Raw genomic sequence first — 53465 nt, forward strand, 5'->3', positions numbered from 1 at the left:
AGGACGTGGTGACCATCAGCCCCGACGCGAGCGTGCGCGAGCTGGTCGCGCTGCTCCACCAGCACAACGTCGGCGCCCTCGTGGTGAGCGAGGACGGCGCAGGCGTGGACGGCATCGTCAGCGAGCGCGACGTCGTGCGCCGGCTGCGCTCCGACGACGCCGTCCTCGACGCGGCGGTGCGCGACATCATGACCGCCGAGGTGCGCACCTGCAGCGGCGACGACAGCCTCACCGACCTGATGCAGACCATGACCGAGCACCGCGTCCGGCACGTCCCGGTGGTGGCCGACGGCAGGCTGACGGGCATCATCAGCATCGGTGACGTGGTCAAGAACCGCATCGGCGAGCTCGAGTTCGAGCGCGACCAGCTCGACAGCTACGTCCACCAGACCTGAGCACACCCACCAACGAACGGAGCACCCCGTGAGCCAGAAGCCCGACGTCGACCCCCACATGGGCGACGCGCCCGCCGACCTGGAGGTCACCGACCTCGTCGAGGGCGACGGCACCGAGGCCACCGCCGGATCGACCGTCTCGGTCCACTACGTGGGCGTGGCCCACTCCACCGGCGAGGAGTTCGACGCCTCCTACAACCGCGGCACCCCGCTGCAGTTCCGGCTCGGCATCGGCCAGGTCATCTCCGGCTGGGACACCGGCGTGCAGGGCATGAAGGTCGGCGGCCGCCGCCGCCTCGTCATCCCGCCGCACCTCGGCTACGGCGACCGCGGCGCGGGCGGCGCGATCAAGCCCGGCGAGACGCTGATCTTCGTCGTCGACCTGCTCGAGGTGCGCTGACCTCGAGGCCCGGCCTCACTGCTGGGCGTCGTGCACCAGGATCGCGACCTGCACCCTGTTGTCGACGCCCAGCTTGGCGAACAGCCGGCCGACGTGGGTCTTGACCGTCGGCACTCCCATGTAGAGCTCGGCGGCGATCTCGGCGTTGCTGAGGCCGCGGGCCACCCCGTCGGCCACCTCCCGCTCCCGCTCCGTGAGCACCGCCAGCGCCTCGCGCGCCTCCTCGGCGCGCCCGCGCACCTCGTCCGCCGGCTCGGTCCGGGTCACCGCGGCGATGAGCTGCGCGGTCACGCTCGGCGAGAGCATCGGCTGGCCGGACGCCACCGTGCGGATCGCCTCCACCAGCCGCGCCGGGGGCGTGTCCTTGAGCAGGAACCCGGCAGCGCCGATGCGCAGCGCCCGCAGCACCATGTCGTCGGTGTCGAAGGTCGTCAGCACGATGATCCGCAGGTCCGGGTGCAGGCGCAGCAGCTCCTCGGTGGAGCTCAGCCCGTCGCGCACCGGCATCCGGATGTCCATCAGCACCACGTCGGCACCCGAGCGCGGCACGACGGTGAGCGCCTCCTCGCCGTCCCCGGCCTCCGCCACGACCCGGATCCCCGAGCTGCCGCCGAGCATCATCCCGAGCGCGGCGCGCACCATGGGGTCGTCGTCGACCACCGCGAGGGAGATCTCCGTCGTGGCCCCGTCCGGTGTCGCGCTCACGGTTCCCACGGTATCCACGCCCGGACGGCGTACCCGCCGGTGGTGTCGACGCCGTGGCTGATCCGCCCGCCGGCGAGCGCGGCGCGCTCCGCGAGCCCGACCAGGCCCAGTCCCGACGCCGGCAGCGCGGGCGTTCGCGTGGGCGCGACAGGCCGGGCGTTGCGGACCTCGACGCGGAGGCCGTCGCCCGGCGTGCCCGCCACGTCGACGGTCACCGTCGTGCCTGGGGCGTGCTTGCGCACGTTGGTCAGCGCCTCCTGGACGATGCGGTAGGCGGTGCGCCCGGTGGCCGCCGGCACGTCACCCTGCACCCTCTCGGAGAGGCGTACACGCATCCCGCCGGCCGCCTCCTCCTCCACCAGGGCCGCCACGGCCTCGATGCCCGGCTGAGGCCGCTCGGGCACGCCGTCGCCCGGGTTCGTCGGGTCGCGCAGGACGCCCAGCACCGCGCGGAGGTCGGACAGCGCACGGTGGGCGTTGTCCTCGATCGAGCGTGACGCCGTCGCGCGGTCCTCGTCCGACAGGTCGGTGCGGTAGCTCAACGTCCCGGCGTGCATGGCCACCAGCGAGATCCGGTGCGCCAGCACGTCGTGCATCTCGCGGGCGATGCGGGTGCGCTCCGCGGCCTGGGCCTGGGCAACCCGGGCCTGCTGCTCCCGCTCGGCGGTCAGCGCCCGGTCGCGGTAGGACTCGACGAGGTCGCGCTGGGAGCCCATGGCGTAGCCGGTGGCGACGAGGATGCCGTTGACCAGCACGCCGAACACGGCCGCGACCCACAACGGCAGGGTGTCCTCGGCGATGCCGATCCGCTCCTGCACCACGCCGGACAGCACGCTGAGCGGCAGCACCAGGGTGAGCAGCCGCCAGCGCCGGTGGGAGGCCAGGGAGCCGACGACCCACGACGCCGGCCCGGCGCTCGCCGCGGAGACGAAGCCGAAGCCGGTCAGGACCAGGGCGACCGCCGTGGGGTACCGGTGCCGCCACCGGATGACGACGAAGGACGCCAGCCCGAGCGCGGGGTCGCCGATCAGGAACCACCTCAGCGCGGCGTCGTCCGTGCGTTCACCCGCGCTCAGCAACGGCGCCGCCCACACGAGGACGCTGATCGCCAGGGCCAGCCCGTAGCGCCAGGTCGCGCCCAGCCTGCCGACCCGCGGGGCGGTGTCGTCCTCGCGTGCCATGCCCCGAGGCTAGGGCCACCTGGTCCGACCGGGCGTCCGACCCGGGTATCGGGATGGTGCCGCAGGGCGATACCCCGGTCGGAGGGAGGCGACCCCTCGGCCCGACGCGCCGGGGGCCGGTGGTCGCGAGGCTGGAGCCATGATCACAGTCGAGAACCTCACCAAGCGCTACGGCGGGTTCACCGCCGTGGACGGCATCTCCTTCGAGGCGCGTCCCGGCAGCGTGGTGGGCTTCCTGGGGCCCAACGGTGCCGGCAAGTCCACCGCGATGCGGATGATGACCGGGCTCACCCCGCCCACCTCCGGTCGTGCCACGATCCTGGGCCGGACCTACCGCGAGCTGCACAACCCCGGGCGGCAGGTCGGCGTCATGCTCGACGCGTCCGCCCAGCACCCCGGGCGCACCGGTCGCGAGGTGCTGCGGGTCGCCGCGGTGTCCGTCGGCGTCGGCAAGGACCGGGTCGAGGAGGTGCTGTCCCTCGTCGGCCTGACCCAGGACGAGGCCGGTCGCCGGGTCCGCAACTACTCCCTCGGCATGCGTCAGCGCCTGGGACTCGCCGCGGCGCTGCTCGGTGACCCCCAGGTGCTGGTCCTGGACGAGCCGGCCAACGGCCTCGACCCCCAGGGCATCCACTGGATGCGCGGGCTGCTGCGCCGCTTCGCCGACGGCGGTGGCACGGTGCTGCTGTCGAGCCACCTGCTCCACGAGGTGCAGGTCGTGGCCGACGACCTCGTGATGATCGGCCGCGGCCGCATCGTGGCGATGGGCTCCAAGGAGGAGCTGCTCAGCCGCGGTGGCACGACCGTGCGCTCCGCCGACGACGCCCGCCTCGCCGGCCTGCTCGACAGGGCCGGCGTGCCGTACACCCGCACCGGCGACGGCCTCGTCGTCGACGCCGAGTCCGGCGTCGTCGGCCAGGTCGCGGCCACCGAGCAGGTCGTCCTCCTCGAGCTCCGCTCCGGCGGCTCGGAGGGCCTCGAGGAGATGTTCCTGGGCCTGACGGCCGCCACCTCGCGCGAAGGGGACGCAGCATGAGCACCACGACGACCTACGAGCAGGTGGCCCCGGACGCCTCCCGCGCCGCGCCTGCGAACCCGCTCCCGGGCCGGCCCGGCGTGCCCTTCCCCCGCACCTTCCGGGCCGAGCTGCGCAAGATGGTCGACACCCGCGCCGGGAGGTGGATGGTCATCGTGATGGCCGCGGCCGCCGTGCTGGTGCTGGCCGGCTTCGTGGTCTGGGGTCCGGCCGACGACGCTTCCTTCGCAGGGCTGCTCGAGCTGGCCACCGTGCCGCTGGCCATGCTCCTGCCCATCATCGGCATCATGGCCGCGACCGCCGAGTGGTCGCAGCGCACGGGCCTGGTCACCTTCGTCCTCGAACCGCACCGCGGTCGGGTCGTCGTCGCCAAGGCCCTGGCGGCGCTCGTCCTGGCAGTCGTCGTCCTGGCCGCGGCCGTCACCGGCTCCGCCGTCGCCAACGTCGTGGGTGGGACCGGTGAGTGGGACCTGACGGCCGCGATGGGCGGCGGGATGCTCCTCGCGCTGATGATCTACGTGCTGCAGGGCGTCGCGTTCGGCCTGCTGTTCCTCAACACGCCGGTGGCGATCGTGGCCTCGTTGGTGCTGCCCACGGCGTGGTCCATCGCCACCATGGCCGTCTCGGGCCTGGAGGACGCGGGCCGCTGGCTCAACCTCGACCAGGTGCTGCAGCCGGTCTTCACCGGTGAGATGGCGGGCCAGGACTGGGCGCGGGTCGCCACCGCCGGCACGGTGTGGGTGCTGCTGCCGCTCGCGATCGGGTCCTGGCGGGTGCTCCACCGCGAGGTGAAGTAGCACCAGCGGCTCGTCACCAGGGGACGTCGACCTCGACGTCCCCGGTGGCGACGCGCGCCGCCTGCCCGGCCATGGTGACCACGTCGCCCGGCACGAGCTGGCGGCCGCGGCGCGTCTCCACCTCGCCGTTGACCTGCACCGCGCCGTCGGCGATGACCGGCTTGGCCTCCGCGCCCGACTCGACCAGGTTGGCGAGCTTGAGGAACTGGCCCAGCCGGATCGAGTCGTCGCGGATGGGTACGTCGAGGGGCTCGGGGGCGTCCATGGGATCAGTGAACCAGCAGGCTGAGCGCGTGGATCAGCACGCCCACCAGGCCGCCCACGATGGTGCCGTTGATCCGGATGAACTGGAGGTCGCGTCCCACGTGCAGCTCGATGCGCCGCGCGGCCTCCTTGCCGTCCCAGCGCTCGATGGTGTGGGTGATGACGGTGGTCAGCTCAGCGCCGTAGCGGCCGACGAGGAACACCGCGCCGTCGGCGGCGTGGCGGTCGAGCCGGCCCCGCAGGTCGGCGTCCTCGCGCAGGCGGTGCGAGAAGGCGTTGAGCTCGTCGAGCAGCCGCACCCGCACCGCACCCTCGCGGTCGCGCACCGACGCCAGCAGTGCCGCCCGCATCGCCTTCCACAGCGAGATCGCGGTCGTGACCACCTGCGGGTGGTCGAGCAGGCGTCCCTTGAGCGCCTCGGCCCGCGCCTTGGTCTCCTCGTCGTGGAGCAGGTCGGTGGCGAGCTGGCCGAGCATGGAGTCGAGGGCCTCGCGGGCACGGTGGTGCGGGTCGTCGCGGATGTCCTCCAGCCACGCCAGCGCCTGCACGTGCAGCCGTGAGGTGACCGCCTCGTTGAGCCTCGGCGGCGCCCACCACGGCGCCCGTTCCTCCAGGACGCTGATGAAGGTGCCGGGGTTCTCCCCGAGCCATCGGTGCATCTCGTCGAGGGCCAGGTCGACCAGGCCGTGGTGGAGGTCGTCGCGCAGCACCTCCATCAGCATCGTGCCGAGCAGCGGCGAGATGGGCTCCTCGCGGAAGCGCGGCACCAGCGCGTGGGTCACCAGGTCGGCGACGTGCTCGTCGCGCACCTTGCCGAGGGCGATCGCCGCGAGGTCGGAGGCCTCGTCGACGACGCGGCGCGCGTTGGCCGGGTCGGCCAGCCACTCGCCGACCCGGGCCGAGATCCTCGCGGCCGCGACCCGCTCGCGGATGATCTCCTCCTGCAGGAAGTTCTCCCCGACGAACTCCTCCAGTCCCCGGCCGAGCTCGTCCTTGCGCCGGGGCACCAGCGCGGTGTGCGGGATCGGGAGCCCGAGGGGGTGCCGGAAGAGCGCCGTGACGGCGAACCAGTCGGCGATCGCGCCGACCATCGACGCCTCGGCGCCGGCGTTGACGAAGCCCCAGAACCCCTCGCCGCCCAGGGTGGCGACGTACACGCAGGCGGCCAGCACCAGCAGCCCGCCGGCGAGCGTGCGCATCCGGCGCAGGCCGCGGCGCCGCTCCTCGTCGGCGCCGGGGTCCGGCGTGAGGAGCGGTACGGCGGTCGTCGTGGCAGCCATGCCGGACATCCTCCCCCAGGCACCGCGACGACCCGTGCCAGAATGCGCCGCATGCCTCGCACCGTGATCACCTTCGGGACGTTCGACGTGTTCCACGTCGGGCACCTCCGCGTGCTGGAGCGCGCCGCGGCCCTGGGTGACCGGCTCGTCGTCGGCGTCTCGGCCGACGCGCTCAACGAGCGCAAGAAGGGCCGCGTGCCCGTCTTCAGCGAGCGCGAGCGCCTGGCGATCGTCGGCGCGCTCAAGGTCGTCGACGAGGTCTTCGTCGAGGAGAGCCTGGAGCAGAAGCGCGACTACATCCTCGAGCACGGCGCCGACGTGCTCGTGATGGGCGACGACTGGGCCGGGCGGTTCGACGAGCTCGGCGACGTGTGCGAGGTCGTCTACCTCGAGCGCACCCCGGCCATCTCGACCACCGCGATCATCGAGCACATCGCCGATCTCTGAGCCGTCGACCGTCCGACCGCTCCACTAGAGTCGCTCCCGACCTGACAAACCACGAGGGGAATCATGCGCAGAATCGTCACCACCGCTGTGGCCGTGGCACTGATCGGCGGTGCGGCCCTGTCCGCCCCGGCCGTCGCCGCGGACCACGCCGACCCCCGCACCGCCGACCTGACCCCGGCGACCGGCCAGACCCTGGCCCCGCCGCAGGCCGCGCTGCCGGAGGTCGCCGACCTCACCGGCGCCGGTGCGCTCGACACCGCCCGCCGCGTCCTGTCGGGCAAGGCCCGCGCGCAGGACCCCTCCGCGACGCTCGCGCTGCGCGACCTGTGGGTGAAGAAGGCCAGCCTGAAGGGCCGCGACCTGAGCAACGCCGAGGCGCTGCTCGCGCGCCCGACCGACGGCGCCAACGACGACCAGGGCTTCGGCTACTCCGTCCCCGAGGCCGCGCCGGTGTGCAACACCCGCATCTGCCTGCACTACGTGCCCACCACCGCCGACGCCCCGCCGTCGCCCGACTGGGTCAACCAGAACCTCGCGACCGTCGACTCGGTGTGGACCACGGAGGTCGACCAGCTCGGCTACCGCGCCCCCCTCACCGACGGCGCCCAGGGCGGCGGCCCGCAGCTCGACGTCTACCTCAAGGATCTCGGCGGCCAGGGCATCTACGGCTACTGCGTGCCCGAGAAGCGCGTGAAGAACCGCACCGCCTCCGGCTACTGCGTGCTCGACAACGACTTCTCGCAGGCGCAGTTCCCCAACGCCGCGCCGATCGACAACCTCACCGTCACCGCGGGCCACGAGTTCTTCCACGCGATCCAGTTCGGCTACGACTACGCCGAGGACCGCTGGATGATGGAGTCCACCGCCACCTGGATGGAGGAGCGGGTCGCGACCCAGGTCAACGACAACCGCCAGTACTTCGAGACCAGCCCGATCTACGCCCCCTACGTGCCGCTCGACCTGTTCAGCCAGCAGTACACCTTCCAGTACGGCAGCTGGGTGTGGTGGGAGTACCTCTCCACCAAGTACGGCGTCGGCATCGTGAAGAAGGCCTGGGACCAGGCCGGCTCGCTCAAGAAGGACGGCGGCAAGAACAGCATCCCCGCCCTGCAGAAGGTGCTGAAGAAGAAGGGCGGGTTCACCAAGAACTTCGCCACCTTCGCCGCGGGCAACCTCACCCCGGCAGCCAACTACCCCGAGGGCGCGGAGTACCCGTTCCCCAAGTTCGCCAACGGCAAGGTGCTCGGCAAGGGCAAGAGCAAGCGCTTCAAGGCGCGCCTGTTCCACCTCGCGGCCTCCTCCTACGGCTACGTGCCGAAGAACTCCAGCGGCAAGAAGTGGAAGCTCGCGGTCAGCGTCAACGGACCCGTCAAGCGCACCTCCCCGGCCGCCGTGGTGGTCGTGCACCTCAAGAACGGCAAGCGCCAGGTCAAGATGGTCCGGCTCAACCGCAACGGTGACGGCCGCCTCAAGGTCAGCTTCGACAGCAAGCGCGTCGCCATCGTCTCGGTGACCCTGGTCAACGCCTCCACGCGCTACCGGTGCAACAAGGGCACGACCCTCGCCTGCCGTGGCAAGTCGCTCGACGACAAGGCGCGGTTCTCGGTGACGGGACGCGTCACCAAGCGCTGATCACCCGCTGATCACACGGTGAGGTCCAGCAGGGCGTGGAGCGCAGCGACGCACTCCTCCACCAGCCGGGCCATCGGGACCGGGCGCTCGCCGGTCGGCACTGCCGACCAGGTGAGCGCCCGGTCCTCTGTGTAGGCCCACCACGCCCGCACCACGTCGCGCTGCGCCGGCGCCACCCCGAGCGCCGCGACGACCCGGTCGGTGCTGCCGTCGCGCACCGAGTCCATCACCTCGCTGACCCGCGGGTCGGCGACCGCCTGACCGTGCACGAGCGCGAGGTAGAAGGCGCGCCGCCGCTCGATCTGCTCGACCATCAGCCGCGTGGTCTCCACCACCTGCTCCTCCCCCGCCAGCGCGGGGTCGGGTGCGGTGTTGCGCAGCATCCGGCGCCCGGCCGCCGCGATGCAGGCGAGGTAGAAGTCGGTCTTGGTCGGGAAGTAGTGGAAGAGCAGGCCGCGCGAGATCCCGGCCTCGGCGGCGACGTCGTCGAGCGAGAGGTCCTGGATCGGCTTCTCGACGATCTTGGCCAGGCCGATACCGACGAGCTGGCGCCTGCGGTCGTCGGCGCTGAGCCGGCGGCGTACGACAGGGGCGGCCGGCTCGTCGGGCGCTGCTGGTTCCGATGACACACTGTTGAGCATTGCTCAACAGTGTGCGAAGGTCAACGGCATGGACTTCTCCCTCTCCCCCCGGGCCGCGGACCTCCGCGACCGCGTGCGCACGTTCGTCACCGAGGAGGTCGAGCCGGTCGAGGCCGAGGTGCACGCCCGCACCACGCGGCTGCGCGAGTCCGGCGGTGACCACTGGACGCCCGACCCGGTGATCGCCGAGCTCCAGGCCAAGGCTCGCGCTCAAGGACTGTGGAACCTGTTCCTCCCCGCCGAGCACGCCGGCCGCTACGCCGCGGACTTCGGCACCGACGGCGGCGAGGGCCTCACCAACGTCGACTACGCGCCGGTCGCCGAGGCGATGGGCCGCTCGTTCCTGGCCCCGCTGGTCTTCAACTCCAACGCGCCGGACACCGGCAACATGGAGGTGCTGCTGCGTTACGGCACCGAGGAGCAGAAGCAGCAGTGGCTCGAGCCGCTGCTGCGCGCGGAGATCCGCAGCGCCTTCTGCATGACCGAGCCCGAGGTGGCCTCCTCCGACGCCACCAACATGGCCGCGACCGCCCGGATCGAGGGCGACGAGGTCGTGATCAACGGGCGCAAGTGGTGGTCGACCGGCGTCGGCAACCCCGACTGCAAGGTCCTGGTGTTCATGGGCCTCTCCGACCCCGACGCCGACCGGCACTCGCGCCACACCATGGTCCTGGTGCCGCGCGACGCCCCGGGCGTGACGGTCGAGCGGATGCTCACCACGATGGGCTACTACGACGAGCCGCTCGGGCACGGCGAGGTGTCCTTCGACGACGTCCGCGTGCCCGCCTCGAACATCCTGCTCGGCCCGGGACGCGCCTTCGAGATCGCCCAGGGACGCCTCGGCCCCGGCCGCGTCCACCACTGCATGCGCGCCATCGGACTGGCCGAGCGCGCGCTCGAGCTCGGCTGTGCGCGGGCGCTCTCGCGCACCGCCTTCGGCAAGCCGATCGCCAACCTCGGCGGCAACCGCGAGCGGATCGCCGACGCCCGCATCGCCATCAACCGCTCGCGCCTGCTGGTGATGCACGCCGCCTGGCTGCTCGACCAGGGGATGAGCCGCGAGGCGTACTCGGCCGTCAGCGAGATCAAGGTCGAGGTGCCGAACATGGCCCTCGACGTCATCGACACCGCCATCCAGCTCCACGGCGGCGCCGGCGTCTCCGACGACTTCCCGCTCGCCAACGCGTGGGTCGGCGCGCGCACCCTGCGCCTGGCCGACGGTCCCGACGAGGTGCATCGCAACGTCGTGGCCAAGATCGAGCTCGGGAAGCATTCCTGATGGCGCGCGTGCTGGTCACCGGGGCGGCCTCCGGCCTCGGCGCGGCGCTCACCGCCGCGTACCGCGAGCGCGGCGACGAGGTGCTGGCGACCGACCGGGTCGCCACCGCAGGGGTCGACCTCGTCCTCGACATCACCTCCGACGACGACTGGCAGGGCGCGGTCGCCGCGGTCCGCGAGCGCTGGGGCGGTCTCGACGTGCTGGTCAACAACGCCGGCGTGGCCGGCGGCGGCCGCGTGGACGTCTGCTCGCTCGAGGAGTGGCAGTGGATCACCGACATCAACCTGTTCGGGGCGGTCCGCGGCACCCGCGCCTTCGTGCCGCTGCTCAAGGAGCAGGGCTCCGGCCACCTGGTCAACGTCGCGTCGCTGGCCGGCCTCGTGCACCCCGCAGGGATGGCGTCCTACAACGCCGTGAAGGCCGCCGTGGTGGCGTTCACCGAGACGTGCGGGCACGAGCTGGCGCCGTGGGGCATCCGCGCGAGCGTGGTCTGCCCGTCCTACTTCCGCACCAACCTGATGGACTCGATGCAGGGCTCCGACGCCCTCGTCGGGCAGGTCGTGGGCGGGCTCGTGGAGCGCTCGCCGATCAGCGCCGAGGACATCGCCGCCGCGGTGCTGGCCGGCGTGGACGCGGGCCACGACGTGATCGTGCCCGACGAGCCCGCGCGCCAGGCGTTCCGGCTCAAGTGGGCCGACCGCCCCGGCTACGACGCGGTCATGCGCGACCAGGCCGCCAAGCTGCAGGCAGCCTCAGGGGACCGACCCGGGGGCACCCGGTGACCGCCGTCCCCGGCGCCCGCGCCGTGCGCGAGGAGGACGCCTTCGACGTCGGCCGCGTGGCGGAGTGGATCCGCACGCACGCCGACGACGCCACCGGCCTCGACGGCGAGCCCGAGGTCCGGCAGTTCACCGGCGGCGCCTCCAACCTGACCTACCTGCTGCGCTTCCCCGGCGGCCGCGACCTCATCGTGCGCCGCGCCCCGCGCGGCACCAAGGCCCGCGGCGCGCACGACATGCACCGCGAGCACCTCATCCAGTCGCGGCTCGCGCCCGTCTTCGACCACGTCGCCGGCATGGTCGCGTTCTGCGACGACCCGGAGGTGGTCGGCGGCGACTTCTACGCCATGGACCGCATCGAGGGGGTCATCCCCCGCAGCGAGTGGCCGGCCGACGTCCCGCTCTCGCCCGAGCAGGCCCGCGCGCTGTGCCTGAACGCCGTCGACGTGCTCGCCGAGCTGCACGGCATCGACCCCGACGCCGCCGGGCTCGCTGACCTCGGCAAGGGACGCGGCTACGTCCGCCGCCAGGTCGAGGGGTGGTCGACCCGCTACCGCAACGCCCGCACCGAGGACGTGCCCGACCTCGAGCAGGCGATGGCCTGGCTCGACGCGCACCAGCCCGACGACGTCGCGACGTGCGTGATCCACAACGACTACAAGCTCGACAACCTGGTGCTGGCGGCCGACGACCCGACGCGCGTCGTCGGTGTCCTCGACTGGGAGATGGCCACGCTCGGCGACCCGCTGATGGACCTCGCCGGCTCGATGGCCTACTGGGTGCAGGCCGACGACGACGAGGAGTTCCAGCTGATGCGACGCGTGCCCACGCACCTGCCGGGGATGCTGACCCGCGACGAGTTCGTGGCGGCGTACGCCGAGCGCACCGGCCGTAGCGTCACGCCGGAGCAGTGGCGCTTCTACGAGGTCTTCGGCCTCTTCCGGATGGCCGTCATCGCCCAGCAGATCTACTACCGCTTCTTCCACGGCCAGACCACCAACGAGATGTACGCCCTGTTCGGGCCTGCCGTGCAGGTGATCGGGCGCCGCCTCGACCGGCTGGTCGCGCAGGACGGCGCGTGAGCCGGATCCTCCTGGTCAGGCACGGCCAGGCCTCCTTCGGCGCGGCCGACTACGACGACCTGTCCCCCACCGGTCACGAGCAGTCGCGGGTGCTCGGCGCCGCGCTGGCCGCACGCGGCGTCGTGCCCGACCGCGTCGTGGCCGGGCAGATGCGGCGGCACGAGCAGACCGCGGCCGCGCTCCTCGACGGCTCCGGCTGGTCGGCGGACGTCCGCGTCGACGCCGGCTGGAACGAGCTCGACCACGTGCAGGTCCTCGACGTCCACGGGACGCCGACCTCGCGGGAGGGCGAGTCAGGGACGGCCGTCTTCCAGCGGTGGTTCGAGGAGGCGACCCGGCGCTGGATCGCCGCCGGGGACGACGACGCCTACGACGAGTCGTTCGGCGCCTTCACCTCCCGCGTCGACGCCGCGCTCTCCCGACTGGTCGACGACCTGCCCGAGAAGGGCACAGCGGTGGTGCTGACCAGCGGTGGCGCGATCGCGTGGACGGTCGCGGCCCTGCTGGCCGACGACACCGCTGCCCGCACCGACCTGTGGCTGCGGCTCAACCCGGTCTCGATCAACACCGGCACGTCGACGATCGTCCGCGGTCGCCGCGGCACGACGCTCGTCAGCTTCAACGCTGCCGACCACCTCTCCCCCGACCTTCTCACCTACCGCTAGGACCACCGCATGACCACGACCCTCATCACCGGCGCCAGCAGCGGGCTCGGCGCCGAGATGGCCCGCCAGCTCGCCGCCCGCGGGCACGACCTCGCGCTGTGCGCGCGCCGCACCGACCGGCTCGAGGAGCTGCGCGCCGAGGTCACGGCCGCCCACCCCGGCGTGCGCGTGGCCGTGAGGGCGCTCGACGTGACCGACCACGACGCCGTGTTCCGGGTCTTCGACGAGTTCCGCGACGAGCTCGGCGGCCTCGACAAGGTCGTGGTCAACGCCGGCCTCGGCAAGGGCCAGCCGCTCGGCACCGGTCGCTTCGACGCCAACCGGGAGACCGCCGAGACCAACTTCATCGGCGCTCTCGCCCAGACCGAGGCCGCCGCCGCGATCTTCCGCGCGCAGGGCCACGGGCACCTGGTGATGGTGTCGTCGTTCTCCGCGCTGCGCGGGATGCCGCGCAACATCACGACGTACGCCGCGACCAAGGCCGGCGTCGCCCACCTCGCCGAGGGCTTCCGCGCGGACGTGCACGGCACCGACATCAAGGTGACCGTCCTCTACCCCGGCTACATCGAGTCCGAGATGTCCGGCACCGCCGCCCGCACCCCGCTGATGACGTCGACCGAGAAGGGCGTGCGCGCGATGGTCGAGGCGATCGAGAAGGAGAAGGCCTCCGCGCGCGTCCCCGCCTGGCCGTGGGTGCCGCTCGGCGTGGTGGTCAAGCGGCTCCCGGTCGGGATGCTGCGGAAGATGTCCTAGGTCGCAGCGCGAGCGGCAGGGTCGCCGCCGCGACCAGGCCGGCGAGCGCGAACGCCGTGGCGAACGACGTCGCACCGGCCACCACGCCCACGGCGACCGAGCCGAGGGCGGTGCCGCCGTCGAAGCCGATGTTCCACACCGCGCTCGCGAGGTTGTGGTCGCGCCGCTCGACGGCGGCGAAGGAGATCACCAGCGTGAGGTTCTGCAGGGCGCCGTAGCAGAGGCCGACGACGAGCATGCCGAGCAGGAACGCCGGCACCCGGACCTCGACGCCCGCGACCGACCACGCGACGACGGCCATCCCGACCCCCGTCAGCGGCACCAGCGGCACGAGGAACCTCTGCGGGCCGTGGCGGTCCGCGAGCACGCCGACGCGCCAGCGACCGAGGGCGCCTGCGAGCCCCATCAGGAGCAGGCCCCCCGCCGCGACGACCGCGCTGTCGACGACCTGCGGCACGAACGTCAGCAGCGCACCGCCGGCCAGCGTGACGACCAGCAGCAGCACCATCGGCCGCAGCAGCCGGAGCCGGGCACCCGGGTCAGGGTGCCTGTCCTCGGTCTCCGGTGCCGCGGCGTGGTGCTCGCGCAGCACGGCGGCGAGGCGGAGCGCAGCCGGGATGCCGAGGACCGGGAGTGCGCTCAGGCCGAACGCGACCGCCCAGCCGAGCCGGTCGGCGATCCACGGACCGGCCGGCAGCAGCACGAGGTTCGGCAGGGCGACCGCGAGGCCGTACGCCCCGATCGCCTCGCCGCGGCGATCCGGGTCCACCAGCGCGGCCGCCGCGGCGCTCCCGGTGACCGTGAGCACGCCGAACCCGACGCCCCGCGCCGCCGACAGGACGAGCACCGGCGCGAGCGCGTCGCCCAGCGACATCAGGACGCCCGGGGCGCCGAGCAGCGCGAGCCCTGCCGCGAGCACCGGTCCCCACCCGAACCGCTGCAGTGCCCGCGGCACCAGCAGCTGGGTGAGCACCGTCGCGAGCAGCAGGACGCCGTTGACGAGCCCCGCGCCCGCCGTCCCCGCTCCGCCGCCGACGACCCACAGCGGGGCGACCGGGAGGAGCAGCGCGTAGCCCGAGAACCCGGCGCACGTCATCACCGCCAGGGGCACCATGCCCGGCTCTCGCCAGATGGAGGCGCGTGCCGCACGAGGTCCCACGGGGACGAACGTAGACGAGGGGCCCCGGCGCCCGGCGCACGCCCCGCGCACCTAGCCTGACGGGATGCGGATCGTGCTGCTCGGCGACAGCCACCTCGCACGCGTGCGTCGCGACCTCGCCCTCGTCGGACCCGACGTCCACAACGCCGCGGTGGGTGGCGCGACCTCCCACGACCTCGCCGTCTGCCGCGACCTCGACGTGCACGTCGTCCACGCCGAGCAGGTGGTCGCGCCGCTCGGCGCCGGCGCCTTCGTCGACGACGGGCTCCACCTCACCGGCGACGCGTACCGGCTGCTGCTGCCGGCGATCGCCGCGGGCGTGCGCGCGGCAGGGTGATGCGGCGCGGCGCCCCGTGGACGCAGCGAGATGCCCGACCGAAATCTGCAGGATGCGCGAGCGGCTGCCGATCAGGCCAGGCGTGACCAGTGTCGTCGACTCCCCCGTCCGTGCCCGCCTGCGGCTGCGCTCCATCCGCGTCCGGCTCGTCCTGACCGTGCTCGCGGTGGTGACGGCCATCCTCGTCCCGCTGACGCTGGTCTCGACCGTTCGCACGTCGGACCTCGCCACGGATGACGCGCAGGAGTACACCCGTGCCCTGGCGTCCGGGGAGGCCGTCAAGGTCGACCTGCAGATCACCGCGGCGTTGGACACGGTGCGTACGCTGGCCTCGACGTTCGAGTCCCTGCACGCCAGCGGGGACGCGACCCGGCCGGAGCTCACCCGCATCCTGCGCGCCACCCTCGACCAGCACCCCGAGTTCCTCGGGGTCTCGACCGGCTGGGAGCCCGACGCCTTCGACGGCGAGGATGCCCGCTTCGCCAACACCCCGGGGAACGACCAGACCGGCCGCTTCATCCCGTACTGGTACCGGGACGACGCGGGCCTGCACCTCACCCCGCTCACCGACTACGACACCCCAGGAGTCGGTGACTGGTACCTGGTGCCGAAGAAGACCGGCAAGGAGACCGTCGTCGACCCGTACTCCTACGAGATCAACGGCGAGCAGGTCCTCATGACCACCGCGGTGGCTCCGATCATGATCGACGGCGCGTTCGCCGGCGTGGTGACGGCCGACTTCGGGCTCGACGCCCTCAGCGAGGGCATCGCCGACGTGCGCCCGTACGACACCGGCTACGCCGCCCTGCTGAGCGGTTCGGGCGTCGTGGTGGCGCACCCGGACAGCGACCAGGCCGGCACGTCGGTCACGGGCGCGACCCTCCAGCGGGTGGAGGAGGCGGCTTCCTCCGACAGGAGCGTCGTCGTGACCCGGGACGACCCCTACCTCCACGACGAGGCGATCACGGTCTACCAGCCCGTCGAGCTCGGCACCGAGTCGACGTGGGTGCTGGCCGTGTCGGCACCGTCGAGCAGCGTCCTGCAGGAGGCGCACTCCCTGCGGAGGCTGTTCCTGCTCCTGGGCCTGCTCGGGCTCCTCGTCGCCGCCGGCCTCGCGTGGCTCACCGCGCGATCGGTGACCCGACCGATCATCGGGCTGCGCAACCGTCTCGCGGAGATCGCCAGCGGAGACGGCGACCTCACCCAGCGCGTCGACGAGACGCGCGCCGACGAGATCGGCGAGCTCGGAGCCCAGTTCAACCGGTTCACCGACAAGATCGCCGAGCTCGTCGTCAGGATCCAGGAGCGTGCTGGCTCCCTCAGCGCCTCGGCCGGACAGCTCTCCCAGGTGAGCGAGCGGTTGAGCGAGGGCGCCAGGCAGACGGCCGAGGAGACGGGCGAGGCGTCGGCGAACGTCGGCGAGGTCTCCCACAGCGTCTCCAGCGTCGCCGCAGGTGCCGAGCAGATGGGTGCCTCGATCCGCGAGATCTCCGCCAGCGCCTCCGACGCGGCAGCCTTCGGCGGACGGGCCGTCGAGCAGGCCCGGCAGACGGAGCGGACCGTCACCCGCCTCGGCGAGGCCTCGCAGCAGATCGGCGAGATGGTCAAGGTGATCAACTCGATCGCCGACCAGACCAACCTCCTCGCCCTCAACGCCACGATCGAGGCAGCGCGCGCCGGGGACGCCGGCAAGGGCTTCGCCGTCGTGGCCGGCGAGGTCAAGGACCTGGCGCAGGAGACCGCCCGGGCGACCGAGCGCATCGTCGGCATCGTCACCGACCTGCAGAGCGAGACCCGCCAGGCGGTCGGTGCGATCGGCGACATCACGGCGACGATCGACCAGGTCAACCACTTCCAGACGACCATCGCCGCAGCGGTGGAGGAGCAGTCGGCGACGTCGAACGAGATGAGCCGGGGCGCCGCTCACGCCGCCAGCCGGGCCGGTGACATCGACCGGGTCGTCTCGCGCGTCGCCGCCGGCACGGAGGCGACCACCCGCAGCAGCGCCGAGACCGGGCAGGCCGCGCACGAGATCGCCGCGATGGCGGCGGACCTCAACGAGCTCGCCGGCACCTTTCGCGTCTCGACGCACTGACCGCACCGCGTCTGGGCATCACCGTGTGCATCCGTCATTGACCTTGGTGACCGCCCACCATATAATCGAACAGATGATCGAGCGCAAGCTCGGGCCCTCCGGATAGCCACGCACCAGGCTGTACACACCTCACGACACAGGCCGTTCCCCGTTGTCGACGCGCCCTCCGGGCGCAGTGAGGCCTGGTCCCGTGAGTGCCCTGCCGGCTGATGAACCCTGGCACGTGCCCGGTGTCACGGCTGCGCCGTCACCGGACGGGCCGTCGCCACGTGTGGCGGCGGTGCTGGGGCGGCTGGGCGAGGTGCTCGACGAGCTGGGTGAGGTGTCCCCCGGCCTGGTGTCCGACGCCGACGTGGTGACGTTGCTCGACGCGGCCACCGTCGCAGCAGGTCGCGTGGCCGCGGTCCAGGCACTGACGGCGGGCGAGGCGGACCGACGTCGGCTGGGTGACCGGGTCGGGGCGCGGCACACCCACCACTGGTGGGCGGACCGCAGCCAGCTGACCCGCGCCGAGGCCGGGCGACTGACCGGTCTCGGGCAGTCGCTGACCGTGCCGGAGCACGCCGCGGTCGCCGCGGCCCTCGCGGTCGGCACCCTGCGCGCCGAGCAGGCCCGTGTGATCGTCGAGGCGGTCGACGCGCTCCCGGACGGCGTCGACGACGTGCTGCGAGCTCGCGCCGAGCAGGCGATGCTCGGGTTCGCCCGCCAGCACGACGCCCGCGGCCTGCGGCGAATCGGGAAGCGGATCCTCGACACGCTGGCCCCCGAGGTGAGCGAGGCCCACGAGGCCGCGACCCTCGAGGCCGAGGAGCGCCGCGCCGCCGAGGTCGTGGCCCTCACGATGGTCGACGACGGCGAGGGCCGCTGCCACGGCCGGTTCACCATCCCCTCCCACGTGGGCGCGATCTTGCGCCGAGCGCTCCTCGCGCTCGCCAACCCGGCCCGTCACCCCCACGGCGAGCCTCGGAGGCCGACCCGCCGCCGGATGGGCGAGGCGTTCGTCGAGTACGTCGAGCGCTACCCGATCGACGCCACCCCGCAGACCGCAGGTGTGGACGTCACCGTGGTGGTCACCATGACCCTCGAGCAGCTCCTCGGCAAGCACGCCACCGCCCTCCTCGACGACGGCACCCGCATGTCTGCTGCCCAGGCCCGTCGGCTCGCGTGCGAGGCCGGGATCATCCCCGCCGTCCTCGGCGCCGACGGACAGGTCCTCGACCTCGGCCGCGCTAGACGACTGTTCTCCAAGGCGCAGCGCCTCGCGCTCGCCCTCCGGGACCGCGGCTGCACCGCGAGAGGGTGCGAGACCACCGCGGCCGGCTGCCACGCCCACCACGACGACCCCTGGTCACGCGGTGGCGCGACCGATCTCGCCAACGGCCGGTTGCTCTGCCCTCACCACCACCGCCTCGCCCACGACCCCCGCTACGCCAGGACCCTCCACGCCGACAACCGGGTCACCTTCACCATGCGGACGTGACGGTCACCGGTCGACCACCTCGAGCGGCCCCTCGTCGGAGGTGGGAGGTTCAAACACCGCGAAGTACTCCCGCGCCGACTCCTCGGTGAGCGGCCAGTCGTCCGGGCCCCTGCCGTGCCGGTCGCCGACCCGGCTCACGATGGTGGCCAGGCTCGTCGCGACGTGCACGGTCTCGGGCACGACGTCGTGGGGTGCGAGCAGCGCGCGGTACTCCTCGCGCTGCCGCCTGAACCAGAAGCCGAAGTCGAGCACGACGTCGTCGTCCGCCGCGACGTGCCGCAGCAGCCGCTCCTTCAGGTCGGCGGCGACCTCGGCTACCACGTCAGCCGACGGGATCGTCGTGATGCCGCGGTCCCAGAGCTCGACCTCGAACGACAGGCGCGTCCAGCCCTCACGCTCGAGGCGCTTGGCGTACGTCGTCTTGCCGGCGCCACCGGGTCCGCACATCATCACGACCCGGGCTCGTCGTGCTCCGTCCACCACGGAGCGACGATACGTCCGCGCGTCCAGGTCCACGCACGAGCGTGTCCGGGTGGAGACTGACGCCATGGACACGGGGGTGCCGCCGACGGACGACCCGACAACCCTGGTCGAGGCTCGCTGGGTCGTCGCCTTCCGAGGGACACGTCCGCATGCGCGGGTGTACGGCAGTGTGCTGGGTCCGTCCGTGCTCGTGCCCGGGCCGGAGGACGAGCCGTGGCAGGTGCTTCTCATGGGTCCCGACAGCGCACCGGCGTCCGCCGTCGTCCGCGCGATCTCCTGGCCGTCGAACCCACTGGGCCGCTTCGGACTGGTCGATCCCGGCGCACTCGCGCTGGGACGGTCGGACGACAGACGCATGCTGGTCGTGCCGACAGGTCCGACGACCTATCTGCCGTGGACCTGGACGCGGCACGCCGGCGCAGGCCTCGACGCGCCCCTTTTCGACGCATTGGTGGACGAAGTGGCCGCGCTCAGCAGCGGGGCGGACACGGCGGACATCCGCGCCGTCCTCCTCGCGGACTCGGCGGACGGCGACCCGCTGCGCGGGCTGGTGGCCCTGCTCGGGCTGCCGGTGACAGCGGCGGACGTCCTCGAGGTCGCCGAGGCCGACGTGTCCCGCCTCGGCGAGGCGCTGCTCCCGGCGGACGGACGGCGCCACATCAAGGCGCTGATGGAGGCCACGAGCGCGACGCACGGCGACCTGTGGGCGGAGATCGCAGCAGGCATCCACCCCGGGTCCCGGCGCAACCCGCTCGCCTCGTTCTTCGGGGCCATGTGGATGGTCCTCGGGACCGCGCTCGGCCTCGTCGGGGCGCTGGGCCTGGTCGTGGGCAACAGCACGGGGGCCTCGGTGCTCGGCGTGGAGTCCCCGCTGGCCTGGGTCGCGATGGCCGTCGCCCTGGTGTGGTTCGGTCGACGGCGGTGGCGCGGCGCACGCGCGACCCCGCCAGGTTGACGACGCGTCCGACCGACCGCGGCCTCAACCCAGGTAGGCCGTCATGCGGATCGAGATCCGCAGACCCGGCACCTCCGGCCCGAGGCGGGCGGCATGGCGGGCGGGAGGATCGGTCGGGAACCACCGGGCGTACTCCTCGTTCATCCCGGCGAAGTCGGCCGGGTCCGAGAGCAGCACGCCGACCTCGACCACGTCGTCGAGCGAGCCGCCGGCCTCGCGGAGGATCGCCTCGCAGTTCGCCAGCGCCTGCGCGGTCTGGCTCTGGACGGTGTCCCCCGCCATCCGGCCCGTCGCCGGGTCGAGGCCCGTGGTGCCCGACACGAACACGAACGACCCTGCGCGAACAGCCTGGCTGAACAGCGGCGAGCCGGGCGCGCCCGTCGCCCTCACGACCTCCCGTGGCATGTCACCACCTCCGGGACCGATGCTCCCACCGGCCGGTGGCCACGACCAGCCCCGGAGACGGCGAACGGCCGCGCCCCGGGGTCCCGGGAGGCGGCCGTCCGGCAGCGGTGCGGCTCAGTCGGTGAGGCTCAGTCGTCGTCGCGGGCGTCGGGGTCGGGGCCGCGGGTGATGTGCATGGCGGCCTCCTCGGCCGAGGCGCCGGCGCCGTCGATGCCGACGTCGGTGGCCAGCTCCTGCTTGTCGGTGTCCTCACCGAGTCCCTCGTCGGGCTGGACCAGGCGCCCGGCACGCTCGTCGGCCTCGTCGAGGCCGAGCTCCTCGTCGAGGGCGTTCTCGTCCTCGTGGTCGGAGTCGTCGTCCTCCTCGGCGTAGGGGTCGATGTCGGGCTCCTCCTCGGCCAGCTTCTCGTCGAGGGACTCCCCCTGCAGCCGCTCGGCCTCGGTCGGGTAGTCGTCGTAGCCCTTCGGGGCGCGGTCCGGCGGGGAGTAGCCACGGTCGAGCACGTCGTCGACGTCGCCGTCGGCCAGGGTGTCCTCGGGCTGCAGCTGGTCCTCGTCGTCGATCGACATGTCGAGGTAGGTCTCGCGATCCTCAGTCATGCCTACAGACCTACCGGACCCCACAGGCCGGGACAAGGGCCGGACGGGTGGGCCCGGGTGGCGGGGTCAGCCGAGCTCGCGCTCCAGCGCGTCGGTGAGCAGCGCGACCAGCGCCTCGGTCTGGATGTTGGCCGAGGACCCGACCTCCTCGTCGGAGCCGTCGAGCGCCCGGGCGGCGAGGCCGGCCTTGGCGTCGATCAGCTCGGCGATGCGGGTGTCGATGGTCTGCGCGGCGATGATCCGCCAGGCCGTCACGGGGTCGCTCTGGCCGATCCGGTGGACCCGGTCGATCGCCTGGGTCTGCTCGGCGTCGGTCCACGACAGCTCGGAGAGCACGACGTTGGAGGCGACCTGGAGGTTCACGCCGACACCGGCGGCGGCGAGCGAGCAGACGATGACCTGGACACTGGGATCGTTGACGAACGCGTCGATCGCCTTCTCCCGAGCCTTCGGCGTCTGGTCGCCGCGGATCGAGGTGTGCTTGAGGCCGCGGCGGGTGAAGGTGTCCTCCGCGATGTCCATGACGTCGACGTGGCGGGCGAAGAAGACCACCTTGCCGACGTTGCGGGCCAGCTGGGCGGCGTAGTCGGCGGCGAGGCCGGCCTTGGCGCGGCCGATGCGGCGGAACATCGAGAAGACGTTCTCCCCGCCCGTGCCCTGGTCCATCTCCTCGCGCTCCCACGTCGCGACGCGGCGCACGAGCTCGTGGTCGATGCCCTCGACGACCGAGCCCGTACGACGGGTCTCCAGCGCGGCCTTGTAGCGCTGGACGAGGCGGCGGGCCAGGTCCTCCTCGGCGGCGCGGATCGAGCGGGTGTCCTCGTCGTCGAGCTCGACGGGGATGTCGGCGACCCGGCGGGCCGGGATGTCCTCGGCAACGTCGACCTTGCGGCGACGCACGATGCCCATGTCGATGACGGCCTTGCGGGCCGCGGGGTAGAAGGCGTGGTCGGCCGGCGTCAGGTCGGTCTCCTCCAGCGCCTCCATCAGCCGGGCCATCGGCCTGGTGTCGTCGATCCAGCCCAGGAACTGCCAGATCGCGCGGAAGTCCTCGATGTCGTTGATCAGCGGCGTGCCGGTCAGCGCCATCAGCAGCGGTCGAGCGGTGCGCGAGCGCAGCTGCTCGGAGAGCTCGAGCACGTGGCGCGAGCGCTGCGAGGTCTTGTTCTTGATGAAGTGCGCCTCGTCGACGACCATGCCCTTGAAGCCGAACTGGCCCAGCCAGCCGACGTGGCGGTCGAGGATCTCGTAGTTGACCACGATGACGTCGGCGAAGGCGTCGACGCCGTCGCCGTCACCGTGGATCACGGTCGTGCGCCGGCGCGGGGTCCAGCGCTCGGTCTCGCGCGCCCAGTTGGTCTTGACGACGTTGGGGCACACGACCAGCAGCGGGTACGCGTCGGCGGCCTGCGCGGCGAGCAGCGCCTGCGCGGTCTTGCCGAGGCCCGGCTCGTCGGCCAGCAGGAACGTGCGGTGGCCCTCGGCGGCGGAGGCGATCAGCCGCGCCTGGTGGGGCATCAGCTCCAGCTTGCCGGGGGCGTTGAGGGAGAGCGCCTCGGGCAGGTCCATGCAGGAGCTCGAGCCGCCGAGCTCGAAGGAGCGGAACAGCGGGCCGAGCAGCTCCCAGGTGGAGAGCCGGCCGTGGACGCTGCGGCGCTCGCGCCCGATCCCGAAGTCGGGGACGAGGAACGGGTTGGCCAGCTGGTGCTGGACGACCGAGCGCGGCACCACGCGGCGCTCGCCGACGCCGGGACCGGCCTCGTCGTCGGGCTTCGGCTCCTCCGCGACGGCCTCGATCCCCGCCTTCTGCAGCATCTCCAGGCGCAGGTCGCGGGCGGTGTCGGTGACGACGGCCTCCTCCGAGAGCAGCTGGAAGAGGGAGGGGTCGCGGGTCGCGGTCTTGGCCAGGATCGTCGCGATGCCGTCGAGGCGCTTGAGCTCGTCGGCCTTCTGGGCGTCGGTGAGCTCGGTCGAGGCCTTGACGTCGCCGCGGTGCTCGCGCACCAGCAGGGCGACCACCTGGAAGCGGACCCGCTGACCGGGGGCGAGCGGCCCGCGCTGCACGGCGGACTCGAGCTCGCGCACGGCACGGGCCAGCACGGGCACGATGCCCTCGTTGTCCTTGTGACGGGCGTGCGCAGGGGTGCGTCGTCCGCCGCGTGAGCGCTGGCGCTGGGCCAAGGTGTCCTCCCGGACTGGGTACGCGTCGCGACGTGGGTCTTGCGCAGGCGAGCCTCGGTCGGCGCTGACCTGCACACCACGGCGTGGAGGTTGGAGCGAGTGCGTCGCGGCGTGGCCGGTGGACCGGGGTGGTCAGTGGGGCACGGCGCGGGACGCTGCCTCCACTGTAGCCCCCGCCGCTCCCCGAGCGACAACTCTTCACCACATCGGCGTGGGAGCCACCCTCCCCGTGTGGGACGGTGTCCCCATGGAGGACAGCGCGGGCACCGGCACGCGTCGCGGGCGCCCAGGCCACGACCAGCAGGCGGTGCTCCGGGTGGCCGTCGAGCTGTTCAACCGCCAGGGCTACGACGCGACGAGCGTGGGCGACGTCGCGCGCGAGCTCGGCCTCACCAAGTCCGCGATCTACCACCACGTGCCGAGCAAGGAGCACCTGCTGCGCACGGCGGTCGACGAGGCGCTCGACGCGCTCATCGGCGCCCTCGACGACGTGGCCGCCACCGACGGGCTCGACGCCGGCCGACGGCTCCGCCTGGCGGTCCGCAGCAGCGTCTCGGTCCTGGTCGCGCACCTGCCGGCCGTGACCCTCCTCCTCCGGGTGCACGGCAACACCCCGGTGCAGAAGGCCGCGCTGGCCCGCCGCCGCACGATCGACGAGCGGCTGGCCGACATGGTGCGCGCCGCGGTCGCCGAGGGCGCGGTCCGCGACGACCTCGACCCGCTGCTCATCAGCCGGCTGCTGTTCGGCACGGTCAACTCGCTCGTCGAGTGGGTGCACACCGACGACGTGGACGCCGAGGCGCTGGCCGACGCGGTGACGACGCTGGCCTTCGACGGACTGGGCAGCGTCAGCCGCCGGTCCGACCGGTAGGGCCACCGAGCGCCCGGCTGCGGCCGCGGAACTCCGCCACCACCTCGCCGCCGACCGGGTCGTCGGCGCGGACGGTGACGTCGTAGACACCCGAGCGGCCGCGCAGCGAGACCTCGCGCGCGTCGGCGTGGAGGGTCTGCCCCCGCCGTCCCGGCTGGAGGAAGTCGACGGAGAACCCCGCCGCCACGGTGACCGGGCCGCGGGAGTTGCAGGCGAGCGCGAACGCCGAGTCGGCGAGGGTCGCGATCAGCCCGCCGTGGCACAGGTCGTGGCCGTTGACCATGTCGTCGCGCACCACCATCGAGACCCGGGCACGGCCCTCCCCGAGCTCCTCGAGCCGGATGCCGAGCGCCGCACTCGCCGCGTCGGCCGCCCACATGGCGCGCACCGGGACGAGCGGGTCAGGCATCGAAGTCGACGGTGACCGCGTCGCCGACGGGGTAGGTCTGGCAGGTGAGCACGAACTGCTGCTCGACCTCCTCGGGCTCGAGGGCGTAGTTGCGCACCATCTCCACCTCGCCCTCGGTGACCCTGGCCCGGCAGGTGCCGCACACGCCGCCCTTGCAGGCGAACGGGAGGTCGCTGCGGACCGCCTGCGCGGAGTCGAGGAGCGTCTCCCCGCGCGGGACGGCGTACGTCGTCGAGCGGCCGTCGAGGACGACCGTCACGTCGCTGGTCACGCCTTCGACGACGCGGTCGGCGTGGCGCAGCTGCGGCGGCGGCTCGTCGACGAAGAACAGCTCGAAGTGCACCTTCTCGCGCGGCACCCCGAGCTCCTCGAGCACGGCGCGCGCGTCCTGCACCAGCCCGAGCGGGCCGCAGAGCCACACGTGGTCGACGGCGGCGAGCGGCACCTTCAGCGGCAGCAGGCGCCGCAGGCGGTCGGCGTCGAGGCGGCCGGAGAACAGCTCGACGTCGCGCGGCTCGCGGGACAGCACGTGGACGAGGTCGAAGCGGGGGCCGTGGAGGTTCTTGAGGTCGCTGAGCTCCTCGGCGAACATCACCGAGGTCGTCTCGCGGTTGCCGTAGAGCATCGTGACGGTGCTCGCGGGGTTCGCCAGCACCGAGGCCGCGATCGAGAGCATCGGCGTGATGCCCGAGCCGGCCGCGATGCAGAGGTGCCGGCCGGGCTGGCCCGGGTCTGCGCGGAAGCTGCCCGACGGCGCGGCGACCTCGACGGTCTGCCCCGGCTCGACCTCGTGCACCAGCCACGACGAGAACATCCCGCCCGGGACCTCGCGCACCGCGATCCGCGGCGGCGCTCCCGCGGGCGCGCAGATGGAGTAGGACCGTCGGTGCTCGACGCCGTCGACCACCCGGCGCAGCGTCAGCGACTCCCCCGGCGCGAACGCGAACAGCTCGCGCAGGTCGTCGGGGACGTCGAAGCCGACGGCCGCGGAGTCGTCGGTGAGCCGCTCGACCTCGCGCACGCGCAGCGGGTGGAACGCCTGGCTGGGACTGGGCGGCACTAGATCTCCTTCACGTGGTCGAACGGCTCGAGGCAGGCCGTGCAGCGGTACTGCGCCTTGCAGGCGGTGGAGCCGAACTCCGAGACCAGGTCGGTCGCCGGGGAGTCGCACCGCGGGCAGCGGACCTGGCGCGCGGTCGGCATCAGGGTGAGCGGGACGGGGCCGTCGGTGCGCGGCGCCGGTCCCGGCGGCGAGATGCCGGCGGTGGCGAGCGCGGCGCGGCCGGCCGGGGAGATCCAGTCGGTCGTCCAGGCCGGGTCGAGGCTGACCCGCACCTCGACGCGGTCGAAGCCCGCGGACGACAGCTCGCGCACGAGGTCGTCGCGCATCGCGGCCATCGCCGGGCAGCCGGTGTAGGTGGGGGTGATCGCGACGACGACGTGGGACTCGGCGACCACGTCGACCTCGCGCAGCACGCCGAGGTCGGCCAGGGTCAGCATCGGCAGCTCCGGGTCGGTGACCCGCTCCGCCGCAGCGCGGGCGCGCTCGAGGGTGCGGGCCACGCTCACCACTGCCCCATCGGGTGTGCCCGCGCGACCGACTGCATCTCCGCGAGCATCCGGCTCAGCGGCTCGCCGTGCATGCCGTCGCGGCCGGTGCGGCCCAGCACCCCGGCGCGTCGCGGAGCCTGCGGGCGCTCGAGGCCCGCGGCGTCGAGGACCTGGTCCAGCACGCCCTCGGCGGCGTCGCGCACGGTCGCCGGGTCGACGCCCACGCCCGCCTCCGCGGCGGCGGCCTCGACCGGGTGGGTGTCGAAGAGCTCGGGCCACAGCGGCCAGAGCTGGTCGAGCGCCGCGACCAGCCGGCGCCGGGACTCCTCGGTGCCGCCGGCGAGCGTGACGAACCAGCGCGCGGCGTAGTCGCGGTGGTAGGCCACCTCCTTGACGCCCTTGGCAGCCACGGCGGCCAGGACGTGGTCGCGGCTGGACCGCAGCCGCTCGAGGAGGGCCAGACGCCACACCGAGAACAGCAGCACCCGCACCGTCGCCTCGGCGAAGTCGCCGTTGACGAGCTCGGCGAGGCGCACGTTGCGCAGCTGGTGGGCCTCGCGGAAGAACGCCAGCGCGTCCTCCGGCGGGGTCGGCGAGCCCTCGGGCAGCGCGGGCACCAGCGAGTCGTCCGCGCGCGCGGCACGGGCGAGCAGCAGTCGGGCCTGGCCGAGCAGGTCGAGCGCGATGTTGGACAGCGCGATGTCGTCCTCGAGGTCGGGCGCGTTGCTCGTCCACTCCGAGAAACGGTGCGACATCACCAGCGCGTCGTCGCCCAGCATGAGGGCGTACGTCGCGAGCGTCGCCGCGTCGACGTCGCCGGGCACCGTCGTGTCGACGCCGGCCAGCGGGTCCTCGAAGTCGGTGCCGAACGCCCAGTGGGCGTCGTTGACGAGCAGCCCGGAGTACGCGCTGTCGTGCTCGTCCTCGGGCGGGGTGTCGATGTGGGATTCCAAGGCTTCATCCGTCCACTGTCGAGAGGGTCGGGGTCCCCGCGGCGTTGTCCTGGAGGAGCGCAGCGGGGAAAGGAGAACGTCGTGGGGTGGACTCACATGTGAGGGACGGTGTCGGCGATGTCGTAGAAGGTCGGGTGGCGGTAGACCTTGTCGCCGCTCGGGGCGAACATCGGGTCCTTCTCGTCCGGGCTCGAGGCGGTGATCGCATCGGCGCGCACCACCCAGATGCTGACGCCCTCGTTGCGCCGGGTGTAGACGTCGCGGGCGTGGAGCAGGGCCATCCGGTCGTCGGCGGCGTGCAGCGACCCGACGTGGACGTGGTTGAGGCCGCGCTTGCCGCGCACGAACACCTCGTAGAGGGGCCACTCCGGCTCGGGCGGGACGACCCCCTCGCCGCTGGGCACGCCCTGCAGCGGGACGGCGCCGTGGCCGCCTTCGGCGCTCAGCTCGCTCATCGGCCGGCTCCTGCTTGCTTCGCCGCGTAGGCCGTGGCGGCCTCGCGCACCCACGCGCCGTCCTCGTGGGCGCGACGCCGGTGGGCCATGCGCTGGGCGTTGCAGGGTCCGTTGCCCTTGACGCCCTCCATGAACTCCTCCCAGTCGGGCTGGCCGAAGTCGTGGTGGCCGCGCTCCTCGTTCCACCGGAGCTCGGGGTCGGGGAGCGTCACGCCGAGCGCCTCGGCCTGCGGGACCGACATGTCGACGAACTTCTGGCGCAGCTCGTCGTTGGTGTGGCGCTTGATGCCCCACGCCATCGACTGGGCCGTGTTGGGCGAGGCGTCGTCGGGCGGGCCGAACATCATCAGCGCGGGCCACCAGAACCGGTCGACCGACTCCTGCACCATCGCGCGCTGCTCGTCGGTGCCGCGCATCATCGTGGCGAGCAGCTCGTAGCCCTGGCGCTGGTGGAACGACTCCTCCTTGCAGACCCGGATCATCGCGCGGCCGTAGGGGCCGTAGGAGGTGCGGCACAGCGGCACCTGGTTGCAGATCGCGGCGCCGTCGACGAGCCAGCCGATCGTGCCCACGTCGGCGTAGGACAGCGTCGGGTAGTTGAAGATCGAGGAGTACTTCTGCTTGCCCGCGATCAGCAGCTCGGTGAGCTCGAGGCGGGAGACGCCGAGGGTCTCGGCGGCGGAGTAGAGGTAGAGACCGTGGCCTGCCTCGTCCTGCACCTTCGCCAGCAGGATCGCCTTGCGGCGCAGGCTCGGGGCGCGGGTGATCCAGTTGCCCTCGGGCTGCATGCCGATGATCTCGCTGTGCGCGTGCTGGGCGATCTGGCGCACCAGCGTCCTGCGGTAGCCCTCCGGCATCCAGTCGCGCGGCTCGATGCGGTCGTTGCGCGCGACCGTGGCCTCGAAGTGGCGCTGCAGCTCGGACTCGGCAGGTCCGGGTGCGGTCTCGGTGAGGGTCATCGGTCCTCCGCGGTGGTGGTCCTGGAGCAAGGGGTGGTGCACGCGCTCGTGCATTTACTGACCGATCGGTCTGGTATTAGTGTGTCACCAGTCACCCCGGCACGCAACAACGGAGGATCTTGTGACCCGTCTGCTCGAGAGCTATGCCGCTGGCCGCTGGTGGTCCTCCTCCGCCGAGGGCGACCCGCTCCTCGACGCGGCGACGGGCGAGGAGGTCGCCCGCATCTCCAGCGCCGGGCTCGACATCGCGGCGATGACCCACCACGCCCGCACCGTCGGCGGCCCGGCCATCCGGTCGCTGACCTTCCACGAGCGGGCGCTGCTGCTCAAGGAGCTCGCCGCCCACCTGACCGGCCTCAAGGACGAGCTCTACGAGGTCTCGCTCCGCACCGGTGCCACGCGGCGCGACTCGCTCATCGACATCGACGGCGGCTTCGGCACGATGTTCAGCTACTCCTCGAAGAGCCGTCGCGAGCTGCCGAACGACGTCGTGGTGTGCGACGGCGACCTCGAGCAGCTCGGCCGCACGGGCGTGTTCATGGGTCAGCACGTCTACACCTCGCGCCCCGGCGTCGCGGTCCAGGTCAACGCCTTCAACTTCCCCGTCTGGGGCATGCTCGAGAAGCTCGCCCCGGCGTTCGTCGCGGGACTGCCCTCGATCGTCAAGCCGGCCAGCCAGACGGCCTACCTCACCGAGCTCGTCGTGCGGCGGATCATCGAGTCCGGCATCCTGCCCGAGGGCTCGCTGCAGCTGCTGTCCGGCTCGGCGGGCGACCTGCTCGACCACCTCGGTGTCCAGGACTCGGTCGCGTTCACCGGCTCGGCCCACACCGCCGGGATCCTGCGCCAGCACCCCTCGGTCCTCCACGGCGGCGTGACGCTCCAGGTCGAGGCCGACTCGCTCAACTGCTCCGTCCTGGGTCCCGACGTGGCCCCCGGCGACCCCGAGTGGTACCTCTTCGTCAAGGGCGTCGTCACCGAGATGACCGCCAAGGCGGGCCAGAAGTGCACCGCGATCCGTCGCGTCATCGTCCCGGCCGCGGTGGCCGACGACATGACCGAGGCGATCCGCGCGAAGCTCGAGACGATCACGGTCGGCGACCCCGGCGACGAGTCCGTCCGGATGGGGCCCCTCGCCTCCCTCGGCCAGCGCGAGGAGGTGCGCAAGGCCGTCGAGGCGCTGCGCAGCTCGGCCGAGCTCGTGCTCGGCGACCCCGCCTCCACGAGCGGCTTCCTCGGCGACGGTGAGCGCGGCGCGTTCATGGCGCCGGTGCTGCTGCGGGCCCGCGCGGGCGCGGTCGAGCCGCACGACGTCGAGCCGTTCGGCCCGGTCTCGACCGTGATGTCCTACGACACCCTCGACGAGGCGGTGACCCTCGCGGCGCGGGGCAAGGGCTCGCTCGTCGGTTCGGTCGTCACCCACGACCCGTCGGTCGCGCGGCACCTCGTGCTCGGCCTGGCGCCGTGGCACGGCCGCATCCTGGTCCTCGACCGCGACGCGGCCCCCGAGTCCACCGGCCACGGCTCCCCGCTCCCCATGCTCGTGCACGGCGGCCCCGGCCGCGCTGGCGGCGGCGAGGAGCTGGGCGGCGTGCGCGGGGTGCTGCACCACATGCAGCGCTCGGCGATCCAGGGCTCCCCCGACATGCTCACCGCCGTCACGGGCCGCTGGACCCGCGGCTCGCAGCGCACCGTCACCCCCGAGCACCCGTTCCGCCACTCGCTCGCCACGCTCAAGGTGGGCGACACCGTCGCCACCGAGCCGCGGGTGATCACGCTCGAGGACATCGACCACTTCGCCGAGTTCACCGGCGACACCTTCTACGCCCACACCGACCCCGAGGCGGCGGCGCGCAACCCGCTCTTCGGGGGGATCGTGGCCCACGGCTACCTCATCGTCTCGATGGCGGCCGGCCTCTTCGTCGACCCCGCCCCGGGCCCGGTGCTCGCCAACTTCGGCGTCGACAACCTGCGGTTCCTGACCCCCGTCAAGGCGGGCGACTCGATCCGCGTCACCCTGACGGTCAAGCAGGTCACCCCGCGCTCCTCGGCCGACTACGGCGAGGTGCGCTGGGACGCGCTGGTCACCAACGGCGACGACGAGCCGGTCGCGACCTACGACGTGCTGACGCTGGTCGCCAAGCAGGACGACCAGCAAGACGACCAGCACGACGACCAGCAGGACTGAGCCGGGGTGCGCCCGGCGGCGCTACCGTGACGCCGTGAGCCCCGCAGCCCAGCGCACCGTCGGCGCCCTCGCCCTGCTCGTCCTCGGCGTGCTCAGCCTGCCCGCCGCCGCCGCGCTGCTCGACGGGCAGGGCACCGAGAACTGGATCGTCCCGGCCCAGCTGCTGGCGATGGCGGTGGCCGGTGCCGCGCTCGCCGTCGCCCTGCCGGCGCTCGCAGGTGCGGGCGCGAGCACCGGCCGTCGGGCCCTGACCGGCGTGTGGTGGGGCCTGCTCGCGGCGTTCGTCGGCGTCGTCGTCTCCTGGCTGCTCCTCAACGGCGTCCGCGGAGCCTGACCCTCGGCTCCCCCGCTACGGTGCGGGCATGGCGAAGAAGACCTGGGCCGACATGACGCCCACCCAGAAGAAGATCGTCGTCGCGACCGGCATCGCCGAGGTCGCGCTCACCACCTGGTGCGCCAAGGACCTCAGGCAGCGGCCGGCCGCGGCCGTGCGCGGGCCGAAGGTGCTGTGGGGTCCGCTGCTGTCGGTGCAGCCCTTCGGCCCGATTGCGTACCTGCTGGTCGGACGCCGCTGAGGGCCGCCGGGCACCTCACCCGGCGTAGGGGACCTCGCTGGTCCACGCAGCCTCGCCGCGGGTGACGGCCGCCCAGACCGCCTCGGCCACCCGGTCGGGCGTGAAGGCGCCCTCGCGGGCGAGGGTGCCGCGCACCGTCACCGACACGGCGCGGATCCCGTCGGGCGCGAGCGCCTTGTCGAGGCTGTGCACGAGGTTGCGGACGCCGGCCTTCTGCACGCCGAGCGACGCCGCCCCCTCCCAGGGCTCGTCGGCCGCCATGCTGCCGGTCACGCTGATCCGCGACCCGGCCGACATGAACGGCCGGGCGGCCTGGACGACCGTGAGCAGCGCGCCGACACCGAGCGCGACGTCCTCGAGGAGCTCGGGCACGGTGAGCGAGAGCGGATCCTTCTCGCGGTAGGCGCTCGGGTTGAAGTGGAGCACGTCGATGCGACCGGTGTGCTCGCCGAACCGGCGTACGGCATCGCGGGCGGCCTGCTCGTCGGTCACGTCGGCGACCGCGTGGCCGACGGCCACCCCGCGCGGCTCCAGGTCGGCGACCAGGGCGTCGAGCACCTGTTGGTCGTGACTGAGGAGCGCGACGTCGTGCCCCGCGTCGGCGAAGCGGCGGGCCACCGAGCCGCTGACACCCGGCCCGGCTCCCACCACGACGATCATCGGTCGTCCCATGACGCCAGTTCTACCGCACGCCGGACCTGCCAGGTCAGGGCTTGTGGGGGTGCTTGCCCGTGGGGTCGTCGGGGATCGCGTTGGGGCCCTGCGCCCCCTCGTCGACCTCGCCCGACTCCTCCTCGGGCTGTCCGGCCACCGAGTCGCCGGAGCTGATCGGCTCGGGCGCGTCCTGCGCGAGCGCGGAGACCTGACCCTCCTGGCCGTCCTGGTCCTCGGGCTTCTGCTCGTCGCTCATCGGGTCCTCCTGGTCGCTGGCGTGCCTGCTGGTGCCGGTCCCCGTGGTCCGGGGCTCACCACACAAGCAGCCACCACCAAGGCCGGGACCACCTCCGCGGGTGGTGGGCACGGCTCCTCGCGTGGCTACCGTCAACTTCATGACGCGCTTCGGATACACCCTGATGACCGAGCAGAGCGGGCCGCGCGAGTTGGTCGGCTACGCCGTCGCCGCGGAGGAGGCCGGCTTCGACTTCGAGGTCTCCAGCGACCACTTCTCCCCCTGGCTCACCGAGCAGGGGCACGCCCCCCACGCCTGGACGATGCTCGGCGCCGTCGCGCACGCGACGTCGCGCGTCGACCTGATGACCTACGTGACCTGCCCGACGCTGCGCTACCACCCGGCGGTCGTGGCGCAGCAGTCGGCGACCCTGCAGCTGCTCGCAGAAGGTCGCTTCACCCTCGGCCTGGGCAGCGGCGAGAACCTCAACGAGCACGTCGTCGGCGCCGGCTGGCCGGCGATCGCCGAGCGCCAGGACATGCTCGCCGAGGCGATCGAGGTGATCCGGGCGCTGCACACCGGCGAGCTGGTCAACCACCGCGGCGAGTTCTTCCAGGTCGACTCCGCCCGCATCTGGGACATGCCCGAGGAGGGCGTCGACATCGCCCTCGCCGTCGCCGGCGACCGCGGCATCGAGCGCTTCGCGCCGCTCGGCGACCACCTGGTCGCCGTCGAGCCCGACGGGGAGCTCGTCGAGTCGTGGAACGCCACCGAGGGCGCGCCCCGCATCGGCGCCGGCGCCCGTGCGATCGGGCAGATCCCGATCTGCTGGGACCGCGACCGTGACGCGGCCGTCGCCCGGGCCCACGAGCAGTTCCGCTGGTTCGCGGGGGGCTGGAAGGTCAACGCCGACCTGCCCACCCCGGCCGGCTTCTCGGGCGCGACCCAGTTCGTGCGGCCCGAGGACGTCGCGGAGTCCATCCCCTGCGGCCCCGACCTCGACGCGATCGTCGAGGCGGTCTCCGACTTCTGGGAGGCGGGCTTCACCGACATCGCCCTGGTGCAGGTCGGCGACGAGGGGCAGGACCGGTTCCTCGCCGAGGCCGCCGAGCCGCTGCTGGAGAAGCTGCGGTCGGCGGCCCCGTGAGGCCGCCCTGCTGGGTCCGGCTCAGCGCCAGCCGAGCTGGGGCGCGACGTCGGTGAGCACCGTCTCCAGCACGTGGGCGTTGTAGTCGACCCCGAGCTGGTTGGGCACCGTCAGCAGCAGCGTGTCGGCCGCGGCGATCGCCTCGTCGTCGGCCAGCTCCTTGACCAGGATGTCCGGCTCGGCGGCGTACGTCCGGCCGAAGACGGCGCGCAGGTCGGCCTCGATCTGGCCGAACTGGTCGGAGCTCCGGCCCTCGTGGCCGAAGTAGGCCCGGTCGAGGTCGGTCGTGATCGGCATGATCGAGCGGCTCACCGAGACCCGGGGCTCGCCCTCGTGGCCGGCCTGCTCCCAGGCCTCGCGGAACACCTCGATCTGCTTGCGCTGCTGGACGTGGAACGGCTCGCCGGTCTCGTCCTTCTTCAGCGTCGAGCTCATCAGGTGCATGCCGCGCTCGGCGGCCCAGCGGGCGGTGTCGTCGGACGCCGCACCCCACCAGATGCGCTGGCGCAGCCCCTCGGACCAGGGCTCCACGCGCAGCAGGCCCGGCGGGTTGGGGAACATCGGGCGCGGGTTGGGCTGAGCGAAGCCCTCGCCCTCGAGCACCTGGAGGAAGACCTCGGTGTGGCGGCGGGCCATGTCGGCCTGGTCCTCGCCGTCGGCGGGCTGGTAGCCGAAGTAGCGCCAGCCGTCGATCACCTGCTCCGGTGATCCCCGGCTGATGCCGAGCTGCAGCCGGCCGCCGGAGATGAGGTCGGCCGACCCGGCGTCCTCGGCCATGTAGAGCGGGTTCTCGTAGCGCATGTCGATCACGCCGGTGCCGATCTCGATCCGGCTGGTGCGCGCACCCACGGCGGCGAGGAGCGGGAAGGGGGAGGCGAGCTGGCGCGCGAAGTGGTGCACCCGGAAGTACGCCCCGTCGGCGCCCAGCTCCTCGGCCGCGACCGCGAGGTCGATCGACTGGAGCAGGGTGTCGGAGGCACTGCGCACCGCCGAGTGGGGCGAGTCGGTCCAGTGGCCGAAGTTGAGGAAACCGATCTTCTTCATGACTGGTTCAACGCTCAACCACCTGCGTTGTTCCCGTCCACCTCCCTGTCCTCGCTCCCGTCCTGATGGCCGATCCGCGGCGGCCGGCCGGGGGCGGCCAGCGAGAGCACCGCCCGCGCGATGCCGTCGCGCTCCTCCAGGTGGTCCTCGAGGCGCTGCAGCTCCTCGGCCGCCTCGCTCTCGGGGTCGTCGCCGACGAGGTCGACCGACCCGACCAGGAACACCTTGCCGGGCCCCACGTACTCGAGGTGCAGCGTGCTGACCGTCTCGACCTCGGGCCGCTCACGCAGCCACTCCAGCACGGTGTCGTAGGCACGCGGGTCCGCGATCTGGCCGACGAGGAACGCCATGTTGCGTCGCAGCAGGTAGATCGCGACGAAGCCGAGCAGGATGCCCACCAGGATCGAGCCGATCGCGTCGTAGACCGGCTCGCCGGTGGCCTGGTGCAGGCCCAGGCCGGCGACCGCGATCAGGATGCCGACGAGCGCGGCGGCGTCCTCGAAGTAGACCGCGCGCAGCGTCGGGTTGGAGGTGATCTCGAGGAACTTCGCGTGGCTGACGTCGGCCTGCTGCGCACCGCGCCTGACCTGGCGGCGGGCCTGGGTGAAGGAGATGCCCTCCAGCACGAACGCCGCACCCAGCACCACGTAGGCCCACAGGTAGTCGCTCTCGCCCTCCTCCGCTCCGAGCGACTGCACGCCGTGGATCACCGACACGGCCGCGCCCACGGCGAAGAGCCCGAACGCGGCGATCATCGACCACACGTAGGCCTCGCGCCCGAAGCCGAGCGGGTGGGTGCGGTCCGCGGGCTTCTCGGCGCGCTTCTCGGCGATGAGGAGGAACACCTCGTTGCCGGCGTCGGCCCACGAGTGCGCCGCCTCGGCGACCATGGACGCCGATCCGGTGAGGCCCGCGACGATCGACTTGAGGACGGCGATGGCGACGTTGGCGGCCAGCGCGATGACGACGGTGAGCATGGGCTCAGCCTGCCTGATCGGAGGGCGCGCCCGCCTGACCCCTTCGGCTGCCGACGTACGCCCGCTCGCGCAGGACCGAGAGCCACCGGGGAGCCAACCGCCACGACGGGGGCGGGTGGAGCACCGGGTCGAAGGCCGGACGCTCGCGCGAGGAGCGCCGCAGCACCTCGACCGTGCCGGTCTGGACGTCGCCGTGGCGGTCGACCACGCGCAGGCGGAGGGTCACCGGCAGCCGGCCCAGCAGCACGTCGGGCTCGGGCGAGTCCAGCCCCTCCGGCACCTCGACCACGGCGACCATGCGCCGCCCGCCGCGGGCCCACGGCATCAACGAGGTGAGCGTGGCACCGCCCCAGCGCCGGGCCGGGCGCAGCACGAAGCGCCGCCACCCGGACGCGCCCGGGGCCGTCGAGGCCAGCACGTCGACCGGCGGGTCGTGCAGCAGCCGCACGGCGAGACCGAGCAGGTCGGGCACCCCGCGCGGGGTGCCGATGCCCTTCGACAGCCGGACGAGGCAGTCGACCGGACCCCGGGGCAGCGGGCCGGCGCCCTCCACCTGGGCCCGGCCCTCGTAGAGCACCCCGTCGGGATGGAAGGCAGGCGCGCGACGCCTCCGGGCGAGGAGCTCGAACGCGCGACGGTAGGGAGCGGGCACGCTGCGCAGTACCCACCGGGCGGCTCTTGACCGCACCTCCTCACTGATGTGCAATATATTGCATGCCGGTGCCAGCCCATCCCTCCCCCGTCCGGCCCGCGCTGCTGCGCCACACGGTCCACGACCGGCTGCGTGACGCGATCGTCGACGGCACCCTCGCCCCCGGCGAGGTGCTGCGAGACGCCGAGCTCGCCGCGTGGCTCGGCGTCAGCCGTACGCCGGTGCGCGAGGCGCTGCTGCGGCTCGCCGCCGCCGGGCTGGTCCGGACGGCACCGGGCCGCTCGACCGCGGTCGCCGAGATCGACGTCGCCGAGGTCCGCGACGCGCAGGCGGTCGTCGCGGGGATGCACCGCCTCGCCGTCGCCGAGGCCGTCGGCCGGATGAGCGAGGCCGACCTCGGCCTGATGCGCGACGCCCAGGAGCGCTTCGCGGCGGCGGTCGCGGCCGGCGACACCGACGCCGCCCTGGCCGCGGACGACGACTTCCACGCGGTGCCGGTCGCCACCAGCGGCAACCGTGCCATCGCCGCGGTCCTCGACCAGTTCAACCCGGTGGTGCGCCGCCTCGAACGGCTGCGCTTCGCCTCCGAGGCCGCGACGGAGTCCGTCGCGCTCCACCAGCGGCTGCTCGACGCGTGCGAGCGCGGTGACGCCGCCGCTGCCTCGGAGGTCTCCTTCCGCACCTGGCAGAACCTCGCCGACCTCATCCCGCCCGACCCCGAGCCCGACCCCGACACCGACCAGCAGGAGACCCCGTGATCCTCGACCAGTTCCCCCGCCACCCGCTCACCTTCGGGCCGTCCCCGGTCCACCGCCTCGAGCGGCTCACCGCGCACCTCGCCGCGCGCGGCGGAGGGGCGCAGGTGTGGGCGAAGCGCGAGGACGTCAGCAGCGGCCTGGCCTACGGCGGCAACAAGGTCCGCAAGCTCGAGTACATCGTCCCCGACGTGCTGGCCAGCGGGGCCGACACGCTCGTGTCGATCGGCGGCTACCAGTCCAACCACACCCGCCAGGTCGCCGCCGTCGCCGCGCACCTCGGGCTGAAGTGCCAGCTGGTGCAGGAGAAGTGGGTGCCGTGGGACGACCCCACCAACACCCAGGTGGGCAACATCCTGCTGAGCCGGATGATGGGCGCCGACTCGCGCCTGGACGACAGCGGCTTCGACATCGGCATCCGCGACTCGTGGAAGGACGCGATCCGCGAGGTCGAGGAGTCGGGCGGCACGCCCTACGCCATCCCCGCGGGCGCCAGCGAGCACCGCCTCGGCGGGCTCGGGTTCGCCAACTGGGCCTTCGAGGTCGCGGAGCAGGAGAGGTCGCTCGGCGTCACGTTCGACACCATCGTCGTGTGCACCGTCACCGGCTCCACGCACGCCGGCATGATCGCCGGCTTCGCGGCGCTCGAGGACCTCACCGGCGTACGTCGCCGGGTGCTCGGCATCGACGCCAGCGCGACCCTGGACAAGACCCGCGCCCAGGTCGACCGGATCGCGCGGCACACCGCCGAGCTGATCGAGCTGGGCCGTGACCTGCGCGACGACGAGGTGACGGTCCTGGAGGGCTGGGCCGGCGACCTCTACGGCATCCCGGTCGAGTCGACCATGGAGGCGATGGCGCTGGGCGCGCAGCTCGAGGCGATGATCACCGACCCCGTCTACGAGGGGAAGTCGCTCGCCGGCCTGGTCGACCTGGTCACCAGCGGCGACATCCCGCGCGACTCGCACGTGCTCTACGCCCACCTCGGCGGCCAGCCGGCGATCAACGCCTACCACTCCCTGTGGCCCGCCCAGGGCTGACCGGACGGCGCAGGCGATAGCGTCGCGGCGTGCTGGACGTCGCGGCTGCCCTCGCCTGGTCCGGGTCGCTCGTCGGCTCCGAGGTCGTGGCGCACGAGCGGCTGCCCGGCGGGCTGACGTCGCGGATGCTGGCCCTGCGGCACGGCGACGGGTCGGGGTCGGTGCTGCGGCTGATGACCAACGCGCCCTGGCGCACCCACGGCGCAGCGCTCACCACCCGCGAGCGCGACGCACTGCTCTTCCTGGAGCACACGCCTGTGCCCGCCCCGCGCACCCTCGGCCTCGACGCCGACGCCCATGTGGCCGGCGTGAGCGCCCACCTGACCACGCGGGTGCCGGGTGCGCCCGTGGCGGTGCCGGACCAGCGGCAGGTCGGGGCCATGGCCGACCTGCTCGCCGTGGTGCACGCCCAGGCGCCCGCCGCGCCCTTTCGCACCTTCGAGTCCTGGGCGTGGCCGGAGAAGTGGGTGGTGCCGCCGTGGACCCGCCACGCCGCCTCGTGGCAGCGCGCCTTCGAGGTGCTCGCCGGTCCGGCGCCGGCCTACGCCCCGACCTTCCTCCACCGCGACTTCGGCCACCGCAACCTGCTGTGGCGAGACGGCGAGGTCTCGGGCCTCGTCGACTGGGTCGAGACCTCGACCGGACCGGCGTGGCTCGACGCGGCCCACGCCGCCTCCACGCTGGCGGTCCTGGTCGGCCACGGCCCCGCCGAGGCGTTCCTCGACGCCTACGCCCACCGCGCCGGCGCCCCGGCCGATCCATTCTGGCTGGTGATGGACGCGGTCGGCCACCTCCCGCCGCCCGGTCGCCCACCGCTGTTCCGCGAGCCGGCGCAGCACGCCCGCCTCGACGCGTGGCTGCACCGCGCGGTCACGCGTCGGTGACCGGCTGGGTCCCGAGCGCGAAGTCGACCGCGGCCCGGGCGTGGAGCGCGGTGGTGGCGAAGACCGGGACGTCGACGTCGTCGGGGCCGATCAGCAGCTCGATCTCGGTGCAGCCCAGCACCACGCCCTGGGCGCCCTCGGCGACGAGGCGGTCCACGACCTCGACGTACGCCGCCCGCGACGCGTCGCGCACGACGCCGTGCACCAGCTCGCCGTAGATCACGTCGTGGACCACGGTGCGGCCCTCCGCGTCGGGCACCACGACGTCGAGGCCGTGGCCGGCGAGGCGCTCGCGCAGGAAGTCCTGCTCCATGGTGAACCGGGTGCCGAGCAGCGCCACGCGCTCGATGCCAGCCGCTCGCACGGCGCGGGCCGTCACGTCACCGATGTGCAGCAGCGGGACGTCGACCGCCGCCTCGATCGCGCCCGCCACCTTGTGCATCGTGTTGGTGCAGAGCACGACGCAGGCGGCACCCGCCGCCTCGAGGCCGCGCGCCTCGTCGGCGAGGAGCGCGCCGGCTCGCTCCCACTCCCCGGCCGCCTGCATCGCCTCGACCTCCGCGAAGTCGACCGAGGCGAGCACCAGCCGCGCGGAGTGGAAGCCGCCCAGCCTCGCGCGCACGTCCTCGTTGACCAGCCGGTGGTAGAGCTCGGTGCTCTCCCAGCTCATCCCGCCCAGCAGCCCGATCCGTCGCATCGCGTCCACGGCCGTCATCCAACAGGAGCGTCGGGGACGGGGTCTACCGTGATTCCATGCCCACCGCACCGCTGGCCGAGCGCGACGGGATCACGGTCCACCCGGCGACCCATGCGCGCTTCGACGACGTCCGCACGATGGTCGGGCCGAAGAACCCGGGCTCGAGCGTGTGCTGGTGCCTGAGCCACCGCATCCCGGCGAAAGACAACCGCGCCCTGGCCGGCCCGGACCGGGCCGCCCTCGTCGAGCAGCTGACCCGGCGCCGCACCAAGCCGGGCGTGCTCGCCTACGACGGTGACGAGGTCGTCGGCTGGGGCGCGGTCGCACCCCGGGCCGAGCTGCCGTTCGCCCGCTCGACGAAGATCCCCCACGTCGACGACCTGCCCGTCTGGTCGGCGTGGTGCATCCGGGTCCGCCCGGGCCACCGCGGGCGCGGGATCTCGCACGCCGTGCTCGCCGGCGCTGTGGCGTACGCCTTCGCGCGCGGGGCTCCGGCGGTCGAGGGCTACCCCGTCGACAACCGCGGCGAGAAGGTCGACCTGACGATGGCCTACGTCGGCACGCGCACGCTGTTCGAGCAGGCCGGTTTCGTGCTGGCGGCCCGCACCGAGGCCACGTCGGCCGGGTTCCCACGGGTCGTGATGCGCCTGCCCGCCTGACACGCCGGGCACCGACTCGCGTCCGGGCCCCGGAGTTGCTACCTTTGTCGAGTAAGTCAGTGCATTAATGGAGGGTGGGGACATGGGGAGCAACGAGGGCGACTGTCGGGTCGTGGTGGTCGGCGCCGGAGCCGGCGGCACGCTGGTCGCGACCCACCTGCTCACCGCGCTGTCCTCGCGCTTCCGCGTCGAGCTGGTCGACCCCGCACCCACGACAGGCCGCGGCCAGGCGTACTCCACCACCGACGAGCGGCACCTGCTCAACGTCCCGGCCTCGGGCATGAGCGCCTTCCCGCGCGACCCGGAGCACTTCCTGCGCTGGCTGCGCACCCACCACGACCCCGGCTTCCAGCCGCACGACTTCGCCCCCCGCGCGGCGTTCGGCCGCTACGTCGAGAGCCTGCTGACCGCGGCGTCGGAGTTCCCCGGCAACGCCCGGCTGGTCCGCCGCCGCGCCGAGGTCGTCGACATCACGCCGGCCGGAACGGGCTTCGCCGTGGAGCTCGCCGACGGCGAGCGGCTCGAGGCCCGCGCCGTGGTCCTGGCGACCGGCAGCCGCCCCGGCACCCACTGGGCGCCCCCCGGACTCGCCGACGACCCGCGACTGGTCGCCGACCCGTGGACCCAGCCGATCCCCGAGGACGGCGACGTGCTCATGCTCGGCTCGGGCCTGACCATGGTCGACCTCGCGATCAGCGCGGACCGACCGGGTCGCACCGTCCACGTCGTCTCGCGCAACGACGTCGTGCCGCAGCGCCACGTCCTGCCCACCACGCCGCCGGTGGCCCCGCCGCCCGGCATCACCCGCCTCCAGGGCCTCGACGCCCTGCGCACCACCCTCGAGACCCACGTCGCCTCGACGCAGGAGACCACCGGCGACTGGCGGCCGGCCATCGACGGCCTCCGTCCGGTCACCGCCCAGCTGTGGCGCGGGCTCTCCGAGGCCGACAAGCGCCGGTTCCTCGCCGAGGACGCCCGCACCTGGGACGTCCACCGCCACCGGATGGCGCCGATCACCCACGAGCGCCTCGAGGCCGTCGCGTCCGCGGGCCGCCTGGCCCGCCACCGCGGCACGATCGCGGCGGTGCGTCCCGAGGCCGACGCGCTCCACGTCAGGCTCGACGACGGCACCGAGCTCGCCGTCGCCGCCGTGGTCAACTGCACCGGCCCGGTCGGCACCATCGCCTCCGACCCCCTGCTGACCCGCCTGGCCCGCAGCGGCCTGGTCCGTCCCGGCCCGGCCGGCCTCGGCATCGACACCGCCGACGACGGCCGCATCGTGGGCACCCTCCCCGAGACCCGCCCGTTCCTGGCCGTCGGCGCGCTGCGCCGCGGCAACCTCTGGGAGTCGACGGCGATGCCGGAGATCCGCGAGCAGGCCTACGACGTGGCGCGCGTGGTGACCCGGTCGATGCACGGCGAGGCCCGCCGTCGTCCCACCGACCCCTACGGCCTGACGCTGTCGACCAACCGGCGTGCCGCCAGGCGCTACAACGCCGCCCTCGGCCGGCTGCTGCGCCTTCAGGACGGCGTGGAGGAGGGCCTGACCGCGGCCGTCTCCGCCGACCCCGACTTCGTGCAGGCCCACGCCGCGCTCGCGCTGCTGGGCCACGAGTGGGGCGCCAACACCCACTGGCGGGCCTCGCTGCGCGCCGCCCACGGCGCCGCGGCCGGCCGGCACCTCGACGACCGCGAGTGCAGCTTCCTCGACGCGGTGACCACGCGGCTGCGCTCCGACGAGGCGACCGGTGCGGCCGCGCTGCTGCGCCACGTGCGCCTGTTCCCGCGCGACGCCCTCGCGGTCAGCGTGGCCGTGCCCACCGTGGCGTTCGGCGGCCTCACGAGCGGCTCGCAGACCGCCGAGCTGGTCGAGTCGCTGGGCCGCTCCTACGGCGACGACTGGTGGTACGCCGGGCAGCTGGCGTTCGTCCGCCAGGACCAGGAGCGCTGGAGCGAGGCCGAGGACCTCGCGTCCTACGCCCTGTCCGTCGAGCCCGCCTCCGGCCACGCCGTGCACGCCCGCGCGCACGTCTTCTACGAGACCGGCGAGCACTCCGCCGGCCTGGCCTGGCTCGACGACTGGATCCGCACCCGCGGCCCCGAGGCCAACCACCGCTCCCACTTCTCCTGGCACGCCGCGCTGCACGAGCTGATGCAGGACGACGTCGAGGCGGTCCGCCGCCGCTACGACCGTGAGCTCGCCCCGAGCGTGGTCGGCGGCAGCCGGGTCGTCGTCGACAGCGGGTCCCTCCTCTGGCGCGGCCGGGTCACCGGCTCGTGGACCGAGCAGCTGCCGGTCCGCGAGGTCCGCGCCGCGGCGCCGCGCGAGTGGCTGACCGCTCCGCCCACGCCGTTCGCGGCCCTCCACGGCGCGGTGCTGCTCGCCGCCGACGGCGACGCCGCGGCGCTCCGCACGCTGCGCGCCACGGCCGTCGGCAGCGAGGACGCCGTGTTCCGGGACGTGGTCGCGCCCCTGTGCGACGGGCTGGTCTCGGTGGTGGAGGAACGGTGGAACGCCGCGTGCGCCACGCTCGCGGGCGTCGTGTCCACCATGGAGCCGCTCGGAGGGAGCAAGGCGCAGCGCGAGGTCGTCGAGGACACCCTCGTCCACGCCCTGGCCATGGCCGGGCGCACGACGGAGGCGGCCGACCTGCTCGACCGCAGGCTCTCGCGCCGCTCCTCGGCCCTCGACGCCCGCCGCCGCGCGGTCGTCACCGGCTCCGGGACGTCGGTCCGATGACGCCCCGGGACGTGCTGGTGTCGGTCGCGGCCGGCACGCTGGTCGTGCTCGCCCTCGCCGACCTCTACGCCGACGCGCTGCTCGCCGCGGCAGCCTTCGCCACGGCCTGGTGGCTGCTGCGCGAGCCCGCGCCCGCGCCCGTCCCCCCGAGCACCGACGAGGTCAGTCCTCGACCGGCGGCGCGAGGCTGACGACCTCCCCGCGCTCCGGGCACCTCAGCTCCGCGACGAGGTCGCGCCCCCACGCCCGTTCGACGAAGTCGCGCAGCGGGGAGCGGAAGACCCGGTAGTCGTCGTGGTGGACCGGCACCACGACCGACGGCTGGAAGCGCTCGACGAAGCGGACGCCTGCGGCACCGTCCATGGTGACGGTGTGCAGGAGGACCCGGGTCCCCCCGAGGTGCACCACGGCGGCGTCGATGTCCGGGAAGCGCTCGCGCACCTCGTCGACGTGGTCGCCGTCGAGCGTGTCGCCGCTGACGTACACGCGCCGCCGCAGCTCCCCCGCGACCAGGTGGTCGACGATGCTCCCCATCACCGGCGGCAGCAGCCGGCCCATCACGCCGCGGGCGTGGACGGCGGGGACAGAGGTGATCCGGAGCGTGTGGAGGCCGCGCGTCACGACGTGGTCCTCCCACGTGTCCAGGGCCTTGGTGCCGAAGCCCCAGCGTCCGAGGCGGCGCGCGGCGTGGGGCGTCGTCACCACCGGGGGCGTGCGGTCCAGGTGACGGCGCGCCACCCGGTCGAAGTGGTCGCCGTGCAGGTGCGAGAGGAGCACCACGTCGAGGGCGGGCAGGTCGGCGGGACCCATCGCCGGGTCGGTGAGCCGCGGTGAGGACAGCCCCCAGCCGAGGTAGGCGCGCTGGCCGCGGTGCAGGAAGTTGGGGTCGGTGAGGACGGTGAAGGGCCCCAGCCGGAGGATCGTCGTCGCGGTGCCGACGAAGTAGAGCGAGTCGCCGTCGGGCCCCGGACCCTCCGGCCCTGCCCTCGTCTGCCTACGCACGCTCAGTGGCCGACGGCGTCGTGGCGAGGATGGCGGCCCAGCGCCAGCCCGAGGCCGACCATGCCGAGGCCGAGCAGCAGGTGCAGCCAGTTGTCCGCGCTGTTGAGCGGGACGAAGTTGGCCTGCGAGTCGTGGTCGACGACCAGCCCGTAGACCCACAGCACGAGGTAGACCGCGCCTCCGCCGACCAGGAAGGCACGCGCGGTCGACGCCGACCGGGCCAGCGCGAGACCGGCAGCGGCGAACAGCAGGTGGACCACGTTGTGCAGGACCGAGACCTGGAAGAGGCCGAGGAGCTCGGCGTGGGACTCGTGCCCCGCGGCAGCGAGGCTGCCGTAGTGGGTGGTGATCCCGGGGACGAAGCCCAGGACGCCCACCAGCAGGAACGCGACGCCGACCACGGCCGACGCACCCTGCACGGGCGACCCCGTCCTCTCGGTACGGACACGGGTGCGGGTGTGCTCGCTCATCAGTGCTCCTCTCGACGCCGGATCGGTCGGCGCGCGCGACGACCTGCCGTACCCGACGCCCCGACCGGCACACGCCCGCCCACCCCGGAGGAGGGGCTGACTACGCTGGAGCGGCCGACCCCGTCCCAGGAGGACCCGATGCCCGTCACACGTGGATTCCAGCGGCGCCGCCCCGAGCCCGACCGGGACCGGCTCCCCCCGGGCCAGTACGACACCGGCTCCTCGTGGCCGGTGCTCACCGCCGAGGCGACCCCGCAGCAGGCGGCCGAGGACTGGCGGCTCACCGTCGACGGCCTGGTCGAGGCGCCCCACACCTGGACGTGGTCGGAGCTGCACGCCTTCCCGGGCTCGACGTACTTCGGCGACATCCACTGCGTGACGACGTGGTCGAAGTTCGACATGACGTTCACCGGGATCAGCGTCGACGACCTCCTCGACGTCGCCCGCCCGACGTCCGAGGCGGCCTTCGTGCTGGCGCACTCCGTCACCGGCTACACGACCAACCTGCCGCTCGACGACCTCACGGGGGGCAAGGCGTGGATCGTGTGGAGCGTCGACGGCAAGCCGCTCCCCCGGCAGCACGGCGGGCCGGTCCGGCTGTTGGTGCCGCACCTCTACTTCTGGAAGTCCGCGAAGTGGGTCTCGCGGCTCGAGCTGCTGGCCGAGGACCGGGCCGGGTTCTGGGAGCAGAACGGCTACCACGACCGCGGCGACCCGTGGCGCGAGCAGCGCTACCAGGGCGACTGACGTGGCGCCCGCACCGCTCTCCGCCTGGGCCGACGGGCGCGTGATCGAGCTGGACCACCCGACCCCGACGACGGTCCGGCTGCGCATGCACGTCGACGACCGCCCGCGGCACCTGCCGGGCCAGCACTACCTGATCCGGCTGCGAGCCCCGGACGGCTACACGGCCCAGCGCTCGTACTCCCTCGCCTCCGACAGCGACGACCCCCTGCTGGAGTTCCTCGTCGAGCGGCAGCCCGACGGCGAGGTCTCGGAGTTCCTGGCCGGCGTCGCCGAGGTGGGCGACGTGCTCGAGCTGCGCGGACCCATCGGGCGGTGGTTCGTCTGGGACACCACGACCCCGGCGCTGTGCCTGGTCGGCGGCACCGGCGTCGTGCCGGCGGTGGCGATGGCCCGCACGGCCCGCCGCCTCGGTCGCAGCGAACTCCTGCGCGTCGCCGCGGTCGGACGCGGCCCGGACGAGCTGCCCTACGCGCGCGAGCTCGAGAGGTACGGCGCGAGGTTCGCCTGGACCCGCACGGAGGCCGACGGCCGCCCGCCCGGCGCCTTCACCCGCGACGAGCTGGCTCCCCTGCTCGACGGGGTCGGGGTCGCCTTCGCGTGCGGCTCCGCGAGGTTCGCCTCCTACGCCGAGGAGCTGCTCCTCGACGCCGGCGTCGACGCCGCGGCCATCCGGGTGGAGCGCTTCGGCCCGACCGCCTGACGACGGCGCCCGCCCGCCGTCACGGGGAGGGAGCCATCAGCGCCCACAGCATCTCGATGGTGCGGTCGAGCCAGTCGGGGCCGACCACCCCGTGCCGCACCAGCTCACCGAGGTACGCGCCGACCATCAGGCTGACGACGCCGTCGGCGTCGAGACCGGGACGCAGCAGGCCCGCGTCGACGTCCTCCCGCATCCGGCTCACCAGCATGTCGACCGGCGGGCGCAGGGCGCCACGGAACAGGTCGGTGAACTCGGGGTCGTTGCCGGCGACCAGCGCGGCGAGCCCGCCGGGCCCCAGGACGTCGCCCATCTGGCGCCAGGCCTGCTCGAGCGCGAAGCGGATCCGGTCGCGCACACTGCCCTCGCGGGGACCTCGGGCGCACTGATCGCCTGCCCGAGCACGGCCGTCAGCAGCGCGGCGCGGTTCGGGTGACGGCGGTAGATCGTCGTCTTCGCCACCCCCGAGCGAGCCGTGACGCCGTCGACGGTCACTGCGCCCGGACCGCCCTCGCGCAGCAGCTCCAGCACCGCGTCGTGCAGGCGCTGGTCGACCGACGCGGCGCGCGGGCGTCCGGGACGGGAGGGGCCGGCCTGCCCGTCAGCAGGACACATGCGACCTCCCGTCCTGCGCCGGCTCGTCGAGGACCTCGTCGTCGTCCTGGTCGGCCAGGTGGTCGGTGGCGTGGAGCGCCGCCACGACGAGGGCACAGGTGACGAAGGACGCGAGGGTGAAGGCCGCGAGGACCGCCAGCGCGGCGACGACGAACAGCACGATCTCCCAGCCGGGCACCGTGTCCACCCCTCCCCTGCGAGCGACGGGTCGGCTCGCGTCACGTTCCGATACGGAGACCGTATCGATACGGGGTGCGTATCGAAGTTCGCGACCACGGCCGGGCAGGACCTCGTCGCTGCACGACGACGAAGGCCCGGACCATGTGGTCCGGGCCTTCGTCTTCTGTGTAGCGGGGGCAGGATTTGAACCTGCGACCTCTGGGTTATGAGCCCAGCGAGCTACCGAGCTGCTCCACCCCGCGTCGGTGAGAAGAACACTACAGGGCAGGTCCCCCGCACCCAAATCGGGGGTGGGTGCGGGGTCGGCACGCGGTCAGCCGGCCAGGCGCACGGCCTGCTCGATGAGCGCGCGGCCCTCCTCCATCAGCCGGGCCCACTTGACCGTGTCGCCGGCGCGCTGGGCGGCGTCGGCCTGGTTGAACTTCGCCTCGGCCTGCTGGAGCAGCTGGCGGATCTGCGCCTGCGTGCCGCCGGTGGGCGCCGTGGTCGGGCTCTCGCTCGGCGACTCGCTCGGCGAGGCGGTCGGCGACTCGCTCGGGCTCTCCGACGGCGACGGGCTCGGCGACTCCGACGGGTCGACCGGCTGCCCGTTGTCGTCGACCGGGTTGCTGGTGAGGGCGTTCTCGATGGCCCCGACCAGCGTCGAGTCGATGCCCACCCGGTTCTCGTAGGAGACCAGCACGAAGCGCAGGATCGGGAAGTTCGACGTGCCCGACCGACGGGTGTACATCGGCTGGACGTACATGAACTCGTCGCCGATCGGCAGCGTCAGCAGGTTGCCCGGCACGGTCTGGGCGTCGCCGGTCGTGTAGGGCAGCAGCGCGTCGCTGATCTCGGTGTTGGTCGAGAACGTGTTGGCGATCTGCAGCGGTCCGCCCGACGGCTCGTTCGGCAGCTGCAGCACCGAGATCGTGCCGTAGTCCTCGCTCGTCGCGTCGCTGTTGACGGCCATGTAGGCCGCGAGGTTGTTCTCCTTGTCGCGCGGGACGTAGACCGAGGTCAGCGACCACGTCTCGCCCGAGCCGGTGTCGGTGAAGAGCCGGTACGGCGGCTGGCGACGGTCGCTCGTGGTGGTGCTCTGCGGGTCGCTGGGGACCTCCCAGCGGCTGGAGCCCTCGAACCACGCGGTCGGCGACGTCTCGTGGTAGCGCTGGAACTGGTAGCGCTGGGCCTTGAAGAGGTCCTCGGGGTAGCGCAGGTGGGCGCGCAGCGCGTCCGGGATGTCCTCGTTGGGGCTCACCACCCCCGGGAACACGTCCTCCCAGGCCTTGAGGATCGGGTCGGCGGAGTCCCACTCGTAGAGGTTCACCGTGCCGTCGTAGGCGTCGACCGTGGCCTTGACCGAGTTGCGCATGTAGTTGATCTCGTCGGTCGGCAGGGTCTGGAAGCCGTTGTCGTTCTGCAGGGAGTCGGCCGTCATGGTCTCGAGCGACTCCTTCTGCGAGAGGGGATACTTGTCGGTGACCGTGTAGCCGTCGAGGATCCACTGGATGCGGCCGTCGATGACCGCCGGGTAGGGGTCGGAGTCGACCGTGAGCCACGGCGCGACCTTCTCCACCATGCGGCGCGGGTTGCGGTCGTAGAGGATCTTGGAGTTGTCGTGCACGCGGCTCGACAGCAGGAGGTTCGGCTCGCTGTACTTCACCGCGTAGAGCAGCTGGTGGAACAGCCCGCCGATCGGCACACCGGCCTTGCCGGTGTAGGTGGTGGCGACGTCGTCGTCGGTGCGCTCGCCGCGCGGCAGGTCGAACTCGCGGGCCTGCTTGGTCTCCGGGTCGAGCCCGACGATGCTGTACTCCGGGCTCTGCTCGCCGAAGTAGACCCGCGTCTCGTAGCCGTCGGGCCCGGCCACGCGCGACAGCGCGTCCTCGTCGGGCTCCTGGCCCTCGGCCCACTGCACGCTGGACAGCTGCGCGGAGTCGTCCTCGGGACGCTGGTTGGCGAAGGCGGCGATCACGCCGTTGCCGTGGGTGTAGGCGGTGTGGAGGTTGGACCAGTTCTGGTCGTTCTCGGCGAGGCCGCTCTGGTCGAGCTCGCGCACGCCGAGCACGACGGCACGGTCCTGGCCGTCGATGTCGTAGCGGTCGACGTCGAGGACGTCGGCGACCGAGTAGTAGGCCCGCACCTGCTGCTGCTGCTCGAAGATCTCGCTGACGATTTGCGGGTCGACGAGCGGGATGCTCGAGGTGATCCCGTCGGGCGCCTCGAGGCGGCCGTCCTCGGCGGCGCCGGTGCCGCTGATGTCGCGGACCTGGATCTTGTCGAGGCCGTACGCCGCGCGCGTGGCGTCGATGTTGCGCTTGATGTAGGGACCCTCGCGGTCCGGCACGTTGGGGTTGACCTGCAGCGCCTGGACCACCGAGGGCACCACCAGCCCGAGGATGATCGCGGAGAGCGCGAACAGCGCCACGCCCACCGACGGCAGCAGCCAGGTGCGCCGCACGATGTTGGCCAGGAACAGCACGGCGCACACGATCGCGATGCCGGCCAGGATCTCCTTGGCGGGCAGCACGGCCTTGTCGTCGGTGTAGCCCATGCCGGTGAAGATCGACCCCGAGCTGGTGACCAGGTCGTAGCGGTCGAGCCAGTAGTCGACCGCCTTGGCGATCACGAACAGCGCGAGCAGCGCCGAGACCTGGATCTGTGCGGCGCTGGTCAGCCGGTCGCCCGGTCGTCCGGACAGCCGGATCCCGCCGAAGAGGTAGTTGACCACGATCGCGGCGATCAGCCCGACGACCGCGAGCGCCATCACGAAGTCGACGACGTAGTGCCAGAACGGCAGGTCGAAGACGTAGAACCCGACGTCCTTGTTGAAGTACGGGTCGTCGGTGCCGAACGACTGGCTGTGGCGCCACAGCGAGAAGCTGCGCCACTGCCCCGTCGCCGAGGCGCCGGCGAACAGGCCCATCAGCACCGCGGCCACGCCCACGACGCGACCCATCCGCGGCGCGAGCAGCTCGCGGTAGCGGTCCATCCCGTCGTCCGGCATGCCCGGCATGCCGGGCCACAGCACCGGGCGGAAGCGGTACGCCAGCGCCATGGTGAGCCCCACGGTGGCGGCCATCAGGCCGCCGAAGACGAGGAACAGCCCCACGCGGGTGAGCAGCAGCGTGGTGAACACACCGCTGTAGCCGGTCGAGCGGAACCACAGCCGCTCGGTCCAGAACGAGGAGAAGCCGCTCAGCAGCATGAAGCCGACCACCAGCACGATCGCGGTGATCACCAGCGCGCCGGGACGGCGCGACCCGGGCGTCGGGCGACGCGGCGGCGTCGGGGGTCGGGGGTTGTCGAAGGGAGCGCTCATGCGGGCACCTGCTCAGAGGGTCTCGGTGGGGCTGTCGTGCAACGTCGCGTGGAGGAGGTCGAGGAGTCCGGGCACCAGCTCGGTGCCGTTGACCACCGACTGGTCGTCGTCGTGGGCCCGCAGGCGCAGGGCGCAGTACGACGCCCCGGCGCGGGTCACGCCGGCGACCATCCGGACCTCCTGGCGGTCGGGGTGCTCGCGCGCCCACCGCTCGGCCTCGGCCGGGTCGTCGGGCAGGTCGTCGTCGGCGCCGGGCGGGAGCACGAGGCGCTCGACCACTGCCGCGCAGCCGGCGACGCTCTCGGGCCAGGCGATGGTCTGCAGCGCGTCCTCGAGCGCCTGGCCGGGCGGGAGGCCCTCCTGCTCGATCGGCGTGAAGGAGCCGTCGTCGCCGGGGCCGTCGAGGCCCATGGCCGCGGCGAGCGCCGGCTCCTGGGCGACGAGCGCGCCGGTGTCGACGAGGGCGTAGAGCCGGGCCGGCTGGTCCCAGCCGTCGCCGGCGACGTGCGCCTCGATCTCGAGCACCGCAGTCGCCAGGGCCGGGTCTTCGGGCAGCGCGGTCGGGTCGTCGGCCTGGGTCATCGGGTGGCGTCCTCGCAGCTCGGGAGATCGGTGTCGTGGTCCGCGGTCCAGTCGGCCAGCGCGCCGACGACCTCGTGGAGCGTGCTGGCCCTCGCCAGCCGCATGTCGCCGGTGTCGACGCCGCCGATGCCGTCGCAGTTGTCGGCCGGCACGAAGAACAGCTGCGCCCCGGCGTCGCGGGCGGCGGCGACCTTCTGCTGGATGCCGCCGATCGGGCCGACCTCGCCCTCGGGCGTGATCGTCCCGGTGCCGGCGATGTCGGCGCCGTCGGTCATCGACCCGGGGGTGAGCGTGTCGAGGATGGCCAGGGACATCATCAGCCCCGCGCTCGGCCCGCCGATGTTGTCGGCGATGTCGACCCGGACGTCGTAGGGGAAGTCGAAGCCGGTGCCGGTGGTGACGCCGACGCGGGGCGTGCCGTCGACGTCCCTCGGCGTCACCTCGACGGTCCGCTGCCTGCCGTCGCGGCGCACGACGAAGGTGACCGGCCGGCCCTCGGGCGCCGCGGTGACCGCGTCGACGACGTCCTGCGGGTCGGCGACGTCCTTGCCGTCGACCGTGAGCACGAGGTCGCGCACCTCGAGGCGACCCTCCGCGGCGCTGCCCGGCACCACGTCGACGACCTCGACGAGCGACGGGACGTCCTCGCCCATCTCGATCAGGGCGGCCGCGACGGCGGTGTCCTGGGAGGACACCATCTGCACGGCCGACTCGCGGTCGCTCGACTCGTCGGTCTCCTCGGGGGCGTAGACCGAGGTCCGCGGCCACACGGCGGCGTCGGGGTCGAGGTAGGCGCGCAGCAGCTCGGGCAGGCTGACGTCGTCCTCGGGCTGGCTGACGTAGACCGTCGTCATCCGCATCTCGCCGTCGTCGCGGTAGACGCGGTGGCCGGAGACCTGCACCGACTCCCGGCCGTCGGGCGCGCCGAGGATGTCGACGGTCGGTCCCGGGTAGTACGTGACGTAGGGCAGCGGCACGAAGGCCGCCGCTCCCCACAGCACGGCCAGCAGGGTCAGTGCGAGCAGCCCCGCCCTGGTCCGCTGACTCATGGGCGGAAGTCTCTCAAACCAGTGCAACTACGAGGCGCGACGGGTGTCGCCACCGCGACGCGCCTCGGCGTGGCTCGGGCGCACCGCGATGCCGGTGGTGCGCTCCCGCGTCGCGGCAGGCGTACGCCGGGCCTGCGCGGGCAGCTCCTTGGCCAGGGCGCGACCCAGGCGCTCGACGGCGACGTCGCGGTCGACCTCGCCGCGACCGTCGCGACCCGCCCACGACACCCACAGCATCGCCAGGACCGTCGTCACGGCGGCCGGCACGAGCCAGAGCAGGATCTCCACAGCGCGAGCCTAGGGGCGCGAGGCGCCCGGGCACGGCAGGCGCTACGGCGTGCCGACCCACTCCTCGGTGGTGTCGTCGAAGACCTGGTGCTTCCAGATCGGCACCTCGGCCTTGAGCGTGTCGATGAGGTCGCGCGAGGCGGCGAAGGCGTCGCCCCGGTGCGCGGCCGTGGTCGCGACCACCACCGCCAGGTCGCCGATCCGCAGCTGTCCGACGCGGTGCACCGCGGCCACGCCGCGGACGTCGTGGGCCCCGGCCACCCGACGGCAGACCTCCTCGAGGCGGGCCAGCGCCGTGGGGTGCGCGGAGTAGTCGAGCGCGGTGACGCCCTTGCCGCCGTCGTGGTCGCGGACCCGACCGACGAACAGCGTCAGGCCGCCCGCGCCGTCGTCCTCGAGGGAGGCCACGACCTCCGCGACGTCGAGCGGTGTGTCACGGATGTCGACGAGGCGCACGGGGTCGGTCACGCGGTCGAGTCTAGGCCCGGACCGCCCGGGAGAGCCGCCCCGTCCCTGTGGGCCGGTGGGTACCGTGGGCCTCATGAGTGAGACCCCCGGCGGACCCTCCGGCGACGACAGCAACCCGTTCAAGGGCACGCCCTTCGAGCAGATCTTCTCCCAGCTGGGCGGCATGGCCGGTGGCCCCGGTGGGTTCGGCGCCGCGGGGCCGATGCCCGACCTCAACGCGCTCATGGCGCAGGTGCAGGGGCTCTTCGCCCCGCACGACGGCCCGGTCAACTGGGACACCGTCCAGGACCTCGCCCGCCGCACGGCCGCCCAGGAGCCCGACCCGAGCGTGACCCCGGCCCAGTCGGCCGCGGTCGCCGACGCGGTCCGCCTGGCCGACCACTGGCTCGACACCACCACCGAGTTCAGCTCCGGCGTCACCACGACCGCGGCCTGGTCGCGCGCGGAGTGGATCGTGGAGACCATCGACGTGTGGAAGGTGCTCGTCGAGCCGATCGCCGGCTCCGCCACCACCGCGCTCGGCCAGGCGATGCCCGAGGAGATGCGCCAGCTCGTCGGGCCTCTCGTCGCGATGCTCGGCAAGGCGAGCGGCGCGATGGTCGCCTCGCAGGTCGGCAGCGGCCTCGGCGCCCTGGCCGGCGACGTCCTCAGCGCCTCCGACATCGGCCTCCCGCTCGGCCCGATCGGCAAGGCGGCGCTGCTGCCGACCAACGTCGAGGCGTTCGCCGCCGAGCTGCCCGACGTCACCGCCGACGACGTCCTGCTCTACCTCGCGCTGCGCGAGGCCGCCCACCAGCGGCTCTTCGCCGGGGTCCCGTGGCTGCGCGACCACCTCATCAGCGCGGTCGCCGAGTACGGCGCGGGCATGGACTTCGACACCTCCGGCATGGAGGAGAAGCTCCGCGAGATCGACATCAGCAACCCCGCAGCGATGCAGGAGGCGCTCTCGGGAGGCCTGTTCGACCCCGAGCCGTCGCCTGCGCAGAAGGCCGCGCTGGAGACGCTGGAGGTCACCCTCGCCCTGGTCGAGGGCTGGGTCGACGAGGTCGTCGGCCAGGCCACCGCCGAGCGGATGCCGGCCGCGGCCAAGCTCCAGGAGACCGTGCGCCGCCGGCGGGCCGCGGGCGGCCCTGCCGAGCAGACGTTCGCCACCCTCGTCGGCCTCGAGCTGCGGCCCCGGCGACTGCGCGACGCCTCCACCCTGTGGGGCTCGCTGCGCACCCGCCAGGGCGTCGAGGCCCGCGACGGCGTGTGGATGTCGCCGCACCTGCTGCCCACCGCCGCGGACCTCGACGACCCGCTGGGCTTCCGCGAGGACTCCGTCGCGCCCGAGGAGCTCTCGGCCGAGGAGTTCGACGCCGGCCTGCGCGACCTGCTCGACGGCGGCGACGACCGGCCCCGCGAGTGACCCTTCGTGACGGGCGTGGGTCGCCCTCCTCAGCACGAGCGGCCCTGCACGCGAGCGCGGTCGCCACGCTCGCGGGGTGGTACGCGCCCTCCCCCGGGCAGGCTGCCCTGCGCGACCGGTACCTCGCCCACCTCGCCGAGCACCCCGACGGGCTCTCGAAGCCGTGCTTCCCCGACCACC

At 73.3% G+C, this 53465-nt stretch carries 60 protein-coding genes, 1 tRNA gene and 2 pseudogenes (2 of these 63 only partly in view); 30 read left to right on the plus strand and 33 right to left on the minus strand.

The features are described 5' to 3' along the window. A protein-coding gene (locus ACFFJG_RS16885; RefSeq protein ID WP_378519946.1) for a CBS domain-containing protein crosses the window boundary here: on the plus strand, positions 1-395 show its 3' portion. It extends 37 nt beyond the left edge of the window; 395 of the gene's 432 nt are visible here — the last part of the coding sequence; the start codon falls outside the window, past its left edge; the stop codon is at positions 393-395. A 58-nt stretch (positions 396-453) separates the two neighbouring features. Continuing rightward, entirely contained in the window at positions 454-795 is a 342-nt protein-coding gene (locus ACFFJG_RS16890; RefSeq protein ID WP_121141366.1) for an FKBP-type peptidyl-prolyl cis-trans isomerase, read from the plus strand. A 15-nt stretch (positions 796-810) separates the two neighbouring features. Here ACFFJG_RS16890 and ACFFJG_RS16895 read toward each other — a convergent pair whose 3' ends face one another. Both ACFFJG_RS16895 and ACFFJG_RS16900 read right to left on the minus strand, forming a co-directional pair. Beyond that, on the minus strand, positions 811-1500 hold the full coding sequence (locus ACFFJG_RS16895; protein WP_378519947.1) for a response regulator transcription factor: 690 nt from the start codon (positions 1498-1500) through the stop codon (positions 811-813). Further along, positions 1497-2681 carry a sensor histidine kinase gene (locus ACFFJG_RS16900; protein ID WP_378519948.1) on the minus strand — a complete coding sequence of 395 codons (1185 nt, stop codon included), beginning with the start codon at positions 2679-2681 and terminating at the stop codon, positions 1497-1499. The genes ACFFJG_RS16895 and ACFFJG_RS16900 overlap by 4 nt, the downstream gene beginning before the upstream one ends. Positions 2682-2820: 139 nt before the next feature. On the opposite strand from ACFFJG_RS16900, the gene ACFFJG_RS16905 reads away from it, so the two are divergent. After that, positions 2821-3717, plus strand: coding sequence for an ABC transporter ATP-binding protein (locus ACFFJG_RS16905; RefSeq protein ID WP_378519949.1), 897 nt, complete (start codon positions 2821-2823; stop codon positions 3715-3717). Continuing rightward, entirely contained in the window at positions 3714-4514 is an 801-nt protein-coding gene (locus tag ACFFJG_RS16910; protein ID WP_378519950.1) for a hypothetical protein, read from the plus strand. Before ACFFJG_RS16905 ends, ACFFJG_RS16910 begins: the two co-directional genes overlap by 4 nt. 13 nt (positions 4515-4527) lie before the next feature. On the opposite strand, the gene ACFFJG_RS16915 is transcribed toward ACFFJG_RS16910, so the two are convergent. Both ACFFJG_RS16915 and ACFFJG_RS16920 read right to left on the minus strand, forming a co-directional pair. Further along, positions 4528-4779 (minus strand): RNA-binding S4 domain-containing protein, encoded by a 252-nt coding sequence (locus ACFFJG_RS16915; RefSeq protein WP_378519951.1) that lies wholly within the window; start codon positions 4777-4779, stop codon positions 4528-4530. A 4-nt stretch (positions 4780-4783) separates the two neighbouring features. Further along, positions 4784-6058 (minus strand): DUF445 domain-containing protein, encoded by a 1275-nt coding sequence (locus ACFFJG_RS16920; protein ID WP_378519952.1) that lies wholly within the window; start codon positions 6056-6058, stop codon positions 4784-4786. Between the two features lie 51 nt (positions 6059-6109). On the opposite strand from ACFFJG_RS16920, the gene ACFFJG_RS16925 reads away from it, so the two are divergent. Continuing rightward, complete coding sequence (locus tag ACFFJG_RS16925; RefSeq protein ID WP_378519953.1) at positions 6110-6505, plus strand: FAD synthase family protein; 396 nt, start codon at positions 6110-6112, stop codon at positions 6503-6505. A gap of 63 nt (positions 6506-6568) precedes the next feature. Beyond that, positions 6569-8137, plus strand: a complete 1569-nt coding sequence (locus tag ACFFJG_RS16930; RefSeq protein WP_378519954.1) for an MXAN_6640 family putative metalloprotease — start codon at positions 6569-6571, stop codon at positions 8135-8137. An 11-nt stretch (positions 8138-8148) separates the two neighbouring features. Here ACFFJG_RS16930 and ACFFJG_RS16935 read toward each other — a convergent pair whose 3' ends face one another. Then, positions 8149-8766: a TetR/AcrR family transcriptional regulator gene (locus tag ACFFJG_RS16935; RefSeq protein ID WP_378519955.1), complete on the minus strand. Its 618-nt coding sequence runs from the start codon at positions 8764-8766 to the stop codon at positions 8149-8151. 40 nt (positions 8767-8806) lie between these two features. Here ACFFJG_RS16935 and ACFFJG_RS16940 point away from each other — a divergent pair, with 40 nt between their 5' ends. Genes ACFFJG_RS16940 through ACFFJG_RS16960 form a run of 5 tightly spaced genes read left to right on the plus strand, consistent with a single transcriptional unit; the run spans position 8807 to position 13336 of the window. After that, positions 8807-10057 carry an acyl-CoA dehydrogenase family protein gene (locus tag ACFFJG_RS16940; protein WP_378519956.1) on the plus strand — a complete coding sequence of 417 codons (1251 nt, stop codon included), beginning with the start codon at positions 8807-8809 and terminating at the stop codon, positions 10055-10057. Beyond that, entirely contained in the window at positions 10057-10839 is a 783-nt protein-coding gene (locus tag ACFFJG_RS16945; protein ID WP_378519957.1) for an SDR family NAD(P)-dependent oxidoreductase, read from the plus strand. Before ACFFJG_RS16940 ends, ACFFJG_RS16945 begins: the two co-directional genes overlap by 1 nt. Then, on the plus strand, positions 10836-11918 hold the full coding sequence (locus ACFFJG_RS16950) for a phosphotransferase family protein (RefSeq protein ID WP_378519958.1): 1083 nt from the start codon (positions 10836-10838) through the stop codon (positions 11916-11918). The genes ACFFJG_RS16945 and ACFFJG_RS16950 overlap by 4 nt, the downstream gene beginning before the upstream one ends. Continuing rightward, on the plus strand, positions 11915-12583 hold the full coding sequence (locus ACFFJG_RS16955) for a histidine phosphatase family protein (RefSeq protein WP_378519959.1): 669 nt from the start codon (positions 11915-11917) through the stop codon (positions 12581-12583). Before ACFFJG_RS16950 ends, ACFFJG_RS16955 begins: the two co-directional genes overlap by 4 nt. 9 nt (positions 12584-12592) lie before the next feature. Continuing rightward, positions 12593-13336: an SDR family oxidoreductase gene (locus ACFFJG_RS16960; RefSeq protein WP_378519960.1), complete on the plus strand. Its 744-nt coding sequence runs from the start codon at positions 12593-12595 to the stop codon at positions 13334-13336. On the opposite strand, the gene ACFFJG_RS16965 is transcribed toward ACFFJG_RS16960, so the two are convergent. Next, positions 13296-14495: an MFS transporter gene (locus ACFFJG_RS16965; RefSeq protein ID WP_378519961.1), complete on the minus strand. Its 1200-nt coding sequence runs from the start codon at positions 14493-14495 to the stop codon at positions 13296-13298. The two genes, ACFFJG_RS16960 and ACFFJG_RS16965, sit on opposite strands and share 41 nt — an antisense overlap. 64 nt (positions 14496-14559) lie before the next feature. On the opposite strand from ACFFJG_RS16965, the gene ACFFJG_RS16970 reads away from it, so the two are divergent. The 3 genes from ACFFJG_RS16970 (at position 14560) to ACFFJG_RS16980 (ending at position 18407) form a co-directional block, all read left to right on the plus strand. Next, positions 14560-14832, plus strand: a complete 273-nt coding sequence (locus tag ACFFJG_RS16970) for a hypothetical protein (RefSeq protein WP_378519962.1) — start codon at positions 14560-14562, stop codon at positions 14830-14832. An 82-nt stretch (positions 14833-14914) separates the two neighbouring features. Further along, entirely contained in the window at positions 14915-16927 is a 2013-nt protein-coding gene (locus ACFFJG_RS16975) for a methyl-accepting chemotaxis protein (RefSeq protein ID WP_378519963.1), read from the plus strand. Between the two features lie 280 nt (positions 16928-17207). After that, positions 17208-18407, plus strand: coding sequence for an HNH endonuclease signature motif containing protein (locus ACFFJG_RS16980; RefSeq protein ID WP_378519964.1), 1200 nt, complete (start codon positions 17208-17210; stop codon positions 18405-18407). Between the two features lie 3 nt (positions 18408-18410). On the opposite strand, the gene ACFFJG_RS16985 is transcribed toward ACFFJG_RS16980, so the two are convergent. Next, a complete protein-coding gene (locus tag ACFFJG_RS16985) occupies positions 18411-18890 on the minus strand; it encodes a P-loop nucleotide/nucleoside kinase family protein (protein WP_378519965.1) in 480 nt (159 codons plus the stop codon). A 451-nt stretch (positions 18891-19341) separates the two neighbouring features. Between ACFFJG_RS16985 and ACFFJG_RS16990 the strand changes: the two genes are divergently transcribed. Then, the gene (locus tag ACFFJG_RS16990; RefSeq protein ID WP_378519966.1) at positions 19342-19845 is read left to right on the plus strand and encodes a hypothetical protein; all 504 of its coding nucleotides are present in this window, start codon (positions 19342-19344) and stop codon (positions 19843-19845) included. A gap of 24 nt (positions 19846-19869) precedes the next feature. On the opposite strand, the gene ACFFJG_RS16995 is transcribed toward ACFFJG_RS16990, so the two are convergent. The 3 genes from ACFFJG_RS16995 to ACFFJG_RS17005 all read right to left on the minus strand — a co-directional run bounded on the left by ACFFJG_RS16995 (position 19870) and on the right by ACFFJG_RS17005 (position 23030). Continuing rightward, a complete protein-coding gene (locus tag ACFFJG_RS16995; protein WP_378519967.1) occupies positions 19870-20250 on the minus strand; it encodes a RidA family protein in 381 nt (126 codons plus the stop codon). Positions 20251-20378: 128 nt separating this feature from the next. After that, complete coding sequence (locus tag ACFFJG_RS17000; RefSeq protein WP_378519968.1) at positions 20379-20849, minus strand: DUF5709 domain-containing protein; 471 nt, start codon at positions 20847-20849, stop codon at positions 20379-20381. Between the two features lie 66 nt (positions 20850-20915). Then, on the minus strand, positions 20916-23030 hold the full coding sequence (locus tag ACFFJG_RS17005; protein WP_378519969.1) for a DEAD/DEAH box helicase: 2115 nt from the start codon (positions 23028-23030) through the stop codon (positions 20916-20918). 247 nt (positions 23031-23277) lie between these two features. Here ACFFJG_RS17005 and ACFFJG_RS17010 point away from each other — a divergent pair, with 247 nt between their 5' ends. Continuing rightward, positions 23278-23901, plus strand: a complete 624-nt coding sequence (locus ACFFJG_RS17010; RefSeq protein WP_378519970.1) for a TetR/AcrR family transcriptional regulator — start codon at positions 23278-23280, stop codon at positions 23899-23901. Here ACFFJG_RS17010 and paaI read toward each other — a convergent pair. From paaI to paaA, 6 genes are all read right to left on the minus strand, one after another. Continuing rightward, positions 23879-24310: a hydroxyphenylacetyl-CoA thioesterase PaaI gene (paaI, locus tag ACFFJG_RS17015; protein ID WP_378519971.1), complete on the minus strand. Its 432-nt coding sequence runs from the start codon at positions 24308-24310 to the stop codon at positions 23879-23881. The two genes, ACFFJG_RS17010 and paaI, sit on opposite strands and share 23 nt — an antisense overlap. Then, entirely contained in the window at positions 24303-25370 is a 1068-nt protein-coding gene (paaE, locus tag ACFFJG_RS17020; RefSeq protein ID WP_378519972.1) for a 1,2-phenylacetyl-CoA epoxidase subunit PaaE, read from the minus strand. The genes paaI and paaE overlap by 8 nt, the downstream gene beginning before the upstream one ends. Further along, positions 25370-25879, minus strand: a complete 510-nt coding sequence (gene paaD / locus ACFFJG_RS17025; RefSeq protein ID WP_378519973.1) for a 1,2-phenylacetyl-CoA epoxidase subunit PaaD — start codon at positions 25877-25879, stop codon at positions 25370-25372. Before paaD ends, paaE begins: the two co-directional genes overlap by 1 nt. Further along, positions 25876-26814 (minus strand): 1,2-phenylacetyl-CoA epoxidase subunit PaaC, encoded by a 939-nt coding sequence (gene paaC / locus ACFFJG_RS17030; protein WP_378519974.1) that lies wholly within the window; start codon positions 26812-26814, stop codon positions 25876-25878. The genes paaD and paaC overlap by 4 nt, the downstream gene beginning before the upstream one ends. Before the next feature lie 92 nt (positions 26815-26906). Continuing rightward, positions 26907-27269, minus strand: a complete 363-nt coding sequence (gene paaB, locus ACFFJG_RS17035) for a 1,2-phenylacetyl-CoA epoxidase subunit PaaB (RefSeq protein WP_446686237.1) — start codon at positions 27267-27269, stop codon at positions 26907-26909. Beyond that, positions 27266-28228: a 1,2-phenylacetyl-CoA epoxidase subunit PaaA gene (paaA, locus tag ACFFJG_RS17040; RefSeq protein WP_378519975.1), complete on the minus strand. Its 963-nt coding sequence runs from the start codon at positions 28226-28228 to the stop codon at positions 27266-27268. Before paaA ends, paaB begins: the two co-directional genes overlap by 4 nt. Positions 28229-28349: 121 nt before the next feature. Between paaA and paaZ the strand changes: the two genes are divergently transcribed. From paaZ to ACFFJG_RS17055, 3 genes are read left to right on the plus strand one after another with little or no spacing between them, the layout of a single operon-like run. Next, positions 28350-30416, plus strand: a complete 2067-nt coding sequence (gene paaZ / locus ACFFJG_RS17045) for a phenylacetic acid degradation bifunctional protein PaaZ (protein ID WP_378519976.1) — start codon at positions 28350-28352, stop codon at positions 30414-30416. 34 nt (positions 30417-30450) lie between these two features. After that, positions 30451-30750: a hypothetical protein gene (locus ACFFJG_RS17050; protein WP_378519977.1), complete on the plus strand. Its 300-nt coding sequence runs from the start codon at positions 30451-30453 to the stop codon at positions 30748-30750. Positions 30751-30778: 28 nt separating this feature from the next. Beyond that, positions 30779-30991 carry a PLDc N-terminal domain-containing protein gene (locus tag ACFFJG_RS17055; protein ID WP_378519978.1) on the plus strand — a complete coding sequence of 71 codons (213 nt, stop codon included), beginning with the start codon at positions 30779-30781 and terminating at the stop codon, positions 30989-30991. A gap of 15 nt (positions 30992-31006) precedes the next feature. Here the strand turns inward: ACFFJG_RS17055 and ACFFJG_RS17060 are convergent, their stop codons facing one another. Beyond that, a complete protein-coding gene (locus ACFFJG_RS17060; protein ID WP_378519979.1) occupies positions 31007-31663 on the minus strand; it encodes an SDR family oxidoreductase in 657 nt (218 codons plus the stop codon). Positions 31664-31697: 34 nt separating this feature from the next. Beyond that, the gene (locus ACFFJG_RS17065; RefSeq protein WP_378519980.1) at positions 31698-31901 is read right to left on the minus strand and encodes a hypothetical protein; all 204 of its coding nucleotides are present in this window, start codon (positions 31899-31901) and stop codon (positions 31698-31700) included. 139 nt (positions 31902-32040) lie between these two features. Here ACFFJG_RS17065 and ACFFJG_RS17070 point away from each other — a divergent pair, with 139 nt between their 5' ends. Further along, positions 32041-33027 carry an LLM class F420-dependent oxidoreductase gene (locus ACFFJG_RS17070; protein ID WP_378519981.1) on the plus strand — a complete coding sequence of 329 codons (987 nt, stop codon included), beginning with the start codon at positions 32041-32043 and terminating at the stop codon, positions 33025-33027. A 21-nt stretch (positions 33028-33048) separates the two neighbouring features. On the opposite strand, the gene ACFFJG_RS17075 is transcribed toward ACFFJG_RS17070, so the two are convergent. Genes ACFFJG_RS17075 through ACFFJG_RS17085 form a run of 3 tightly spaced genes read right to left on the minus strand, consistent with a single transcriptional unit; the run spans position 33049 to position 35700 of the window. After that, on the minus strand, positions 33049-34071 hold the full coding sequence (locus tag ACFFJG_RS17075; RefSeq protein ID WP_378519982.1) for an LLM class flavin-dependent oxidoreductase: 1023 nt from the start codon (positions 34069-34071) through the stop codon (positions 33049-33051). A gap of 14 nt (positions 34072-34085) precedes the next feature. Further along, positions 34086-35048, minus strand: a complete 963-nt coding sequence (locus ACFFJG_RS17080; protein WP_378519983.1) for a cation diffusion facilitator family transporter — start codon at positions 35046-35048, stop codon at positions 34086-34088. Between the two features lie 4 nt (positions 35049-35052). Continuing rightward, positions 35053-35700, minus strand: a complete 648-nt coding sequence (locus ACFFJG_RS17085; protein WP_378519984.1) for a hypothetical protein — start codon at positions 35698-35700, stop codon at positions 35053-35055. Between the two features lie 62 nt (positions 35701-35762). Between ACFFJG_RS17085 and ACFFJG_RS17090 the strand changes: the two genes are divergently transcribed. The 3 genes from ACFFJG_RS17090 to ACFFJG_RS17100 are packed head-to-tail and all read left to right on the plus strand — an operon-like array spanning position 35763 to position 38379. Further along, the gene (locus ACFFJG_RS17090) at positions 35763-36458 is read left to right on the plus strand and encodes a GntR family transcriptional regulator (protein WP_378519985.1); all 696 of its coding nucleotides are present in this window, start codon (positions 35763-35765) and stop codon (positions 36456-36458) included. Continuing rightward, a complete protein-coding gene (locus ACFFJG_RS17095; protein WP_378519986.1) occupies positions 36455-37495 on the plus strand; it encodes a 1-aminocyclopropane-1-carboxylate deaminase in 1041 nt (346 codons plus the stop codon). Before ACFFJG_RS17090 ends, ACFFJG_RS17095 begins: the two co-directional genes overlap by 4 nt. A 29-nt stretch (positions 37496-37524) precedes the next feature. Further along, positions 37525-38379 carry a phosphotransferase family protein gene (locus tag ACFFJG_RS17100; protein WP_378519987.1) on the plus strand — a complete coding sequence of 285 codons (855 nt, stop codon included), beginning with the start codon at positions 37525-37527 and terminating at the stop codon, positions 38377-38379. On the opposite strand, the gene ACFFJG_RS17105 is transcribed toward ACFFJG_RS17100, so the two are convergent. Next, the gene (locus ACFFJG_RS17105) at positions 38366-39076 is read right to left on the minus strand and encodes an aspartate/glutamate racemase family protein (RefSeq protein ID WP_378520352.1); all 711 of its coding nucleotides are present in this window, start codon (positions 39074-39076) and stop codon (positions 38366-38368) included. The genes ACFFJG_RS17100 and ACFFJG_RS17105 overlap by 14 nt on opposite strands. Before the next feature lie 56 nt (positions 39077-39132). Between ACFFJG_RS17105 and ACFFJG_RS17110 the strand changes: the two genes are divergently transcribed. From ACFFJG_RS17110 to ACFFJG_RS17120, 3 genes are all read left to right on the plus strand, one after another. Beyond that, positions 39133-39735 carry a GNAT family N-acetyltransferase gene (locus tag ACFFJG_RS17110; protein WP_378519988.1) on the plus strand — a complete coding sequence of 201 codons (603 nt, stop codon included), beginning with the start codon at positions 39133-39135 and terminating at the stop codon, positions 39733-39735. Positions 39736-39817: 82 nt separating this feature from the next. Next, a complete protein-coding gene (locus ACFFJG_RS17115) occupies positions 39818-42475 on the plus strand; it encodes an FAD/NAD(P)-binding protein (protein WP_378519989.1) in 2658 nt (885 codons plus the stop codon). Then, entirely contained in the window at positions 42472-42666 is a 195-nt protein-coding gene (locus ACFFJG_RS17120) for a hypothetical protein (RefSeq protein WP_378519990.1), read from the plus strand. The genes ACFFJG_RS17115 and ACFFJG_RS17120 overlap by 4 nt, the downstream gene beginning before the upstream one ends. Here the strand turns inward: ACFFJG_RS17120 and ACFFJG_RS17125 are convergent. Together ACFFJG_RS17125 and ACFFJG_RS17130 are read right to left on the minus strand one after the other, a co-directional pair. Beyond that, positions 42638-43477 carry an MBL fold metallo-hydrolase gene (locus ACFFJG_RS17125; protein WP_378519991.1) on the minus strand — a complete coding sequence of 280 codons (840 nt, stop codon included), beginning with the start codon at positions 43475-43477 and terminating at the stop codon, positions 42638-42640. The two genes, ACFFJG_RS17120 and ACFFJG_RS17125, sit on opposite strands and share 29 nt — an antisense overlap. Before the next feature lie 2 nt (positions 43478-43479). After that, positions 43480-43947, minus strand: a complete 468-nt coding sequence (locus ACFFJG_RS17130) for a DUF4383 domain-containing protein (RefSeq protein ID WP_378519992.1) — start codon at positions 43945-43947, stop codon at positions 43480-43482. Positions 43948-44085: 138 nt separating this feature from the next. Between ACFFJG_RS17130 and ACFFJG_RS17135 the strand changes: the two genes are divergently transcribed. Together ACFFJG_RS17135 and ACFFJG_RS17140 are read left to right on the plus strand one after the other, a co-directional pair. Further along, entirely contained in the window at positions 44086-44694 is a 609-nt protein-coding gene (locus tag ACFFJG_RS17135) for a sulfite oxidase-like oxidoreductase (RefSeq protein ID WP_378519993.1), read from the plus strand. Between the two features lies 1 nt (position 44695). Next, entirely contained in the window at positions 44696-45394 is a 699-nt protein-coding gene (locus tag ACFFJG_RS17140) for an FAD-binding oxidoreductase (RefSeq protein WP_378519994.1), read from the plus strand. Between the two features lie 19 nt (positions 45395-45413). Here the strand turns inward: ACFFJG_RS17140 and ACFFJG_RS17145 are convergent. The 9 genes and pseudogenes from ACFFJG_RS17145 to ACFFJG_RS17185 all read right to left on the minus strand — a co-directional run. Then, positions 45414-45752, minus strand: a pseudogene (locus tag ACFFJG_RS17145) (TetR-like C-terminal domain-containing protein); the annotation flags it as partial. 53 nt (positions 45753-45805) lie between these two features. After that, positions 45806-46006: pseudogene (locus tag ACFFJG_RS17150) on the minus strand (TetR/AcrR family transcriptional regulator); the annotation flags it as partial. Next, entirely contained in the window at positions 45993-46193 is a 201-nt protein-coding gene (locus ACFFJG_RS17155) for a hypothetical protein (RefSeq protein WP_378519995.1), read from the minus strand. The gene ACFFJG_RS17155 and the pseudogene ACFFJG_RS17150, both read right to left, overlap by 14 nt. 161 nt (positions 46194-46354) lie before the next feature. Next, positions 46355-46428 (minus strand) — tRNA-Met (locus ACFFJG_RS17160). Positions 46429-46499: 71 nt separating this feature from the next. Then, the gene (locus tag ACFFJG_RS17165; protein WP_378519996.1) at positions 46500-49490 is read right to left on the minus strand and encodes a UPF0182 family membrane protein; all 2991 of its coding nucleotides are present in this window, start codon (positions 49488-49490) and stop codon (positions 46500-46502) included. Positions 49491-49502: 12 nt separating this feature from the next. Further along, positions 49503-50072 (minus strand): PPA1309 family protein, encoded by a 570-nt coding sequence (locus tag ACFFJG_RS17170; RefSeq protein WP_378519997.1) that lies wholly within the window; start codon positions 50070-50072, stop codon positions 49503-49505. Continuing rightward, positions 50069-51121 (minus strand): YlbL family protein, encoded by a 1053-nt coding sequence (locus ACFFJG_RS17175; RefSeq protein ID WP_378519998.1) that lies wholly within the window; start codon positions 51119-51121, stop codon positions 50069-50071. The genes ACFFJG_RS17170 and ACFFJG_RS17175 overlap by 4 nt, the downstream gene beginning before the upstream one ends. A gap of 27 nt (positions 51122-51148) precedes the next feature. Then, positions 51149-51409 (minus strand): hypothetical protein, encoded by a 261-nt coding sequence (locus tag ACFFJG_RS17180; protein ID WP_378519999.1) that lies wholly within the window; start codon positions 51407-51409, stop codon positions 51149-51151. 42 nt (positions 51410-51451) lie between these two features. Beyond that, positions 51452-51877 carry a molybdenum cofactor biosynthesis protein MoaE gene (locus tag ACFFJG_RS17185; RefSeq protein WP_378520000.1) on the minus strand — a complete coding sequence of 142 codons (426 nt, stop codon included), beginning with the start codon at positions 51875-51877 and terminating at the stop codon, positions 51452-51454. 73 nt (positions 51878-51950) lie between these two features. Here ACFFJG_RS17185 and ACFFJG_RS17190 point away from each other — a divergent pair, with 73 nt between their 5' ends. Further along, the gene (locus ACFFJG_RS17190) at positions 51951-53285 is read left to right on the plus strand and encodes a zinc-dependent metalloprotease (RefSeq protein WP_378520001.1); all 1335 of its coding nucleotides are present in this window, start codon (positions 51951-51953) and stop codon (positions 53283-53285) included. Further along, positions 53282-53465, plus strand: partial view of an NUDIX hydrolase gene (locus ACFFJG_RS17195; RefSeq protein WP_378520002.1) — the start only. It continues 431 nt past the right edge of the window; the window shows 184 of its 615 coding nt (coding positions 1-184); its start codon is at positions 53282-53284; its stop codon lies beyond the right edge, outside the window. The genes ACFFJG_RS17190 and ACFFJG_RS17195 overlap by 4 nt, the downstream gene beginning before the upstream one ends.

The organism is Nocardioides zeicaulis (assembly GCF_042432345.1).
GTDB lineage: Bacteria > Actinomycetota > Actinomycetes > Propionibacteriales > Nocardioidaceae > Nocardioides > Nocardioides zeicaulis.

What these genes read in the sequence shown, in the direction of transcription:
- ACFFJG_RS16960 (WP_378519960.1), top strand. Translation starts at nt 12,593, where the DNA reads ATGACCACGACCCTCATCACCGGCGCCAGCAGCGGGCTCGGCGCCGAG.
- ACFFJG_RS17000 (WP_378519968.1), bottom strand. Translation starts at nt 20,849, where the DNA reads ATGACTGAGGATCGCGAGACCTACCTCGACATGTCGATCGACGACGAG.
- ACFFJG_RS17010 (WP_378519970.1), top strand. Translation starts at nt 23,278, where the DNA reads ATGGAGGACAGCGCGGGCACCGGCACGCGTCGCGGGCGCCCAGGCCAC.
- ACFFJG_RS17135 (WP_378519993.1), top strand. Translation starts at nt 44,086, where the DNA reads ATGCCCGTCACACGTGGATTCCAGCGGCGCCGCCCCGAGCCCGACCGG.
- paaB (WP_446686237.1), bottom strand. Translation starts at nt 27,269, where the DNA reads ATGAGCGAGCTGAGCGCCGAAGGCGGCCACGGCGCCGTCCCGCTGCAG.
- ACFFJG_RS16910 (WP_378519950.1), top strand. Translation starts at nt 3,714, where the DNA reads ATGAGCACCACGACGACCTACGAGCAGGTGGCCCCGGACGCCTCCCGC.
- paaI (WP_378519971.1), bottom strand. Translation starts at nt 24,310, where the DNA reads ATGCCTGACCCGCTCGTCCCGGTGCGCGCCATGTGGGCGGCCGACGCG.
- ACFFJG_RS16900 (WP_378519948.1), bottom strand. Translation starts at nt 2,681, where the DNA reads ATGGCACGCGAGGACGACACCGCCCCGCGGGTCGGCAGGCTGGGCGCG.
- ACFFJG_RS16995 (WP_378519967.1), bottom strand. Translation starts at nt 20,250, where the DNA reads ATGCCACGGGAGGTCGTGAGGGCGACGGGCGCGCCCGGCTCGCCGCTG.
- ACFFJG_RS16970 (WP_378519962.1), top strand. Translation starts at nt 14,560, where the DNA reads ATGCGGATCGTGCTGCTCGGCGACAGCCACCTCGCACGCGTGCGTCGC.
- ACFFJG_RS17190 (WP_378520001.1), top strand. Translation starts at nt 51,951, where the DNA reads ATGAGTGAGACCCCCGGCGGACCCTCCGGCGACGACAGCAACCCGTTC.
- ACFFJG_RS17165 (WP_378519996.1), bottom strand. Translation starts at nt 49,490, where the DNA reads ATGAGCGCTCCCTTCGACAACCCCCGACCCCCGACGCCGCCGCGTCGC.
- ACFFJG_RS16920 (WP_378519952.1), bottom strand. Translation starts at nt 6,058, where the DNA reads ATGGCTGCCACGACGACCGCCGTACCGCTCCTCACGCCGGACCCCGGC.
- ACFFJG_RS16945 (WP_378519957.1), top strand. Translation starts at nt 10,057, where the DNA reads ATGGCGCGCGTGCTGGTCACCGGGGCGGCCTCCGGCCTCGGCGCGGCG.
- ACFFJG_RS17120 (WP_378519990.1), top strand. Translation starts at nt 42,472, where the DNA reads ATGACGCCCCGGGACGTGCTGGTGTCGGTCGCGGCCGGCACGCTGGTC.
- ACFFJG_RS17110 (WP_378519988.1), top strand. Translation starts at nt 39,133, where the DNA reads ATGCCCACCGCACCGCTGGCCGAGCGCGACGGGATCACGGTCCACCCG.
- ACFFJG_RS17090 (WP_378519985.1), top strand. Translation starts at nt 35,763, where the DNA reads ATGCCGGTGCCAGCCCATCCCTCCCCCGTCCGGCCCGCGCTGCTGCGC.
- ACFFJG_RS17055 (WP_378519978.1), top strand. Translation starts at nt 30,779, where the DNA reads ATGGCGAAGAAGACCTGGGCCGACATGACGCCCACCCAGAAGAAGATC.
- ACFFJG_RS17175 (WP_378519998.1), bottom strand. Translation starts at nt 51,121, where the DNA reads ATGAGTCAGCGGACCAGGGCGGGGCTGCTCGCACTGACCCTGCTGGCC.
- ACFFJG_RS17065 (WP_378519980.1), bottom strand. Translation starts at nt 31,901, where the DNA reads ATGAGCGACGAGCAGAAGCCCGAGGACCAGGACGGCCAGGAGGGTCAG.
- ACFFJG_RS16925 (WP_378519953.1), top strand. Translation starts at nt 6,110, where the DNA reads ATGCCTCGCACCGTGATCACCTTCGGGACGTTCGACGTGTTCCACGTC.
- ACFFJG_RS16940 (WP_378519956.1), top strand. Translation starts at nt 8,807, where the DNA reads ATGGACTTCTCCCTCTCCCCCCGGGCCGCGGACCTCCGCGACCGCGTG.
- paaA (WP_378519975.1), bottom strand. Translation starts at nt 28,228, where the DNA reads ATGACCCTCACCGAGACCGCACCCGGACCTGCCGAGTCCGAGCTGCAG.
- ACFFJG_RS17080 (WP_378519983.1), bottom strand. Translation starts at nt 35,048, where the DNA reads ATGCTCACCGTCGTCATCGCGCTGGCCGCCAACGTCGCCATCGCCGTC.
- ACFFJG_RS17170 (WP_378519997.1), bottom strand. Translation starts at nt 50,072, where the DNA reads ATGACCCAGGCCGACGACCCGACCGCGCTGCCCGAAGACCCGGCCCTG.
- ACFFJG_RS17075 (WP_378519982.1), bottom strand. Translation starts at nt 34,071, where the DNA reads ATGAAGAAGATCGGTTTCCTCAACTTCGGCCACTGGACCGACTCGCCC.
- ACFFJG_RS17060 (WP_378519979.1), bottom strand. Translation starts at nt 31,663, where the DNA reads ATGGGACGACCGATGATCGTCGTGGTGGGAGCCGGGCCGGGTGTCAGC.
- ACFFJG_RS17105 (WP_378520352.1), bottom strand. Translation starts at nt 39,076, where the DNA reads ATGCGACGGATCGGGCTGCTGGGCGGGATGAGCTGGGAGAGCACCGAG.
- ACFFJG_RS16930 (WP_378519954.1), top strand. Translation starts at nt 6,569, where the DNA reads ATGCGCAGAATCGTCACCACCGCTGTGGCCGTGGCACTGATCGGCGGT.
- ACFFJG_RS16890 (WP_121141366.1), top strand. Translation starts at nt 454, where the DNA reads ATGGGCGACGCGCCCGCCGACCTGGAGGTCACCGACCTCGTCGAGGGC.
- ACFFJG_RS17070 (WP_378519981.1), top strand. Translation starts at nt 32,041, where the DNA reads ATGACGCGCTTCGGATACACCCTGATGACCGAGCAGAGCGGGCCGCGC.
- ACFFJG_RS16915 (WP_378519951.1), bottom strand. Translation starts at nt 4,779, where the DNA reads ATGGACGCCCCCGAGCCCCTCGACGTACCCATCCGCGACGACTCGATC.
- ACFFJG_RS17130 (WP_378519992.1), bottom strand. Translation starts at nt 43,947, where the DNA reads ATGAGCGAGCACACCCGCACCCGTGTCCGTACCGAGAGGACGGGGTCG.
- ACFFJG_RS16905 (WP_378519949.1), top strand. Translation starts at nt 2,821, where the DNA reads ATGATCACAGTCGAGAACCTCACCAAGCGCTACGGCGGGTTCACCGCC.
- ACFFJG_RS17115 (WP_378519989.1), top strand. Translation starts at nt 39,818, where the DNA reads ATGGGGAGCAACGAGGGCGACTGTCGGGTCGTGGTGGTCGGCGCCGGA.